55 protein-coding genes are annotated in these 56,612 nt (G+C 67.8%); 34 read left to right on the forward strand and 21 right to left on the reverse strand.

What is annotated here, in order from left to right; all coding sequences use genetic code 11:
• Positions 1-373 precede the first annotated feature (373 nt).
• From AC07WJ_RS19840 to metA, 8 genes are all read left to right on the forward strand, one after another.
• Positions 374-1,243: a S1C family serine protease gene (locus AC07WJ_RS19840; protein WP_494936362.1), complete on the forward strand. Its 870-nt coding sequence runs from the start codon at positions 374-376 to the stop codon at positions 1,241-1,243.
• A gap of 23 nt (positions 1,244-1,266) precedes the next feature.
• A complete protein-coding gene (locus tag AC07WJ_RS19845; RefSeq protein ID WP_494936363.1) occupies positions 1,267-1,620 on the forward strand; it encodes a response regulator transcription factor in 354 nt (117 codons plus the stop codon).
• A 449-nt stretch (positions 1,621-2,069) separates the two neighbouring features.
• A complete protein-coding gene (locus AC07WJ_RS19850) occupies positions 2,070-3,032 on the forward strand; it encodes an AraC family transcriptional regulator (protein WP_494936364.1) in 963 nt (320 codons plus the stop codon).
• 338 nt (positions 3,033-3,370) lie between these two features.
• Positions 3,371-6,988, forward strand: a complete 3,618-nt coding sequence (locus AC07WJ_RS19855) for an autotransporter outer membrane beta-barrel domain-containing protein (RefSeq protein WP_494936365.1) — start codon at positions 3,371-3,373, stop codon at positions 6,986-6,988.
• Positions 6,989-7,039: 51 nt separating this feature from the next.
• The gene (locus AC07WJ_RS19860) at positions 7,040-7,396 is read left to right on the forward strand and encodes a hypothetical protein (protein WP_494936366.1); all 357 of its coding nucleotides are present in this window, start codon (positions 7,040-7,042) and stop codon (positions 7,394-7,396) included.
• Between the two features lie 157 nt (positions 7,397-7,553).
• Positions 7,554-8,201, forward strand: a complete 648-nt coding sequence (locus tag AC07WJ_RS19865; RefSeq protein ID WP_494936367.1) for a class I SAM-dependent methyltransferase — start codon at positions 7,554-7,556, stop codon at positions 8,199-8,201.
• A gap of 266 nt (positions 8,202-8,467) precedes the next feature.
• Entirely contained in the window at positions 8,468-9,103 is a 636-nt protein-coding gene (locus AC07WJ_RS19870) for a TetR/AcrR family transcriptional regulator (protein WP_494936368.1), read from the forward strand.
• 179 nt (positions 9,104-9,282) lie between these two features.
• Positions 9,283-10,203 carry a homoserine O-acetyltransferase MetA gene (metA, locus tag AC07WJ_RS19875; protein WP_494936369.1) on the forward strand — a complete coding sequence of 307 codons (921 nt, stop codon included), beginning with the start codon at positions 9,283-9,285 and terminating at the stop codon, positions 10,201-10,203.
• A gap of 12 nt (positions 10,204-10,215) precedes the next feature.
• Here metA and AC07WJ_RS19880 read toward each other — a convergent pair whose 3' ends face one another.
• Together AC07WJ_RS19880 and AC07WJ_RS19885 are read right to left on the reverse strand one after the other, a co-directional pair.
• Positions 10,216-10,800 (reverse strand): thiamine pyrophosphate-dependent enzyme, encoded by a 585-nt coding sequence (locus AC07WJ_RS19880; protein ID WP_494936370.1) that lies wholly within the window; start codon positions 10,798-10,800, stop codon positions 10,216-10,218.
• Positions 10,801-10,809: 9 nt separating this feature from the next.
• Positions 10,810-11,364, reverse strand: a complete 555-nt coding sequence (locus AC07WJ_RS19885; protein WP_494936371.1) for a thiamine pyrophosphate-binding protein — start codon at positions 11,362-11,364, stop codon at positions 10,810-10,812.
• A gap of 176 nt (positions 11,365-11,540) precedes the next feature.
• Here AC07WJ_RS19885 and AC07WJ_RS19890 point away from each other — a divergent pair, with 176 nt between their 5' ends.
• From AC07WJ_RS19890 to bchE, 5 genes are all read left to right on the forward strand, one after another.
• The gene (locus AC07WJ_RS19890; protein ID WP_494936372.1) at positions 11,541-12,506 is read left to right on the forward strand and encodes a LysR family transcriptional regulator; all 966 of its coding nucleotides are present in this window, start codon (positions 11,541-11,543) and stop codon (positions 12,504-12,506) included.
• A gap of 178 nt (positions 12,507-12,684) precedes the next feature.
• On the forward strand, positions 12,685-13,302 hold the full coding sequence (locus AC07WJ_RS19895) for a hypothetical protein (RefSeq protein ID WP_494936373.1): 618 nt from the start codon (positions 12,685-12,687) through the stop codon (positions 13,300-13,302).
• On the forward strand, positions 13,289-13,669 hold the full coding sequence (locus AC07WJ_RS19900) for a transcriptional regulator (protein WP_494936374.1): 381 nt from the start codon (positions 13,289-13,291) through the stop codon (positions 13,667-13,669). The genes AC07WJ_RS19895 and AC07WJ_RS19900 overlap by 14 nt, the downstream gene beginning before the upstream one ends.
• Before the next feature lie 30 nt (positions 13,670-13,699).
• Positions 13,700-14,407: a di-trans,poly-cis-decaprenylcistransferase gene (locus AC07WJ_RS19905; protein ID WP_494936375.1), complete on the forward strand. Its 708-nt coding sequence runs from the start codon at positions 13,700-13,702 to the stop codon at positions 14,405-14,407.
• Positions 14,408-14,451: 44 nt separating this feature from the next.
• The gene (gene bchE, locus AC07WJ_RS19910) at positions 14,452-15,978 is read left to right on the forward strand and encodes a magnesium-protoporphyrin IX monomethyl ester anaerobic oxidative cyclase (protein ID WP_494936376.1); all 1,527 of its coding nucleotides are present in this window, start codon (positions 14,452-14,454) and stop codon (positions 15,976-15,978) included.
• Positions 15,979-15,993: 15 nt separating this feature from the next.
• Here the strand turns inward: bchE and AC07WJ_RS19915 are convergent, their stop codons facing one another.
• Entirely contained in the window at positions 15,994-16,230 is a 237-nt protein-coding gene (locus tag AC07WJ_RS19915; protein ID WP_494936377.1) for a LapA family protein, read from the reverse strand.
• A gap of 359 nt (positions 16,231-16,589) precedes the next feature.
• Here AC07WJ_RS19915 and AC07WJ_RS19920 point away from each other — a divergent pair, with 359 nt between their 5' ends.
• Positions 16,590-16,838, forward strand: coding sequence for a hypothetical protein (locus AC07WJ_RS19920; protein WP_494936378.1), 249 nt, complete (start codon positions 16,590-16,592; stop codon positions 16,836-16,838).
• Between the two features lie 24 nt (positions 16,839-16,862).
• On the opposite strand, the gene AC07WJ_RS19925 is transcribed toward AC07WJ_RS19920, so the two are convergent.
• Positions 16,863-17,792: a LysR substrate-binding domain-containing protein gene (locus AC07WJ_RS19925; RefSeq protein WP_494936379.1), complete on the reverse strand. Its 930-nt coding sequence runs from the start codon at positions 17,790-17,792 to the stop codon at positions 16,863-16,865.
• 261 nt (positions 17,793-18,053) lie between these two features.
• Between AC07WJ_RS19925 and AC07WJ_RS19930 the strand changes: the two genes are divergently transcribed.
• From AC07WJ_RS19930 to AC07WJ_RS19940, 3 genes are all read left to right on the forward strand, one after another.
• A complete protein-coding gene (locus AC07WJ_RS19930; RefSeq protein ID WP_494936380.1) occupies positions 18,054-19,166 on the forward strand; it encodes an aminotransferase-like domain-containing protein in 1,113 nt (370 codons plus the stop codon).
• Positions 19,167-19,189: 23 nt separating this feature from the next.
• Entirely contained in the window at positions 19,190-20,230 is a 1,041-nt protein-coding gene (locus AC07WJ_RS19935; RefSeq protein WP_494936381.1) for an amino acid ABC transporter substrate-binding protein, read from the forward strand.
• A gap of 375 nt (positions 20,231-20,605) precedes the next feature.
• Positions 20,606-21,571: a tripartite tricarboxylate transporter substrate binding protein gene (locus AC07WJ_RS19940; RefSeq protein ID WP_494936382.1), complete on the forward strand. Its 966-nt coding sequence runs from the start codon at positions 20,606-20,608 to the stop codon at positions 21,569-21,571.
• Positions 21,572-21,589: 18 nt separating this feature from the next.
• Here the strand turns inward: AC07WJ_RS19940 and AC07WJ_RS19945 are convergent, their stop codons facing one another.
• The gene (locus AC07WJ_RS19945; RefSeq protein WP_494936383.1) at positions 21,590-22,036 is read right to left on the reverse strand and encodes a MarR family winged helix-turn-helix transcriptional regulator; all 447 of its coding nucleotides are present in this window, start codon (positions 22,034-22,036) and stop codon (positions 21,590-21,592) included.
• A gap of 149 nt (positions 22,037-22,185) precedes the next feature.
• Here AC07WJ_RS19945 and AC07WJ_RS19950 point away from each other — a divergent pair, with 149 nt between their 5' ends.
• Positions 22,186-22,899, forward strand: a complete 714-nt coding sequence (locus AC07WJ_RS19950) for a DUF1428 domain-containing protein (RefSeq protein ID WP_494936384.1) — start codon at positions 22,186-22,188, stop codon at positions 22,897-22,899.
• A 51-nt stretch (positions 22,900-22,950) separates the two neighbouring features.
• Here the strand turns inward: AC07WJ_RS19950 and AC07WJ_RS19955 are convergent, their stop codons facing one another.
• Positions 22,951-24,603, reverse strand: a complete 1,653-nt coding sequence (locus AC07WJ_RS19955) for a thiamine pyrophosphate-binding protein (RefSeq protein ID WP_494936385.1) — start codon at positions 24,601-24,603, stop codon at positions 22,951-22,953.
• Between the two features lie 423 nt (positions 24,604-25,026).
• Positions 25,027-25,929, reverse strand: coding sequence for a LysR family transcriptional regulator (locus AC07WJ_RS19960; RefSeq protein ID WP_494936386.1), 903 nt, complete (start codon positions 25,927-25,929; stop codon positions 25,027-25,029).
• 194 nt (positions 25,930-26,123) lie between these two features.
• On the opposite strand from AC07WJ_RS19960, the gene AC07WJ_RS19965 reads away from it, so the two are divergent.
• Together AC07WJ_RS19965 and AC07WJ_RS19970 are read left to right on the forward strand one after the other, a co-directional pair.
• On the forward strand, positions 26,124-26,864 hold the full coding sequence (locus tag AC07WJ_RS19965; RefSeq protein ID WP_494936387.1) for a hypothetical protein: 741 nt from the start codon (positions 26,124-26,126) through the stop codon (positions 26,862-26,864).
• Between the two features lie 56 nt (positions 26,865-26,920).
• Positions 26,921-27,940 (forward strand): alpha/beta hydrolase, encoded by a 1,020-nt coding sequence (locus AC07WJ_RS19970; protein WP_494936388.1) that lies wholly within the window; start codon positions 26,921-26,923, stop codon positions 27,938-27,940.
• 57 nt (positions 27,941-27,997) lie between these two features.
• Here AC07WJ_RS19970 and AC07WJ_RS19975 read toward each other — a convergent pair whose 3' ends face one another.
• Positions 27,998-29,143: a helix-turn-helix domain-containing protein gene (locus AC07WJ_RS19975; RefSeq protein ID WP_494936389.1), complete on the reverse strand. Its 1,146-nt coding sequence runs from the start codon at positions 29,141-29,143 to the stop codon at positions 27,998-28,000.
• Between the two features lie 260 nt (positions 29,144-29,403).
• On the opposite strand from AC07WJ_RS19975, the gene AC07WJ_RS19980 reads away from it, so the two are divergent.
• Positions 29,404-29,664 (forward strand): hypothetical protein, encoded by a 261-nt coding sequence (locus tag AC07WJ_RS19980; RefSeq protein WP_494936390.1) that lies wholly within the window; start codon positions 29,404-29,406, stop codon positions 29,662-29,664.
• Positions 29,665-29,776: 112 nt separating this feature from the next.
• Positions 29,777-30,136 (forward strand): hypothetical protein, encoded by a 360-nt coding sequence (locus AC07WJ_RS19985; protein WP_494936391.1) that lies wholly within the window; start codon positions 29,777-29,779, stop codon positions 30,134-30,136.
• Between the two features lie 99 nt (positions 30,137-30,235).
• On the opposite strand, the gene AC07WJ_RS19990 is transcribed toward AC07WJ_RS19985, so the two are convergent.
• The 6 genes from AC07WJ_RS19990 to AC07WJ_RS20015 form a co-directional block, all read right to left on the reverse strand.
• Entirely contained in the window at positions 30,236-30,466 is a 231-nt protein-coding gene (locus tag AC07WJ_RS19990; protein ID WP_494936392.1) for a hypothetical protein, read from the reverse strand.
• Between the two features lie 119 nt (positions 30,467-30,585).
• Positions 30,586-31,767: a CaiB/BaiF CoA transferase family protein gene (locus AC07WJ_RS19995; protein ID WP_494936393.1), complete on the reverse strand. Its 1,182-nt coding sequence runs from the start codon at positions 31,765-31,767 to the stop codon at positions 30,586-30,588.
• A gap of 11 nt (positions 31,768-31,778) precedes the next feature.
• The gene (locus AC07WJ_RS20000; protein ID WP_494936394.1) at positions 31,779-33,056 is read right to left on the reverse strand and encodes a TRAP transporter large permease; all 1,278 of its coding nucleotides are present in this window, start codon (positions 33,054-33,056) and stop codon (positions 31,779-31,781) included.
• Positions 33,040-33,621 (reverse strand): TRAP transporter small permease, encoded by a 582-nt coding sequence (locus tag AC07WJ_RS20005; protein WP_494936395.1) that lies wholly within the window; start codon positions 33,619-33,621, stop codon positions 33,040-33,042. The genes AC07WJ_RS20000 and AC07WJ_RS20005 overlap by 17 nt, the downstream gene beginning before the upstream one ends.
• Positions 33,618-34,628 (reverse strand): TRAP transporter substrate-binding protein, encoded by a 1,011-nt coding sequence (locus tag AC07WJ_RS20010; RefSeq protein ID WP_494936396.1) that lies wholly within the window; start codon positions 34,626-34,628, stop codon positions 33,618-33,620. Before AC07WJ_RS20010 ends, AC07WJ_RS20005 begins: the two co-directional genes overlap by 4 nt.
• A 77-nt stretch (positions 34,629-34,705) precedes the next feature.
• Positions 34,706-35,572: an SMP-30/gluconolactonase/LRE family protein gene (locus AC07WJ_RS20015; RefSeq protein ID WP_494936397.1), complete on the reverse strand. Its 867-nt coding sequence runs from the start codon at positions 35,570-35,572 to the stop codon at positions 34,706-34,708.
• A gap of 322 nt (positions 35,573-35,894) precedes the next feature.
• Between AC07WJ_RS20015 and AC07WJ_RS20020 the strand changes: the two genes are divergently transcribed.
• The 6 genes from AC07WJ_RS20020 (at position 35,895) to AC07WJ_RS20045 (ending at position 42,221) form a co-directional block, all read left to right on the forward strand.
• Positions 35,895-36,800: a LysR family transcriptional regulator gene (locus AC07WJ_RS20020; RefSeq protein ID WP_494936398.1), complete on the forward strand. Its 906-nt coding sequence runs from the start codon at positions 35,895-35,897 to the stop codon at positions 36,798-36,800.
• A gap of 435 nt (positions 36,801-37,235) precedes the next feature.
• Positions 37,236-38,168: a hydroxymethylglutaryl-CoA lyase gene (locus AC07WJ_RS20025; protein ID WP_494936399.1), complete on the forward strand. Its 933-nt coding sequence runs from the start codon at positions 37,236-37,238 to the stop codon at positions 38,166-38,168.
• A gap of 111 nt (positions 38,169-38,279) precedes the next feature.
• A complete protein-coding gene (locus AC07WJ_RS20030) occupies positions 38,280-38,672 on the forward strand; it encodes a RidA family protein (RefSeq protein WP_494936400.1) in 393 nt (130 codons plus the stop codon).
• A 59-nt stretch (positions 38,673-38,731) separates the two neighbouring features.
• Positions 38,732-39,799, forward strand: a complete 1,068-nt coding sequence (locus tag AC07WJ_RS20035; RefSeq protein WP_494936401.1) for an ABC transporter substrate-binding protein — start codon at positions 38,732-38,734, stop codon at positions 39,797-39,799.
• A gap of 41 nt (positions 39,800-39,840) precedes the next feature.
• Complete coding sequence (locus AC07WJ_RS20040) at positions 39,841-41,160, forward strand: amidohydrolase family protein (protein ID WP_494936402.1); 1,320 nt, start codon at positions 39,841-39,843, stop codon at positions 41,158-41,160.
• Positions 41,157-42,221, forward strand: coding sequence for a helix-turn-helix domain-containing protein (locus AC07WJ_RS20045; protein ID WP_494936403.1), 1,065 nt, complete (start codon positions 41,157-41,159; stop codon positions 42,219-42,221). Before AC07WJ_RS20040 ends, AC07WJ_RS20045 begins: the two co-directional genes overlap by 4 nt.
• Positions 42,222-42,378: 157 nt before the next feature.
• Here AC07WJ_RS20045 and AC07WJ_RS20050 read toward each other — a convergent pair whose 3' ends face one another.
• Positions 42,379-43,059: an isochorismatase family protein gene (locus AC07WJ_RS20050; protein WP_494936821.1), complete on the reverse strand. Its 681-nt coding sequence runs from the start codon at positions 43,057-43,059 to the stop codon at positions 42,379-42,381.
• A gap of 112 nt (positions 43,060-43,171) precedes the next feature.
• On the reverse strand, positions 43,172-44,038 hold the full coding sequence (locus AC07WJ_RS20055) for a pirin family protein (RefSeq protein WP_494936404.1): 867 nt from the start codon (positions 44,036-44,038) through the stop codon (positions 43,172-43,174).
• Between the two features lie 125 nt (positions 44,039-44,163).
• Here AC07WJ_RS20055 and AC07WJ_RS20060 point away from each other — a divergent pair, with 125 nt between their 5' ends.
• The 4 genes from AC07WJ_RS20060 (at position 44,164) to AC07WJ_RS20075 (ending at position 49,320) form a co-directional block, all read left to right on the forward strand.
• Positions 44,164-45,117 (forward strand): LysR family transcriptional regulator, encoded by a 954-nt coding sequence (locus AC07WJ_RS20060; protein ID WP_494936405.1) that lies wholly within the window; start codon positions 44,164-44,166, stop codon positions 45,115-45,117.
• A gap of 109 nt (positions 45,118-45,226) precedes the next feature.
• Positions 45,227-46,285 (forward strand): ABC transporter substrate-binding protein, encoded by a 1,059-nt coding sequence (locus AC07WJ_RS20065; RefSeq protein WP_494936406.1) that lies wholly within the window; start codon positions 45,227-45,229, stop codon positions 46,283-46,285.
• Positions 46,286-46,341: 56 nt separating this feature from the next.
• Positions 46,342-47,712: an amidohydrolase family protein gene (locus AC07WJ_RS20070; RefSeq protein ID WP_494936407.1), complete on the forward strand. Its 1,371-nt coding sequence runs from the start codon at positions 46,342-46,344 to the stop codon at positions 47,710-47,712.
• A 363-nt stretch (positions 47,713-48,075) separates the two neighbouring features.
• On the forward strand, positions 48,076-49,320 hold the full coding sequence (locus AC07WJ_RS20075) for an acyl-CoA dehydrogenase family protein (protein ID WP_494936408.1): 1,245 nt from the start codon (positions 48,076-48,078) through the stop codon (positions 49,318-49,320).
• Positions 49,321-49,582: 262 nt separating this feature from the next.
• Here AC07WJ_RS20075 and AC07WJ_RS20080 read toward each other — a convergent pair whose 3' ends face one another.
• Genes AC07WJ_RS20080 through AC07WJ_RS20090 form a run of 3 tightly spaced genes read right to left on the reverse strand, consistent with a single transcriptional unit; the run spans position 49,583 to position 53,134 of the window.
• Positions 49,583-51,694, reverse strand: coding sequence for a xanthine dehydrogenase family protein molybdopterin-binding subunit (locus tag AC07WJ_RS20080; RefSeq protein WP_494936409.1), 2,112 nt, complete (start codon positions 51,692-51,694; stop codon positions 49,583-49,585).
• A complete protein-coding gene (locus AC07WJ_RS20085) occupies positions 51,684-52,172 on the reverse strand; it encodes a (2Fe-2S)-binding protein (protein ID WP_494936410.1) in 489 nt (162 codons plus the stop codon). Before AC07WJ_RS20085 ends, AC07WJ_RS20080 begins: the two co-directional genes overlap by 11 nt.
• Positions 52,169-53,134 carry an ABC transporter substrate-binding protein gene (locus AC07WJ_RS20090; protein WP_494936411.1) on the reverse strand — a complete coding sequence of 322 codons (966 nt, stop codon included), beginning with the start codon at positions 53,132-53,134 and terminating at the stop codon, positions 52,169-52,171. The genes AC07WJ_RS20085 and AC07WJ_RS20090 overlap by 4 nt, the downstream gene beginning before the upstream one ends.
• 205 nt (positions 53,135-53,339) lie before the next feature.
• Between AC07WJ_RS20090 and AC07WJ_RS20095 the strand changes: the two genes are divergently transcribed.
• Complete coding sequence (locus AC07WJ_RS20095) at positions 53,340-54,449, forward strand: LacI family DNA-binding transcriptional regulator (protein WP_494936412.1); 1,110 nt, start codon at positions 53,340-53,342, stop codon at positions 54,447-54,449.
• A 91-nt stretch (positions 54,450-54,540) separates the two neighbouring features.
• On the forward strand, positions 54,541-55,581 hold the full coding sequence (locus AC07WJ_RS20100; protein ID WP_494936413.1) for an ABC transporter substrate-binding protein: 1,041 nt from the start codon (positions 54,541-54,543) through the stop codon (positions 55,579-55,581).
• Positions 55,582-55,595: 14 nt separating this feature from the next.
• On the opposite strand, the gene AC07WJ_RS20105 is transcribed toward AC07WJ_RS20100, so the two are convergent.
• A complete protein-coding gene (locus tag AC07WJ_RS20105; protein WP_494936414.1) occupies positions 55,596-55,826 on the reverse strand; it encodes a hypothetical protein in 231 nt (76 codons plus the stop codon).
• A gap of 156 nt (positions 55,827-55,982) precedes the next feature.
• Positions 55,983-56,468: a hypothetical protein gene (locus AC07WJ_RS20110; RefSeq protein ID WP_494936415.1), complete on the reverse strand. Its 486-nt coding sequence runs from the start codon at positions 56,466-56,468 to the stop codon at positions 55,983-55,985.
• Positions 56,469-56,612 lie beyond the last annotated feature (144 nt).

Consider the following 56,612-nt stretch of genomic DNA (forward strand, 5'->3'; position numbering starts at 1 on the left):
GGGAGTGTAGTAGCTGCGGCCGTCGCCCCACGCGTCAGAGAAGCCCATGAAAATGACCCTCTCCCAGAGGGAGAGGGTGGCGCCGTCAGGCGCCGGGTGAGGGGTCGTCCATCTCCGGATGGGACAGCATGCGGCGTGAGCGCTTGTGTTGGTTCTAGGCGCCCACGCCCCTCACCCGGCAGCTGACGGCGCCACCCTCTCCCTCTGGGAGAGGGTTTGTCGGGTTGAGCTTATTGCCTTGAGGTCAGCCTTCTTGCCGGCACATGGCGGCCGCTGCGCCCAGATGCGCCTGCCCATCTGGCCAGTGGACGCGACGCAGCCCCGGGCACATCTCTACGGCATGTATTTCGGCAGAACGCATTCAGGAGGTCCCATGAGCACAACCATCCAAGACCTGTCCACAGCGCTGGAAGGCATGGTCGCCAATCTGGCGCCGAGTATCGTTTCGGTCGTCTCGCATCGCATGCGGGCGTCGGGCTTCGTGTGGCGCGTCGGGCTCGTCGTCACATCGGACGAGGGCCTTGCCGAGGACGGCGAGGTTCGCGTGACCTTGCCTGGCGGCGAGGGCATCGCCGCCCATGTCGTCGGACGCGACCCGGGCACGGCCATCGCCCTGCTCAGGATCGAGCGGCCCGACCTGCAACCGGTCGCCCTGGCGGCGCCCCTGCCCTCGCCTGGCGCCCTCGTGCTCGCCGTGGGCGCGGAAAGCGGCGCGCCGACCGCGGCCCTCGGTGTTGTCTCGGTCAGTTCGGGCTCCTGGCAGTCGATGCGCGGCGGCGAGATCGATGCGCGTATCGAACTCGACACCCGCCTGCGCGGGGCGGCCGAAGGAGGCCTCGTGGTCAATGTCGCCGGCCAGGCCTTCGGCATGGCGGTGTTCGGTCCGCGCCGGCGGGTGCTGGTCATCCCTTCGGCCACCATCGAGCGGGTCGCCGCGAAGCTTGAGAGCCATGGACGCATCCCGCGCGGCTATCTCGGTCTCGGCCTGCATCCGGTGTCGACCGAGGGCCATGGCACGGGCGCCATGGTGATGAACGTCGACCCGAAAGGGCCGGCGGCAGCCGCCGATATTCATCAGGGCGACGTGCTGGTGCGTTTCGACGGCAAGCCGATCACCAGGCTGCAGCCCTTGCTGCGATCGCTCGGCCCCGACAGCGTCGGACGGCTGGTTGAGATCGAGCTGCGGCGCGGCGGCCAATCGCATCAGACCAAACTTCAGGTCGGTGAAAGGCCCGCGGCTTGAAAGACCCGCGCGCGAAAGACCGGTTGCGGCTGGCGGTCGACGTGGCCGCTCCGGCGCTTGCCGATCGGATCGCATCGGCCTTGGCCGATATCGAGGAGATCGATCTGGTCGGCAAGGACGATGAGCCCGACGCGCTCATCGTCGCCGCGCCGGGGGCGAGCCTCGAGCCCGACGCCGGCATTGCGCTCTCCGCCCGCGAACTGGAAGTGCTGGCCCTGCTCGCGGAGGGCGCGTCCAACAAGCTGATCGCCCGCCGGCTCGGCATCTCCGCGCATACCGCTAAATATCACGTCGCATCCCTGCTGGAGAAACTGGACGCGGTGAGCCGCACGGATGCGGTCGCGCATGCGCTGAGGACCGGCGTGCTGCATCTTTGAGTGTCGCGATCGGCGGCGGAGCAAGGCGTGGTGTGAATGCGTGCCTTCACCTTGCGCGTTGGAAAAGCCACCGCACCTATCGGAAAAGCACGAAAATTGACCCTCTCCCATAGGGAGAGGGTAGCAGCGTCAGCTGCCGTGTGAGGGGTCGTCCATCTCCGGAGGGGACGGCATGCGGCGTGAGGGCCTGCATCCGTTCTGATCGCTCACGCCCCTCACCCGGCGCTGACGGCGCCACCCTCTCCCTATCGGGAGGGTCGATCTCCGCAGCCTTTCCCACCAGCGCATCGACTTCTTTGGCCGCCCACGAACCTTGACCCCGAATCTTGTCGTAAAGCGCACCGCATTTGACCTACCGCGCATAAGAATTTCACCGACTAGACAGAGCCTGTTCGGCTCAAATACTCATCTCTCCTGGGGAAGACGCGTATCCGGAAAAGGCCTTTTACTTGCTCAAAAAGAACGTCTTCTCGTCGAACGACCTGCCCGGGCACCTCGACGAACAGGCCCGGTTCGCGCTCTGGCAGGACATTCATGTCGCCGAAATCTGGTCGGTCGAATATTCCACGTCGGAGAACCTGCCGTTCGAGGCCGATATCGAGGCGACCGCAGTCGGCGAGCTGGTGCTCGGCCAGATGGCGGGCACCATCAAGCGGGCCTCGCGAAAGGCGCGCAACATCGCCGATGACGGCCGCGACGGTTACCTCCTGCTGGTCAATACCGGCGACACGACCTTGAGCGGTGCCCAGATCGGGCGCGGCTACAGCGTCGGCCGCGGCGAGGCCGCCCTGGTCTCGGCGTCCGAACCCTTGCAGATGATCGGCGGCGACAGGAACATCTGGATGAACGTGGTGATCCCGCGCGCCGTGCTGGAGGATGCCTTCGCCCGGGTCGAGGATCGCCTGGCGCTGCCGATCGCGGCCGACAATGCCGCTCTCGACATGCTGCGGCGCTATTGCCGTTTTCTGGAGACCGGCCCGGCCATCGTCTCCCCCAATCTCATCACCCATGCCACCGAAACCATCGTCGACCTGATCGGCCTGGCGACCGGCGCCAAGGGTGAGGCCGCCGAGCTCGCCGGCCTGCGCGGCCTGCGCGCGGCACGGCTCCAGGCGATCCTGAGCAAGATCTCCGAGAATTTCACCGACCCCAGCATCTCCGCCCAGACGGTCGCCCACTCGCTCGGCCTGTCGGTGCGCTATGTCCATGACCTCCTGCAGGAAACCGGGGTGAGCTTCGCCGAGCGCGTTCTCGAGCTGCGCCTCAAGCGGGCTCACCGGATGCTGTCGGACCGGCGCTATGACCCGATGAAGATCAGCGAGATCGCGCTGATGAGCGGTTTCAGCGACGTGTCCTATTTCAACCGCTGCTTCCGCCGCCGGTTCGGTTCGACACCGGGCGGCGCCCGCTAACCGGCCGGACGACGCGCGGGGGGCGGCAGCGGCGCCCCTGGCCGCGCATTGGCGGGCTCCGCCGACGCATGACCCTTGGCGACATGGTGCCGACGCGGGATTCGGCACGACCTCCCATGCGGCGCGCAGGCCACACATCGCAAGAAATGACGGCACCGCACCGCAGGACAATTCCACTGCCGTCCGGCCCAAGACGGCCACGCCCGGCAATGTGACACAGGAGCCCCAGTTTCATCGGCACCGGCCAGGGCGAATTCATGACGTCGGCACTTTCGAGACACGACCGCAAAAGACCGCGCCCCGCCAAGCCCGCCTCGATCTCTCGCAGTCTGCTCGCCTTGACGCTCGCGCTCGGCTGCTCGGCGCTCATCTCGGTGAGCCTGTCCGCTCCTGCGGCCGGCGCCGACTGGACCGGCGCCACGTCCAGCGATTGGTTCGTGACCGGCAACTGGACCCCGGCAGCCGTTCCGGCCGGGGGCACCGATGTCCTGATCAATTCCGGCGCGCCGAATCCGGCCGTCATCAATGGCCCGAATGCCACGGCCCACAATCTGTCGATCGGGGACGCGACGCTGACCATCTCGAATGGCGGAACGCTCATCACCAACGGGATCGGCTCCATCGCCTATACGGGCGCGACCAGTGGCGCTGCGACGGTCACCGGCGCCGGCTCAACCTGGACCAGCGTCGGGCCACTCTATGTCGGCCACATCACGTCCGGCACCGGTACGCTGACGATCTCGAACGGCGGCAAGGTCTATAGCGGCACGGGCCATGTCGGCTTCTTTTCGGGCTCCACCGGCGTTGCCAGTGTCGCCGGCGCCGGTTCCGCCTGGATCAGCAACGCCGACATCCTTGTCGGCGAAGCCGGCACGGGCACGCTGACCATTTCGAATGGCGGCCTGGTCAGCAACGTCAACGGCATGATGGCCGACACGCATGCCGGCAGCGTCACCGTCACCGGCGCCAACTCCACCTGGGCCAATAGCGGCGGCCTCGTCGTCGGCAATTTCCGCCAAGCGACATTGACGATCGCCAATGGCGGCACGGTGACCAGCACGACCGGTATCATCGGCTCGTTCAACGGTTCGGTCAGCAGTGCAACGGTCAGCGGCGCGGGTTCGACCTGGACCAACAGCGTGGGCCTCACCATCGGCCGAGAGGGCGTCGGCACGTTGACCATCATCAATGGTGGTGCGGTCAGCAACACCACCGGCATTATCGGTGCGGCCGCGGGCTCAGCCGGCACGGCGGCGATCGACGGCGGCGGCTCGACCTGGACCAACAGCGCTGACCTCACCGTCGGCAAGGCGGGCACGGGCACGCTGACCATCACCAATGGTGGCACGGTCACCAATGTGACCGGCTATGTCGGCCAGATCGCGGGCGCGGCCGGTACGGCAACGGTGAGCGGCGCCGGCTCGGCCTGGACCAACAGTTCGGAGCTGCGTGTCGGCCAGAACGGCACCGGCACGCTGACGATCAGCGCCGGCGGCACCGTCAGCAATACGGTCGGCTATCTCGGAAACTTCTCCGCCGGCAGCGCGACCGTCGACGGCACCGGCTCGACCTGGACCAACAGCTCGGCACTCTATGTCGGCGTCAGCGGAGGCGGCGTCGGCACGCTGACGATCTCCGGCGCGGGCACCGTCACCAACACGGTCGGCCATATCGGCTATTCGCTCAACTCCACCGGTACGGTCACGGTGGACGGCGCGGGTTCGGCCTGGACCAGCAGTTCAACGCTGTTCGTCGGCACCGGCGGCACCGGCACGCTGACCATCGCCAATGGCGGAGCGGTGAGCAATGGCAGCGGCATCATCGGCAATACAGGTACCGGCACGGTGACCGTTGGCGGCATCAATTCCACCTGGACCAACAGCGGCAGCCTGACGATAGGCAATTCCGGCTTCGGCACATTGACGATTACCGGCGGCGCTACGGTCAGCAACGCCAACGGCGTTCTGGGCAATGGCGCCGGTTCCTCCGGCACGGTGACCGTCAGCGGCGGCGCCGCGACCTGGACCAACAGCTCGGACCTTGTCGTCGGTTATGCCGGCACCGGCACACTGAATGTCAGCAATGGCGGTGCGGTATCGACCGGCGGCCCGGTGCAGATCGCCAAGCAGGCGGGTTCCATCGGCACGCTCAATATCGGTGGCGCTGCGGGCGCGGCGGCGCTGGCGCCCGGCACGCTCAACGGCGCCCCCATCCAGTTCGGCGGCGGTACCGGTACGGTCAATTTCAATCACACCAGCGCGGGCTATACCTTCGCCTCCGTTGTCAGCGGTCTCGGCACGATCAACCAGGTCGCCGGCACGACGATCCTGACGGCGGATTCGAGCGGCTTCACCGGTGCGACCCATGTGACCGGCGGGCGGCTGGCGGTGAACGGCTCGCTGGCGAATTCGGTGGTGACCGTCTCCGGCGGCATCCTGGGCGGCACCGGCACTGTCGGCGGCATCCTCGGCCAGGCCGGCGGCACGATCGGCCCGGGCAATTCGATCGGCACGCTCGCCGTCGCCGGCAATGTCGTCCAGGCCGCGGGCTCGATCTACCAGGTCGAGCTGACCTCGGCCGGCCAGGCCGACCGGGTCAACGCAACGGGCACCGCGACCATCGCCAGCGGCGCGGTCCTCGATGTCGTGAAGCTCGATGCCGCGCCTTATGTACTGGGCACCCACTACACTGTGCTGCAAGCCGATGGCGGGGTCACCGGCACCTATGCGCTCTCGGGCAATTTCATGCAGACGGCCTTTATCGGGCTCGTCGCCCATTACGACGCAACCCATGTCTATCTCGACGTCGCCCAGGTGAAGTCCTTCGCCGCGGCCGGCCAGACGCCGAACCAGATCGCCACCGCCGGCGGCGTCGAGAGCCTCGGCAGCGGCCATTCGCTCTATGACGCCGTCCTGCTGCTGCCGAGCGATGCCGCGGCGCGCGCCGCCTTCGACAGCCTGTCGGGCGAGGTCCATGCTTCGGCCCGGGGCGTGATGATCGAGGACAGCCGCTTCGTCCGAGAGGCGGTCACCAACCGGGTGCGCTCGGCCTTCGACGGCGTCGGCGCGGTGGCGACCCCGGTCGTCGCCTATGGCCGCGGCGGCGCCCAGCCGGTGCCCGCCAATAGCACCGGTTTCGCGGTCTGGGGCCAAGCCTTCGGCTCCTGGGGTTCGGTGTCGGGCAATGGCAATGCCGCTGCGCTCCGGCGCGATATCGGCGGCTTCTTCATCGGCGCCGACGGCTTGGTCGCGGACAGCTGGCGTGTCGGCGCGGTCGGCGGCTACAGCCATGGCGCTATCCGCGTCGGCGCCCGCAATTCATCGCTCACCAGCGACAACTATCATGTCGGCCTCTATGCCGGAACGCAGTGGGGCGATCTCGCACTGCGCACCGGCCTTGCTTATGCCTGGCACGACATCGGCGCCAGCCGCTCGATCGCCTTTGCCGGTTTTGCCGACACGCTGAAGAGCCATTACGGCGCGCGCACGGCGCAAGCCTTCGGTGAACTCGGCTATCGCATCCGGGCCGGCCAGTTGGCTTTCGAACCCTTCGCCAATCTCGCTCATGTCGATGTCGCGACCGACGGCTTCACCGAGACCGGCGGAGCCGCCGCACTCACCGCCCGCGGCGCCGCGACCGGCGTCACCTTCTCCACGCTCGGCCTGCGCGCATCGAGCACTATCGTGCTCGGCAACGGCATCACCGTCACCGCCCGCGGCATGCTCGGCTGGCGTCACGCCTTCGGCGACACCACGCCCTATCAGACACTCGCCTTTACCGGCGGTTCGCCCTTCAGCATTGCCGGCGCGCCCATCGCCCGCAACGCCGCCGCGGTCGAAGCCGGCCTCGACCTGAACCTGACGCCCTCGGCGACCCTCGGCCTTTCCTATGGCGGCCAGGTCGGCTCAGGCCTCACCGACCAGACCTTGCGCGGCAATTTCGCCTTGAGGTTCTGATCATCCTCGCGAGCCCCCCGGCTCCTCCGACGACAGACAGAAAGCCTTGCCATGACGCGAACCACCGGCGCATTCGCCGCCGCCCTGCTCGCCTCGACGGCAGGTCTCGCTCCCGCAGCCTCGATGAAGCCAGGAGACATCGTCGGAGCCATCGCGTTCCTCATGCGCATCGAGGCCGGTGCCTGCCCGGGTATCAGCTTCGATCCGGCGCCGATGTCACGCATGCTCGATCCGCGCGGCATGAGCATCACCCAGATCCGCAGCCGCTACGCGCGCGATTATCTCACCGCCTACAACGAAGCCGGGTCGCGCATCACGACCGAGGGCATGCGCGGCTATTGCGATTTCGTCGCCAATTTCTTCGGCCGGGCGCAGCCTGGAGAGTTTCCCGGGCTGGTCATCCGCTGAACCGGCAGGAGACCGGTGCGCGGGCCGGCGAGTGCTGCGATTTCGCCGCGAAATTCCGGCGCGAGGGCCCTTGTGCCGGCGGGCAGGCCAACACACATTGCATCAGATGCAAGTTTGCAATGAGTGAACAACAACCTTCCTCTGCGCGGAACCCGCCATGACCAACGCCACCACGTGCTCCGATACGTTCCAGTTCTTCCGCCTGTGGGTCGCCAATCCCCTGAGGGTCGCGGCGGTAGCGCCCTCGGGCGAGGCGCTGGCGCGCCTGATGACGGAAGAGATTTCGGGCGAGACCGGACCGGTGATCGAACTCGGGCCCGGCACCGGTGTATTCACCCGGGCGCTGCTCGGCCGCGGCGTCGGAGAGGGCGACCTCACGCTGATCGAATATGGCTCGGACTTCACCCGCATGCTGCAATTGCGCTTCCCGCGGGCGCGGGTCTTGTGGATGGATGCGGCGCAGCTCGCCCGCTTCGACCTCTATGCCGGGGCCCCCGTCGGCGCGGTGGTCAGCGGCCTGCCTTTATTGTCGATGTCCCCGCGCAAGGTGACCGCGATCCTGCAGGGTGCCTTCAGCTATGTCCGGCCCGGCGGCGCCTTCTACCAGTTCACCTATGGGCCGCGCTGCCCGGTGCCGCGGCCGATCCTCGACCGGCTGGGCCTGAAGGCCACCCGCATCGGCCGCACCGTGCGCAATCTGCCGCCGGCCGCGGTCTATCGCATCACCAGGCGCCAGCCGATCGGCATCGCCCGCGGCGGTTTCGGCCAGACGCATGGGCTGACCGGCGCGAACGACGCAGGCTGAACCGCGGCATCCTGGGCAGAACCCGGGGACAACCCGGGGACAACCCTCTGTCGAAGCGGGGGACGATCGGTGGAGCAGCGAGCGCCCAATGCGGGGACAAGCCGGCCGGCGGCTTGGGGACAAGCCTTCCGGCAGCCTGGGGAGAAGCCTGTGGAGAAATGCCGCCGGCCGGGCGCCGCGCGTCCGCGCGACCCTTTTGCCTCGGCGCTCGGCCGGCGTTATATGCAGGTCCACCGCTGCGGCGGATCGGCGGGAGACGAGGCGGTTTGGCTCGGTCAGGTGTCACCACAGGCAAGGAAGAGGCAGCCGAGGGCCTGCGCGAGCGCAAGCGCCGCCAGACCCGCGAACGCATCTCGGACGCCGCCATGACGCTGTTCCTCGAAAACGGCTTCGAGGCCACCACGGTCGATGATATCGCCGCCAAGGCCGACGTCTCCAAGCGCAGCTTTTTCGACTATTTCGCCACCAAGGAGGATGTGGTCTTCGCGTGGCAGGACAATTTCGGCACCGCGCTGGCCGCCGCCGTCGCGGCACGGCCGCTGGGGGAGCCGCTGATCGCCGTGGTCGAGGAGGCGCTGGTCGAGGCGGCCGTCGCGGCGACCGAGCCGCGCGCGCTGGCCATCAGCAAGCTGATCCATTCGGCGCCAGCCCTCGGCGCTCGCGACCAGCTGAAATATACCAGGCTCGAGCAGACCCTGGCCGCGGCCCTGACCGAGCGGGCGAGCGACGAGGCGGGCCGGCTGCGCGCGCGGCTCATCGCCATGGTCACCATCGGCGCCATCCGGATCGGCGCCGAGGGTTGGAACGATCGGCCGCAGAGCGAGCCGGTCGAGGCCTATGTCCGCAGGGTTCTGAAGTCGGTCTGGACCGAGATCGGCGCCTTCGTGCGCGGCAGCGGCTGAGCCGGACGGCGGCACGGCGCCGGCGGCGATGGACGAGATTGCCCGGGTTCTGCTACTGCCGCTTCACTGACGCCCGATCGTGAGACCGCCATTCCGGCCGTGCCACGGTCGTGGTCCGGAATCAGACCGCGACCGGACCCACGATGGGTCCGAAACCCGGCAGAGCGAGACCGAAGTCCATGCCCATCAAAGTTCCCGATGACCTGCCCGCCCGCGCCACGCTTGAGGCCGAAGGCGTGATGGTGATGCGCGAGGCGGATGCCGTGCGCCAGGACATCCGGCCCATGCGCATCGGCCTGCTCAACCTGATGCCCAACAAGATCAAGACCGAGACGCAGATCGCGCGACTGCTCGGCTCGACGCCGCTGCAGGTCGAGCTGACGCTGGTCAAGATGACCAACCACGTGGCGCGCAACACGCCGAGTGAGCACATCATCTCGTTCTACCAGGACTGGGAGGACATCCGGTCCGAGCGGTTCGACGGCTTCGTCATCACCGGCGCGCCGGTGGAGACCATGCCGTTCGAGCAGGTGACCTACTGGGACGAGCTGCGCCGCATCTTCGACTGGACCCAGACGCACGTGCACGGCTGCTTCAACATCTGCTGGGGCGCCCAGGCCGCCGTCCACCATTTCCACGGCATGCCCAAGCACCAGCTGGCCGAGAAGGCCTTCGGTGTCTACACCCACCGCAATCTGGCGCCGGCCTCGGCCTATCTGCGCGGCTTTTCCGACGATTTCTCGATCCCCGTGTCACGCTGGACCGAGGTCCGGCGCGAGGACTTGCCGGCGGACAGCGGCATGACCGTGCTGATGGAATCGGATGAGGCCGGCCTCTGCCTGCTGGACGATCCGGCGCACCGGTCGCTCCACATGTTCAACCATATCGAATATGACTCGAACTCGTTGAGCGACGAGTATTTCCGCGACCTCGCGGCCAACAAGCCGATCGCCATTCCGCACAACTATTTCCCGAAAGACGATCCGGCACACCGGCCCGAGAACCGCTGGCGCAGCCACGCGCACCTGCTGTTCGGCAACTGGATCAACCAGCTCTACCAGACCACGCCGTTCGACCTGTCGAAGATCGGCGGCCGCTGAGGCCGCGGCCCGTCACTCCGCGCTGAGCCCCAGCGCCTGGCGGAAACGCACCTTGGCATGCGCGCCCTCGCGCAGCGGCACCAGGCGAGCGTTCTCTGCCACGTCGATCTTGACGACCCGGACACGCGGCCCCTGCCCCGGCGTATCGATGTCGGCGGTGAGCCGTTCGAGCTCCGTCTCGGTCGACACCACCGCCGCATCCTGGATGCCGCAGGCGCGCGCCGCGGCGGCGAGATCCGTCGTCGCGGTATGGCTCTGCTGGGCACCGGTCTCGCCATAGAGGCCGTTGTCCAGCACCACGATCGTCAGGTTCGCCGGCTGCGCCAGACCAATGGTGGAGAAGCTGCCGAGGCCCATCAGCATTTCGCCGTCGCCGGTGACCGCGATGACGGGCGTTTCGGGCTGCGCCAGCGCCAGCCCGAGGGCGAGCGCGGCGGTGCCGCCCATGGCGCCCCAGAGGTAGAAATTGCGCGGATCGTCGCCGGCGGCGGCGACGTCGTAGGTGGACGATCCGAGGCCCGTGACGACGAGAGCATTGCCACGGTTCTCCAGGAGGCGCGCGACGGCCTGCCTGCGGTTGAGGCGGTTCGAAGACATCGCGAGCTCCTACTTCGTGAAGACCTTGGCGCCGACCAGGCGCTGGGACAAAAGCACGGCCATGGCCGAACCGCCGCCATAGGCCATGGTGGCGGCATGCCTGACGACGTCGGCAACCTCGTCGGGCCGGTCGGCGCGCTGCACCTGGACATCCATCAGGCCAAGTGCCGCCGCCGTGGTCGAGCCCATCGGCACTTGCCAGGGATTGAACTCGCCCCATTCGCCGCGCATGGTCACCAGCATCAGCAGCGGGAATTTGCAGACCTTGATCAGCGACAGCATGTTGATGCAGTTGCCGACCCCGCTCGACTGCATCAGCAGCGCGGCGCGTTGACCACCGAGCCAGGCGCCGGCGGCAACCGCGATCCCCTCTTCCTCCGAGGTCAGCGCGATGCCGCGCATCTCCGGCTCCTGGTGGACCCGCTCGATCAACCGGGCATGGCCGCCATCGGGCACATAGGGCACCTGGCGCACGCCGAATTCCCGGAAGATGTCGAGGATGTCGTCGGGCCAGTTGCGGAGCGCGGATGCCCCGGTCTGCTCGAGAACCGCTGTCGCCGTCATGTCCTGTGTCTCCGCCGGCCTGGGCCATATCGGCGCCTTCAATCGCAGGCTCGAGCTCCCCTGAGAATGACAATCCGGCGATAGGACCTATCGCAATTCTCGAAGGCACGACCTTGCCGAACCTTCACAAAACGGCAATTCTTGGGCCCATCTTATCGCGAAATCCGAAGGCTGCCGTGGATCTCAAGCAGTTGAAGACCTTCATCCGGGTCGCCGAGACCGGTTCGCTCAGCAAGGCCTCGGACCGGCTGCGCACGGCGCAACCGGCCTTGTCGCGCCAGATCAAGCTGCTCGAAGCCGAGATCGGCATGCCGCTGTTCATCCGCTACGGCCGCGGCATGCAACTGACCGAGGCCGGCCAGGAATTGCTGGCACGGGTTGCCGGCCTGGTGCATCAGCTGGAAAAATCGGTCGCCGACGTCAGGTCGCTGCGGACCCAGCCGAGCGGCACGGTGGCGCTCGGCATGATGCCGACCGTGTCCTATGTGCTGGCCGCGCGGCTGGCGCGCCGGGTGGCGACCGAACTGCCCGGCATCTCGCTCAGGATCGTCGAGGGCTATGCCGGCCATCTCGTCGACTGGCTGCACCGCGGCGATGTCGACGCCACCTTGCTCTATGGCCCGAGTTCCGACCTGCATCTGAGGGTCACCGACCTCATGTTCGAGGAGCTCGTGCTGGTGGGCCCGCCGACCTGCGCGCTCGACCCCGGCAAGGCCGTGCCGGTGGCCGATCTTGCCGGCCTCGAACTGGTGCTGCCGAGCCGGCCGCACGGGCTGCGCGCGGTCGTCGAGACCGCCGCCCAGAAGGCCAGGATCGAACTCGCCATCCGTTTCGAGGCGGATTCCTTCCGGGTGCTGAAGGATCTGGTCGAGGCCGGACTCGGCTATACCGTGCTGCCAATGTCGGCGATCCAGCGCGAGGCGCGCGCCGGCCTGTTCAGGACCGCGCCTTTGGAAAAGCCCAAAGTGGTCAGGCAGGTCATCCTGGCGCTGCCGGCGAGCCGCACCGACACCCGGGCCACCCGCGCCGTGGTCGATCTCGCGATCGACGAGATCGCCACCATGGTCGCCAAGGGCGACTGGATCGCCGTGCCGTCAGAGGGTTTGCTGAACCGGGCCCGCAGCGACACCGCTCCAGCGTGACGCCCGGTCGCTCGGGCGGTGCGGCGGGACGATCCAATTCCCCGCGGCCGATGAATGTCGATCGGCATGATGCGAAAGCACGCGCCCGCAGCGGACACGCCAAGGACGGTCTCATGGTGGCTTGCGCTACTTTGCCCACACGTGTACTTTGCAATGCAGAGTTACTTGGAACCTCCCGATGAGCGAGTTCGACAAGGCCCTGGCCGACATCGTCGCGATCCGCAACCAGATCGCTGCCGGCACGGCCTTTCGCGGCTTCGGACCGGCGGCGCTGGCCGCTACCGGCCTTGTCGCGCTGGCCACGGCAGCCGCGCAGAGCCTGTGGCTGGAAGATCCGGACGGCCAGCCCCTGGCGTTTCTCGCCGGCTGGGTGGCGGCCGCGATCTTGTCGGTCGCGATCATCGGCATCGAGATGGTCAGGCGTGCCCAGCGCCATCATTCCGGCCTCTCCGACGCGATGATCCTGACCGCCGCCGAGCAATTCCTGCCGGCTGGCGCCGCAGGCGCCCTGCTCACCGTGGTGATCTGGCGCTTTGCTCCGGAAGCCTTCTGGATGCTGCCGGGCCTCTGGCTGATCCTGGTCGGCCTCGGCATCTTCTCATCGCTCCGGTCGCTGCCGCGCAGCGTCGCGCTGGCCGGTGCCTGGTATGTCCTGGCCGGTCTCGTCGTGCTGGTCATCCAGAGCGCCAGCCACGGGCTGTCGCCCTGGACCATGGGCCTGCCCTTCGCAATTGGCCAGTTCATGATGGCGGCGATCCTCCATCTCGCTTTCGGAGGAACCGATGCCGAAAACTGATGCCGCGGCGGCCCCGTTCTCCTATGAAGGCCTCGACCGGGTCATTCACGAAAAGGCCCGGCTCGGCCTGCTCACCTCGCTGGTGAGCCATCCGAAGGGCCTGGCCTTCGCCGACCTGAAGAAGCTCTGCGGCCTGACCGACGGCAATCTCAGCCGGCACCTGCAGGTCCTGCAGGAGGCCGGCCTCGTCGAACTGATCAAGGGTTACGAAGCCAACCGGCCGCACACCACCTGCCGCCTGACGCCGGCCGGCCGGCGCCGCTTCCTGGACTACCTCGCCGTGCTCGAACAGGTGGTCCGCGATGCCGCCAAGGCCGCGGCGGGAGAGGCCCTGCCGGCAGCGCGACCAGGCATCCTTCCCGCCTGAAATCCCCCTTTTTTGCCAGGAAACTCTGCAATGCAAAGCACTTTCCATCAAGGAGTTCACGTCGCCATCATCATGGACGGCAACGGGCGCTGGGCGACCGGCCAGGGTCTGCCGCGCAATCGCGGTCACGAGGCCGGCGTCAAGGCGATCCGGCGCGTCACCGAGCAGGCGGCGGACCAGGGCATAGGAACCCTCACCCTGTTCGCGTTCTCCAGCGACAATTGGCGTCGGCCGCAGGCCGAGGTCGCCGCGCTGATGGCCTTGCTCAGGCTCTACCTGCGCAAGGAGATCGCCAGGCTGGTGGAGAGCGGCGCCCGGCTCACCGTGTTCGGCCGTCGCGACCGGCTGCCCGTGGGCCTTGCCGCCGAGATCGGCAAGGCCGAGGCCGCCACCGCCGGCGGCAGGCGGCTCAACCTGCGCATCGCCATCGACTATTCCGCCCGCGACGCGATCCTCCGGGCGGCCGCCGAGGCCGCCAATACCGGCGCCCTCAGCCGCGAAAGCTTCTCGCGCCTCATCACGGGCGAAGCCGAACCGCGCGACGTCGACCTGGTGATCCGCACCAGCGGCGAGCAGCGCCTGTCCGACTTCCTGCTCTGGGAGAGCGCCTATGCCGAACTCTACTTCACCGAACGGCTCTGGCCGGATTTCGGGCCGGACGACCTGGGCGAAGCCCTCGCCTGGTTCCGTCGGCGTGACCGCCGCTTCGGCGGACTGGCGGCCTCCGCCGCGGCCTGAAGCCGTTCAGACAAGATCCAAAGCCAGCAGCCGGGAGGTCCGCCTTGCGCATCCTGCTCGTCAACGTGCCGCATCCCGCCATCGGCAGCCGCATTCCCGATGACCACCTTCCGCCGCTCGGCCTGCTGGCGATCGGCGGACCGCTGATCGACGACGGCCACGAGGTCCGCCTGATCGACGGCGAGTTCGGGCCGGTCCCGATCGCCGAGCTGATCGCCGATGCGCTGCGCTTCGAACCGGACGCCGTGCTGTTCGGCCATTCCGGCTCGACCTCCGGCCACCCGGTCATCGCGGCGGTCGCGCGCGGCATCGCCACCGCCCGGCCCGGCATGCCGATCGTTTATGGCGGCGTGTTCCCAACCTATCACTGGCGTGAGATCCTGGCCGACGAGCCCCATGTCACGGCGATCGTGCGCGGTGAGGGCGAGGAGACGGCGCGGCGCCTGATGGCGGCCCTGCGCGACGACCAATGTCTCGATGAGGTCGCCGGTATCGCCTTTCGCGACGCCGACGGCCCGCGCGCCACCCGGCCGGCCGCGGTCATTCGTGACCTCGACGCCTATCGGGTCGGCTGGGAGCTGATTGACCACTCCCGCTACAGCTATTGGGGCGGACTGCGGGCCGTGGTGGTGCAGTTCTCGCGCGGTTGCCCTCATCTCTGCAATTATTGCGGCCAGCGCGGCTTCTGGACCCGCTGGCGCCACCGTGACCCCGTGCTGTTCGCCAGGGAACTCGCCCGGCTTCACCGCGACCATGGGGTCAAGGTGATCAATTTCGCCGACGAGAACCCGACCGTGTCGAAAAAGGCCTGGCGCGCCTTTCTCGAAGCGCTCATCGCCGAACAGGTCGATCTCATCCTGGTCGGCTCGACCCGCGCCGACGACATCGTCCGCGATGCCGATATCCTGCACCTCTACAAAAAGGCCGGCTGGGCGCGCTTCCTGCTGGGCCTCGAAAATACCGATGCGGCGACGCTGATCCGGATCCGCAAGGGCGCGACCACCACGACCGACCGCGAGGCCATCCGCCTGATGCGCCGACACGGCATCCTGTCGATGGCAACCTGGGTCGTCGGCTTCGAGGAGGAGACCGATCGCGACCACTGGCGCGGGCTGCGCCAGTTGATGTCTTATGATCCCGACCAGATCCAGATGCTCTATGTGACGCCGCATCGCTGGACGCCCTATTTCCGCGAAGCCGCCGGCCGCATGGTGATCCAGGCCGATCGTCGGCGCTGGGATTACAAGCACCAGGTGCTGGCGACCCGGCACATGCCGCCCTGGCGCGTGCTGCTCTGGTTCAAGTTCACCGAAATGGTCTTGCAAAGCCGCCCCAAGGCGCTCTACCGGACCTTTCTCCACCCCGACCGCGGCCTGCGCCACGCCATGCGCTGGTATGCCCGGATGGGCCGCCGCGTCTGGCCCTATGAGATCGTCAATTTCCTGCGCGATCCGCTGATGCGCGCCGGCCCGACTGTCGCCGCCTTCTGGGGCGCGCCACAGGACGCGGAAGAGCAATCCATGTCGGCAGCGCGGCCGGAGCGGCCGGTCGGCCCGCGCAAGGCCGCGTGACGGACAGGCGCCGCCTTACGCGCCCTTTTTCTCCACCGGCGGCTTTGGCCCTCTCACGGCCCAGCGCATCAGCGCCCAGGTGCTGCCGCCGGTGGCCATGCCCAGCAGGTAGATGACGGCGACCCAGAGGGCCAGCGGCGCGCTGAACCTCAGGCCGAGAAAGGCGACGGTCACGATCTGGAAGTTCTGAAGCGCGAAAATCAGCGTCGCCGCGACAAAAATGACGATCACCGTGATGTGGGCCCAACGCATGGTCTGTCTCGCTCGCTGCGGCCGCGTGCCGGAAATCGCCGTCGCACGGCCGTCCTTCATGATGTCCCGCAACCGGACGTTTCCGCCGCGGAGCACAACGCTATCCCAGCATGCCCCGGGTCGTCAGCCGGACAAATCCCCCATCATGCCGGCGCCATGATACGACAACGCCGGTTGGGCCACGCTCTGCTTGCCGTCCACCTGCCGCGCCTTCCGAGGATCGAACGCTTTGTTGACGATGGCGCGGAGATTGGCCCGACGCGTCCTCCCGCCACGGCAGTCCCGTCCCTATATGCCGATCGCAGATGCGTCTCGAAGGCCGCTGCGGCGGCGCGGACGCGCGATTTCGGGAGCAGGCAATGGCTGCTGCGGTTGATCAGGGCGGACTGGACGGCTGGACCGTCGAGAAGAAGAAGGTGCACTACACCCTCGCCTATTGGGTGTCCTATGTGCTCGGCATGCTCAGCCAATCCGAGCCGCTGACACCCGACGTCACCTATACCCTGCGCAATGACGGCACGGACGAGCGTTGCAAGGTCACGTTGCCGAGCGATCACAAGCCGGCCGACATGGCGGCTGCCATCGCCCGCAACGTCGCCCGCGCCTGAGCCGCGCGGGGGCGCCACCGCCCGTCAGATCCGGCCGATCATCCGCCCGGCGGCGATCGCCTCGTGGATCTCGGCCTTCAGGATGCGCGCGAGCTCGCGCATCGCGAGCGTCGCCGGGCGCTGCAGCGAATAGGCGATCATGAACTGCGTGGTGACGTCGGGATCGACCACCCGGCGCACCACCAGGTCTGGATCATGCACCTCCTTCAGGATGGTGCCGTGCGGCAGCACGGTGGAGGCGATGCCGCGCCGGACCAAGTCCTTGAGCGCCTCCAGGGCGTCGATCTCGACCAGCACGTTCAGCTCGGCGCCACGCTGCTGCGCCACCGTGTCGAGCTGGCGCCGGAGCCCGTGGTGGCGGCCGGGCAGGATGAGCGGCATCGCCGCGAGCTTGCCGAACGGAATGGTGTCGTCGCTCCATTCCCCCGGGTCGACCATGGCGCGTTTCGCGACATGAAACAGGTCCACCGTCATCAGGGGGTCCATGCGGACATAAGGCGAGCGGCGGGCATTGTTGATGATCGCCATGTCGACCCGGCCGGAGACCAGCCATTCGTTCACATAGCCGGAGAAGGCGTCGACGATCTGCAGCCTGACCTGCGGATGGCGTTCCAGGAAGACCTCGACCAGGCGCGAGCCGATAGCCGCGCTCATCGAGGGCGGCATGCCGAAGGTCACCGAGCCGGACAGCACGCTGGCGGTGTTGCGCAATTCGTCCTTGGCCAGCAGCAGGTCGCGCACCAGCGGCGCGATGGTCGCCTGGAACTGGGCGCCCTCCTCGGTCAGCCGGATGCCGCGGCCGTGGCGGTAGAACAGCTGCGCCGCCACCTCCGTCTCCAGCAGCCGGATGGCGCGGCTGAGCGCCGGCTGGGCGATGCCGAGCACGGTGGAGGCCTTGGACAGGCTGCCGGCCTCGGCCACGCCCAGAAAATATTGCAGATGCCGCAGCTCCACCGGTGTCCATGCCTCCGCGCCGCCAAAGGGTTAGCCCGGATCGGCCGCCCGGTCCCATAGCACGCCGGCATAGCTGCTAACGATGCCGGCGCGCTATTGCCCCGGCACCGGGCGGCCCATCATCCGCCCGATACAGCGACGCAGCCCGTCGTCCTCGCGGTCCACGCGGCCCAGCCCCGACACGGCCCGCGGCCTCGGGCTCCTTCGATCCACCATGACGACAACAGCTGCCGCGTTCCGGCGGGCGGCTCCGGGAGTTCCATGTCCGCTCGCATCAATTTCGCCCGCGGCGTGCCGGCCGAGGCTGCCTTTCCGCGCGACCAGATCGCGCTCTGCGCGCAGGCGCTGAGCCGTTCCAACGACCCCGCCGCGTTCCAGTACGGGCCCGCGTCGGGTCCCCTGCGCCTGCGCGAATGGGTCGCCGGTCACCACGGTGTCGACACCGCCGGGGTCATGGTCGGCAATGGCTCGGTCGCCCTGTTCGACCTTCTCTGCCGGAGCTGGCGGGAGCACGGCCTGCTCGAGCCCGGCCAGCCGGTCCTGGTGGAAGCGCCCTGCTATGACCGCGTGCTGCATCTGCTGCGATCCCATGGCGCGCGCGTCATCCCGGTGCCGGTCGGCGCCGACGGGCCGGATATCGCGGCGATCGAGACGGGCTGCGCCGGGCCCCCGGCGCTGTTCTATTGCGTGCCGGACTTTCAGAACCCGTCGGGCGCCGTCTATCCGGCAGAGAAGCGGCACGCCGTGGTCGCGCTCGCCCGCACCCACGGCTTCACCATCATCGAGGACAGCCCCTACCGGCTGCTGCGTTACGAAGGCGCGGCCGAGCCCTCCTTCTTGGAGCTCGCGCCCGACGTCACCATCCAGCTCAACTCGTTCTCCAAGCTGATCTCGCCGGGCCTGCGCGCGGCCTATCTGATCGCGCCCGCGGCCATCGTCGCGCGGGTCGCCAAGCTTGCCGAACAGACCTATGTCACGCCGGGCAATTTCGCGCTGTCGCTGGCCGCCGAATGGCTGCATCGCGGCCATCTGGAACCCCAGGTCGCCGGCCTCAAGCGGCTCTACGGGCCGCGCCTGAGGTCGATGCTGGCGGCTCTCGACAGCTTCCTGCCCGGCCAGCGCTTCCTGCGGCCCGAGGGCGGCTTCTTCGTCGGCCTGACGCTGTCGGAACCGGTCGATGCCGATCTCCTGCTGGCCGAGGCCGGGCGCGCCGGCGTCGATCTCGCCGACGGTTCGGGCTTCTTCATCGAGCGGCCGGCGACACCCTTCCTGCGCCTGCCTTTCGGCTCGATGGACGAGGCAACAGCCCACCGCGGCGTGGGCATCCTGGCAGAGGTGCTTGCCCGCCTCGGCACCGCCGGCCGCAACCAATAACAACACCCCCGAGGAGATCGCCCGTGACATCTCGCTTTTCATCGACAATGCTTGCCGGCCTGCTTCTGGCCGGCCTCGCCGGCCCGGCGTCCGCCCAGCAACTGGCGCCCAGCCCGACGCTCGACGCCATCCGCGCCCGCGGCCATCTCGAATGCGGCGTGCATCTCGGCATTCCCGGCTTCTCCTTCGCCAATGACAAGGGCGAGTGGACCGGCCTCGATGTCGACTATTGCCGGGCGCTGGCCGCCGCGGTCCTCGGCGACGCCACAAAGGTGCGTTTCACCCCGACGTCGCCGCAGCAGCGCTGGCCGGTGCTGCAATCCGGCCAGATCGACGTGCTGGCACGCGTCACCACCATCACCTTCTCGCGCAATGCGACGCTCGGCGTGGCCTTCCAGGGCATCAATTTCTACGAGGGCCAGAGCTTCATCGTGCGCACCGCCTCGGGCGCCAGGAAGCCGGCTGACCTGGAGAATTCCTCGATCTGCGTCGCCGCCGGATCGAGCGACGAAAGGACCGCCGCCGATTATTTCCGCGAGCACAATATCAAGGTCTCGCTGGTCAATTTCCAGAAGAACGACGATGCCATCGCCGCCTATGACGCCGGCCGCTGCGACGGCTATACCGCCGGCCTCGCCATCCTGGCCGGCCAGCGCGTCAAGCTGAAGAACCCGGCCGAACACACCATCATGACCGAGACCATTTCCAACGACCCGCAGGGACCGGTGACCCGCTGGGGCGACGAGCGCTGGCAGGCCATCGTCCGCTGGGTGCTGAACGGCCAGATCGCGGCGGAATATCTCGGCGTCACCGCGGCCAATGCCGAGGCCATGCGGGCCAATTCGAAGAATGCCGAAATCCGCCGCCTGCTCGGCGCCGACGGCGGCTTCGGCGCCATGCTCGGCCTGTCCAACGACTGGATGTTCAACGCCATCAGGCAGGTCGGCAATTACGCCGAAAGCTATGAGCGCACGCTCGGCAAGGGGTCCTCGCTCGGGCTGGAGCGCGGCCGCAATGCGCTGTGGACGCGCGGCGGTGTCTTGTTCACGCCGCCCTTCCAGTAAGCCGCGCCGCGCGATGAAGCTCTTCAACCGGTCGCTTTGCGGGCTGTCGAACACCTCGGACGGGCTGCCCTTCCGGGCGACCCGCCCGTGTTTCGAGAAATAGCGCGCGGTGCGAGACGGCACGGATGAACAGCATCTCGTGGCCGACCGCGGCATGATCATGCTGAATTCGACCGGACCGATCACGACGAGGCCACGTCGGGCCCAGGCCCGATGCGGGTCATCGGCGAGACAAACGGGCTGGTCGACCGTCGCTCATATGCCACGCCGGTATATCTGCTAGATGCGCCGGCATCGTTCTCCCGGCGCGCCATCGCCCCGACAGTGCCGACGCCGCGATGAAGGCGCCAAGAAAATCAACCGGGACGATACGCCATGCTCGACAGACGAGGTTTCGTCGCCGCCGCGCTCCTGACCGGCGCGGCCGCGGCCCGGGCTCAGCCCGGCGGCCAGCCGATCAAGCTGGTCGTGCCTTTCGCCGCCGGCGGCAGCACCGACCTGGTCGCCCGGATCGTCGGCGAGGCCATGGGCACCCGGCTCGGACGGGCGGTGATCATCGAGAACCGGCCGGGCGCCGGCGTCATCACAGGCACCAATTCGGTGGCGCGCGCCGATGCCGACGGCACCACGCTCTTGTTCACCACCGTCTCACATGCGGTCAATCCCGGGCTCAACAGCCGCCTGCCCTATGACTCGACGGCCGATTTCGTGCCGGTCGCCCATGTCGCCACCGCGCCGCTGGTCCTGTCGGTCAACCCCTCGGTTCCGGCGACCACGCTGAAGGACTTCCTCGCCCATGTCCGGGCCAATCCCGGCAAGGTGCATTACGGCTCGGCCGGCGTCGGCTCGGTGCTGCACATGGCGGTTGAACTGTTGAAGCACCAGGCCGGCCTCGACGTCGTCCATGTGCCCTATCGTGGGGCGGCACCCGCGATGAACGACCTCATCGCCGGCCATGTCCAGTTCATCATCGACCCGATCTCGACCTCGGCCCAGCAGATCAAGGCCGGCGCGATCCGGGCGCTGGCAGTGACCTCGGCGAGACGCTCGCCCTCGCTGCCCGACGTTCCGACTTTCGCGGAAGCCGGCATGCCCGACTACGAGGCTTCGACCTGGAATGCCATCCTGGCGCCCAAGGGCACGTCGCCCGACCTGGTCGCGCAGGTGAACCGGGCCGCCAATGCCGCGGTCAGCGACCAGGCGATCATCGGCCGGCTGGAACAGCTCGACATCATCCCGGTCGCCGATTCCACGCCCGCTTCGACCGCCGCCTTCATCGCGCGGGAGACCGAGCGCTGGACCGCCATCATCAAGGCCTCGGGCATCGCGCTGCAGAACTGAACGCGGCCGGCGGCCGCGTCACGCCAGGGCACTGAGACCGGCGCGCAGCAACCCCGCATCGGCTTGCCCAAGCAGCCGGTCGACCTCCTCATGGGTGCGCTGCCAGATCGGCAGCGCCGACAGCAGCAGCCGCCTGCCCGCCTCCTTCAGTGTCAGCAGCCGGCCGCGCCGGTCGGCCGGATCAACCTCCGTCTCGACGAGACCACGCCGCTCGAGCGGCTTGAGATTGGCGGTCAACGTCGTGCGGTCCATCGCCAGGAGCGCTGCGACCGAACCGATCGACGGCGGCTCAGGACGATTGAGCGACATCAGCAGAGAAAACTGGCCGTTCGTCAGGCCGACGGGGCGCAGCGCCTCGTCGAAGCGGCGTGCGAGCACGCGGGCCGCCCGCTGCGCCGCCAGGCACAGGCAATGATCGCGCACATGCAGCGTCGTCTCGAAGGGAAGGGTCGCGGTGTTTGACATGGTCTAATTACGTTGATATCAACCCATCTTGTCAAGACCTGCCGCCCATGTGGCGGCAGTCGGACGTTCGAGGCGCAGTGCGCCGCGTCCGGAGAGCCCGATCCGCCGGAACAACCCGACCGGCATCACGACAAAGCAGGACGAAAACAATGGCCTATGTCGAAGGATTCGTCGCGGCAGTGCCCGCCGCCAACAAGGAGGCCTATCGCAAACATGCCGCCGAGGCGGCGCCATTGTTCAAGGAATTCGGCGCCACCCGCATGGTCGAGGCCTGGGGCGACGACGTGCCCGACGGCAAGATCACCGACTTCAAGGGGGCGGTGAAGGCCAAAGCCGACGAGGTCGTCGTGTTCTCCTGGGTCGAATATCCCGACAAGGCGACCCGCGATGCGGCCAATGTGAAGATCATGAGCGATCCGCGCATGAAGGAAATGGGCGCGGCCATGCCGTTCGACGGCCAACGGATGATCTTTGGCGGGTTTGCCCCGATCAGCGACGTCGGTGGCGAAACCAGGCCGGGCTATGTCGACGGCGCGCTGGTGCCGGTGCCGGCCGGCGCCAAGGGCGCCTATCGTGAGCTGGCCGCCCGCCAGGCGGAGGTGATCCGGGACCATGGCGCGACCCGCATCGTCGATGCCTGGGGCGACGACGTGCCCGACGGCAAGGTCACCGACTTCAAGGGCGCCGTGAAGGCGACGGGCGACGAGACGGTCGTCTATTCCTGGATCGAATGGCCGTCGAAGGACGTCCGCGATGCCGGCTGGAAGAAGGTGTTCGCCGATCCGCGCATGCACCCGGAATCCGTGCCCTACGACACCAAGCGTATGATCCATGGCGGCTTCGCGCCGATCGTGGACGCCTGAACCGGATAGTATGAACCTGGCCTGTCGCGGCGTTTTTGCCGCGGCCGGCCGTCACTCCGCCGCCCGGCGCGCCAAGGCCGGCTTCGGCAAGATGGCTTTCACGCTGGTATCGACCACGACGAATTCGGGACCAGGGCGCGCCAGGATGGCCGGCAGCCCGGCCAGTTCATCGGTCGTGCGAATGCGCGTGACGTTGAAACCGAAGGCCCGGCCGATCAGCTCGAAATCGGGATTGGCAAAACCGGTGCCGCTGACCCGGCCGGGATAGTCGCGCTCCTGGTGAATGCGGATCGAGCCGTAGATGCGGTTCTCCGAGACGATCACCTTGAGCGGCAGGCGGCGCTCGATGGCGACCGCCAGCTCACCGCCGGTCATCAGGAAGCCGCCGTCCCCGACCATGCAGATCACCGGCCGCGCCGGTTCGCGCAGGGCTGCCGCCACCGCCGCCGGTATGCCGAAGCCCATGGCGCCGGAGATCGGCGCGAGCAGACGCTGCGGCGGCCGGAACGGAATGATCCGGTAGGCGGGGGCCGCGAAGGTGCCGGCATCGAGCGTGACGATGGCGTTTTCGGGCAAATGGCCGCCGATCAGGGCGACGACGTCCTCGAACGGCACGCCGTCATCGACGGTCAGGCGCCGGGGCGTGGCGATCGCCCGCTGCTCGGCCTTCAGGCGCGCGAGCCAGCCATGATCACGCGCCTCGGCGGCCGCCGGCGCCGGCGCTCCGAGGGCTGCGAGCGCCGCCTGCGCGTCGCAGGCCATGGCGAGATCGGCGGCGAAATGCGTGCCGATGACCGTGTGATCGGGATAGATGTGGACGAGCCGCATGCCGGGCCGGACCGGTTCCGGGAACGTATAGCCCTGGCTGGTGATGTCGGTCAGCCGTGCGCCCAGCACGATCAGGAGATCGGTCTCGCGCAACAGGGCCATCTGGGCCGGTGGATTGGCCAGCCCCATGTCGCCGCCATAGAGCCGGTGACCATTGTCGATCAGGTCCTGGTTGCGGAACGAGACGACGGCCGGGATCTCCCATTGCTCGACGAAGCCCAGCAGCGCCTCGCGGCCGCCGGGCCGGTCGAGATTGGCGCCGGCGATGACCAGCGGGCGCCGGGCCTCGGCCAGCCAGCGGCGGAGCGTGGCGAGATCCTCCGGGTCGGGCGCCGCCTTGACCGCCGCCTGCCGCGGCGCGGGCGCCGACCGGGTCTCGGCAGTCAGCACGTCCTCGGGCACGGCGATGACCACCGGCCCCGGCTGGCCCGACGTCGCGGCCTGGATCGCCCGAAGCATGGTCTCGGCCATGCGGTCGGGATCGGTGACCTCTGCGGTCCATTTGGCGATCGCGCCGAACATCTGTCCGTAATCGATCTCCTGGAACGCGGTGCGCCTGACGTCGCGGGCGGCGACCTGGCCGACCAGCAGGATGAAGGGCACGCCGTCCTGCTCGGCGGTATGCACGGCAATGGCGGCATTGCTGGCGCCGGGGCCGCGGCTGACGCAGGCGACACCGACGCGGCCGGTGAGCCGGGCATCGGCGAGCGCCATGAAGCCCGCCCCGGACTCGTGCCGGCAAACCACCGTGTCGATATCGGTACGCCCATGCAGCGCATCGAGCAGGCCGAGATAGCTTTCGCCGGGAACGCAGAAGACGCGGTCGACGCCATGGGCGACAAGGCTCTCGACGATGATGTCGCCGGCGGTCGGCATGGCGGGCTCCCAGACGGTGATGGTTCCATTCTGGTCATAGGCGGCGTCGGCGCTCCGGCCCAGGCATCGCCGCCGCTTTCAGATATGCCGAACCGGTATCGGTAGCGGCCGCCCGGTCAGGGGGAGCCGGCCGCGGCCCGCCACGCGCCGCGCTCCCGGCGATATAGGCTGTGCGCTCACAGGACCCGGTTTCCGGCAATCGGCCGGTCGTTGCCGTCGCATCGAAGGCCAGGTTTCCGGCGGCATTGGCCGGTGCGACAGCGAAATAGAGGCAACCACTGGTCGCCTCCAGAATACGCCCACTTCAAACCCTCGCCCACGCCTTCGTTGGACAGGGTGGCGGCGGCAGCCGCCGGGTGAAGGGCCTCGTCCGCCCATAGCGTGCGTTTCCGCTGGAATTGACGAACCGCGCCACCCTGCCCTTTACCCCCGCTTCGGGATCACCGCGCTCATTTCCTCGCGCAACAGACGCACGAAATTGTCGGCGTAGAGCGATGGCGCCCGGTCGTTCTTGACCGCGACATAGGTCTGGAACTGGGTTGGCTCCTCGATCTCGAGGATCTTGATGCCGCGCATCGACTGATGCGCCACGGTGAACTGGTCGATCACGGCGATGCCGAGGCCGGCGGCGACCAGCGAACAGACGGTGGTGCCGAAGCGGGCCTTGATTTCCATGTCGTAACTCAGCCCCTCGCGCTGGAAGATCTCGCTCATGATCCGGCCATAGGGGTCGTTGGGATCGATGCCGATCAGGGGATAGTCGACCATTTCGCGCGCCGAGATGCTGCTGCGGGCGGCCAGCGCGTGGTTTTCCGGGACGATGCAGCAGAGTTCGCCATTGGCCAGCGGCACGAAATCGATGCCGGGATGGTCGAGCCGGTAGCTCATCGCGGCGATCTCGCCCTTGCCGAGCAGAAGATAGTCGATCACCTCCTCGATCTTGAGAATGGTGATCTCCAGCTTGAGATCGGGATGCTGGCGCTTCAGCTTCTCGATGGCGCGCGGCACCATGACGTGGCAGATGCTCGGCACCGAGCCGAGACGCAATTCGATCGCCGTGCCGCGATGGAAGCGCGCCAGGGTGAAATGCAGGTCGTCGACCTTCTTGTAGACACCGTTGATCTGCTCGAACAGCTCATTGGCCTCGGGCGTCGGCGTGTAGCGGCCGTGCCGGCGCTCGAACAGCTTCAGCTTCAGCGTGCCCTCGATATGTTTCATCGAGCGGCTGATGCCGGGGGCCGAGACGTTCAGCAGCTTGGCGGCCCCGGCAACGGTGCCGGTGATCATCAGGGCCCGCAGGACTTCGATCTGGCGCAGCGTCAGCATCATGGATTCCGGCACGAGGGACCGCGAGACTAGGCGATCCGGCGCGCCGGCGGAAACAGGCCGTATCGAGATCTCGCGCGGCCTGGCGGCACAAGGGCAGCGAGACCTGAAACCCCGGCCCGGTCTCGCGGCATGGTGCGGAAACGGCGGTCCGTCAGACCTCCGGCGCCGCTCCTCCCGGGATCCCACCATCCATGCGCCGCCTGACCACGCTCCTTCTCGTCATCGCCAGCCTCGCCCCCATGCCTCCGGCCGCCGCGGCGGAGCTCGTCATTCCGCCGGTCGACTATCCCCGCCTCGTCGCCAGCGCGGCAAGCGCCGAAGGTTTCGTGCCGGCCGGCTGGCGGCTCGAGGCGCAGGAGTCCGGCGACCTCAACGGCGACGGCATCGCCGACCTCGTCCTGGTGTTGCGCCAGGATGACGCACGCAACATTCTCGACAACAGCCAGGGGCTCGGCAGGCGACGGCTCGACACCAATCCGCGCATGCTGGCGGTGGCCCTCGGACAGGCCGCGGGCTTCCGGCTGGCGCTGGAGAACCATCAGCTCATTCCACGCACGGAAGACCCGGTGGCCGACGATTATCTCGATGGCGGCGGCATCACGGTCGCCGGCGGCAGCTTCAAGGTGGCGCTGCGCTCATTCATGTCGGCTGGATCCTGGGAGATGTTCACCGCCACCTATACGTTCAAGGTCCGCGGCGACCGCATCGCGCTCATCGGTTACGACCGCGTCACCGTGGTCAGGAATTCCGGAGAAACCCGCGGCGTTTCCGTCAATTACCTGACCGGCCGGATGAAGCTGACCACAGGCACCATCTCGAGCGACGCCGAGCGGGCGGTATGGCGCGCGGTGCCCCGGCGCGGCACCATGACGCTCGACCAGGTCGGCGACGGCATGGCGTTCGACCCGCTGAGCGAGAGCCGGCCGGAGTAACCCGGTGCTGCGCCGCGCGGGATTGCCCGACGACGTCCATCGTATAGGTTTGCGCGATGAGACAGTCTTGGATGCGCTGGTGCCTGGTCGCTCTGCTCGCGATCGGCGCGGCTGGCTATGCGGCGTTCGCGCTTAGCCCGTGGCCCTCGGTCATGCTGATCCGCCTTGCCTTCGGCGTGGACGCCGCCGCGCGCAACCGCGCGCTGGAGCGGCATTTTCCGGGCAAGGTCAAGGAATTGCGGAACCTGCGTTATGGCGCGAGCCCGGAGGCGCTGCTCGACATCTTCCTCCCCACGGATACCGGCGCGGGCGGCAAGGCGCTGCCGACGATCGTCTGGATCCACGGCGGCGGCTTCGTTGCCGGCAACAAGGCCGATACCGCCGGCTATCTCCGCATCTTGGCGGCTCGCGGCCATGCCGTCGTCGGCATCGGCTATTCGATCGCCCCCGGCGCCCGCTATCCGACGCCGGTCGTCCAGGCCAACGAGGCACTCGCCTTCCTCGCCGCCAATGCCGGCCGCTTCGCCATCGACAAGAGACGGATCGTTCTCGCCGGCGATTCGGCCGGAGCCCAGATCGCCGCGCAACTGGCCGCCGTCGTCAGCAACCCCGGCTATGCCGCGACGATCGGCATCGTGCCGGCGATCGAACGTGCAGCGCTCAGGGGCGTGGTGCTGTTCTGCGGAGTCTACGATGCCGGTGGGATCAATCCCGAAGGAGGTTTCGGCTGGTTCGTCAGGACCGTGCTCCGGGCCTATCTCGGCACGGATGATGCAGCCGGTCACCCTCGCTTCGCCGAATTCTCGGTCAACCGGCACCTGACGCCGCAATTTCCGCCGACCTTCCTATCGGTCGGCAATGCCGATCCCCTGGCACCGCAATCGGTCCTGATGGCCGAAGCGATCAGGGCGCAGGGCGTCGCCGTGGACACCCTGTTCTTCCCCGCCGACCACAGCCCGCCTCTGCCCCACGAGTATCAGTTCGATCTCGACGCAGCCGCCGGCCAGCAGGCCCTGGACAGGCTCACGGCATTCCTCGTCGAGGCGGCCGGAACGGCCGCAACCCCATCGCATTGAATCAGCCGCTGCACGGAGGCCCGAGCAACCGATGTCCGGCCCATCGAAAGAGCCGGCTCAATACAATTCGCTGTGCCAGCTCGCGAGCCGGCCCCGGGCGCTGCCGTCCTCGGCCTGGCGGGCCAGCCGGGCCCGGTTCATCTCGGTGCGATACTGTCCGGGCGGCAGGCCATAGGCGGCCCGGAAGGCACGGCTGCAATGGCTTTCGCTGGCGAAACCGTGGTCATACGCAAGCGCGGCGATGGAGCGCGTCTCGCTGAGGCGCCTGAGCGCCGTGCGCAGCCGTTCCAGCCGGCGGTGCAGGACATATTGCGCCACGCCGCCCGATGTTTCGAAAAGCCGATAGAGCACGCTGCGCGACACGCCGAGTGCCGCGGCGACAGCCTCGACATCCAAGGCGGGGTCGGCGAGGCGCGCCTCGATGACGGCTTCGGCGCGTTCGCGCTTCAGCACCGTGAGCTGCTCGGTCGAAGATGCGGAGGCGGGGCGCAGCCCACCTTCGCCCAGCGCGGCCGCGAGCAGTTCGGCGACCATCCGGCCGGCCCGTGCGGCTGTCCCGGCGCTGAGCGTATCGCCATGGCGCGCCAGCGAGGTCATGAAGTCGCCCAGCAGGCCCGCGCTCGCTTGCGGCAGAATGGTCCCGTGCATGCTCCGCATCACCGGCGCGGCGGCCTCGACAACCTCGCGCGCCAGGCTGACGGCGATCAGGCGCGCGTCGTCGGCGCGACTGCGCTGCGGCTGCGTCATGTCGAACAATATGATCTCACCGGGCGACAGCGCCCGCTCGTCGCCGGGCCGGCCGCCGGCCAGTTGGCCGCTGACCAGCAGTTGCAGCGCGATATGGTCAAAGCCGTCACGCCTGACGCGCGCGGCGTCGCGGCCATGGCTGACGCCGCTGTTGTAGCGATCGAAGACGATCATCCGCTCGAAGCGATGGGCGCGAACCTTGGCTGCGAAAGGGCCGCCGGTCAGGCCGACATCAGAACCGCTGGCATAGAGATCGTGATAGGCGCCGAAGCCATCGACTTCGTCGCGATCCTGAGCAGCAAAAACGAGGGACTGGACCGGCAAGGCTTGAGACTGCTCCGCGGAACCGCACCGCCGGGGCACCCCTTTGGGAACAAAGGGGTCGATCGCGCGACTTATGCGGATAATTTTATGCACCAGCAAGCCTGACCGGCGCCTGACAACCGGATTGTCCACGCCGCGCCTGCCTGCCGGCGACACCGGCCCGCAATGGCAGCCCCCTCGTTCCGAGGGTCGACCAAAGGTTGACCAAAAATCAACAAGCGGTTGATCCGGGATGCCTGGTCAAGAAAACCGGACATGCCGTCAATGCAAGGCCCGAACGACCATGCGACATCGGGGCAGGTCGTACCGGCCGTGCTGCGCGGTCATCCGTTCGCAGTGCGGCTGCCGTGCCCTGCTCCGGGCGGCGCTTCGCGGTGTCGCCGGCGGCTCCCTTGTCCATCCAGAATTGGTTGCCCTTCATGAAGACGATCCTGTCGCTTGCCCTGCTCACCGCCATGTCCACCGCGGCCCTCGCCCAGGCCGATACCTGCGCGGCTTATCTGCGCGCCCAGGCCGAGATGAAGGCCGCGCTGCGCAGCGCGGGCACCGCCCTGCCGCCGACCGACCCGATGGATGCGAAGATCGAAGCCTATTGCACGAGCAATCCGAACGCGCCGCTCGCCGAAGCCATGCAGAAGGCGCTGTCCCAGTAACAGTCGACCCACGGGCGGCGCCGGCACCCGCTGTCGCCGCCCGCCTCACGTCAGCGTCCGCATCCGCAGCCACCGCCACCGCCCCTGCTCCGCAGCTCAGATCGGAAGAACCATGATCCGTCGCAGCTTTCTCGTCGCCGCCGTCCTGTCGATCGCCTCGACCGGCGCCGCCTTCGCCCAGGCCCAGCAGAACTTCTCGCTGATCAACCGCACCGGCCACCAGATCAACGAGGTCTATGTCAGCCCCTCGGCCAACAACAACTGGGGTCGCGACATCCTCGGCGAAGGCGTGATGCCCTCGGGCACCCGCCGCAACATCACCTTCCCGCGCAGCACCCAGGCCTGCATGTTCGACCTGCGCGTCGTCTATGAGGACGGCGACAAGTCCGACATGAGCGGCATCGACCTGTGCAAGGTCAGCAATGTCACGCTGACGGTCTCGGGCGGCAATACCAACTTCGCCACCGATTGAGCTTGCCGGCGGACCATCAGACCGCAGAAGCGGGCATGACGACAGACAGGAACCCGCTCCCCACCGGAGCGGGTTTTTTGTTTGCTCGGGCACGGTCGCTCAATTGAGCGTCACGCCCGGACGGCAGGCGGTCTCGAAACGCCAGAGGTCGCCGTGACGGCGGGCGAATTCGCCTTCGTAGAATTCCAGGCAGGACAGCACCACTTCGGGGCTGACCGCGGCCGCCGCGGCGAGCTCGGCGACCTCGCACCAGCAGACCATTCCCTTCAGATTGGCAAGCACGTGCCTGCGCACCGCGCCTTCCGGCCGGTCGTCGATGTGGCTTTTCATGATCGGACACCGTTGAGCCAGCCGCCCGGCAACGCGGAACGGCTCTCAGCCTGACCTGATGTGGGAAGTACCCTGCCCGAGCGATAGGGCCGCCGGGCGAATGGCTTCCCGGCGCCGGCTCAACGCGTGACGCCGCGCGCGCGCAGCGCCGCCTGGTCGGCGGCGGAATAGCCGAGTTCGCCCAGCAGTTCCGCGGTGTGCTCGCCGAAGCCGGGCGCCGGGCGGCGCACCGTGCAGGGTGCGCCGGCGAACTTGATCGGGAAGCCCAGCATGCGCACCGAGCCATGGGCGCCATGCGGCACATCCAGCACCATGTCCTGCGCCAGCACCTGGGGATCGGAAAACACTCCGTCCATGTCGTAGACCGGGCCGCAGGGAACCCCCGCGGCGTTGAGCAGAGCGATCCAATGCGCGGAATCCTGTTCGCCCAGCTTGCCCTCGACCAGGGCGTTCAGCCGTGCACGGTGGCGCACACGCAGCTGGTTGTCGGCGAAATCGGCATCGGCCTTCAGCGCCGAGAGATCGAGCGCGTCCATCAGCCGGCCGAAAAAGGTATTGTCGCTCGGTGCGATGGCGATCTGGCCGTCGCGGGTGCGGAACAGGCCATAAGGCGAGGCGATCGGATGGTCGTTGCCGGTGCGCGGCAGCACCTCGCCGGTGGCGAAATAATGCGAGGCGACATAGGCGAGCAGGCTGATCATCGAATTGGTCAGGCTGACGTCGACATGGTCGCTTTCGCCGGTGCGCTCGCGCCGCATCAGCGCGGCGCAGACGCCGAGCGCGCCATAGATGCCGCTGACCAGGTCGCTGATCGGCAGGCCGGTGCGCAGCGGCGGGTCGCCGGGCCGGCCGTTGACGCTCATGAAGCCGCTCATCGCCTGCGCGATGAAGTCGAAGGCCGGCCGGTCACGATAGGGCCCGTCGGGTCCGAAACCGGTGACGCTGCAGGTGACCAGGCCCGGCCGGATCGCCTGCAGGCGGTCCGCGTCGAAGCCGAGCCGCGCCAAGACACCGGGCCGGAAATTGTCGATCAGCGCATCAGCGCCGGCGATCAGCTTTTCCAGGGCGAGGCGGCCGTCCTCGGTCTTCAGGTCGAGGGTCACCGAGCGCTTGTTGCGGTTGAATGCGGCGAAATACCAGCTCAGGCCGTCGCGGCCACTGCCTTGGGTGCGGATCGGATCGCCGTCCTCGGGCGGTTCGATCTTGATGACGTCGGCGCCGAGATCGGCCAACAGCATGGTGCAGAACGGCCCGGAGATGACCCGGGTCAGGTCGATGATGCGAAGTCCGGTGAGGGGCATGGCTGCTCGCTTCACGATGTCAGGTTGGGGAGCCAAGTCACCAGCCCCGGAAAGACCGAGATCAGCACCAGAACCATCAGCGACCAGGCGAGGAACGGCAGCAGTGCCACCGCGATCGGCCAGAGCGGCACGCGCCCGACCGCGCTGGTGACGAACAGCAGGAGGCCAATCGGCGGATGCAGCATGCCGATCATCAGGTTGAGGATGACGACGGTGGCGAAATGGATCGGGTCGATGCCGAGCTGGGCCTGGATCGGCACCAGCGTCGGCACGAACATGACCAGCGCCGGCAGCGGTTCCAGAATCATGCCGACGACGAACAGGAGCAGGTTGACCACCAGCAGCACCACCAGCGGATCGGAGGAAATGCTGAGAATGCCCTGGGAGATGCGGGTGGCGATGTGCGACTCGTTGAGCAGCCAGGAGAATGGCCCGGCCGCCGCGAGCAGGAACAGGATCACCGCCGAGGTTTTGCCGGCCGAATAGAAGACCGCCCCGAGCTGGCCGACCTTCAGGTCACGATAGATCACCATGCCGACCACCAGCGCATAGGCGCAAATGACGCCGGCGGCCTCCGTCTCGGTAATGAAGCCGGATCGAATGCCCAGGATGATCAGCACCGGCACCATCAGCGCCCAGATCGACAGGCGGGTGGCGCGCGCCCGCTCGGTCCAGGTCGCGCGCGGCTTGGCGGCATAACCGTGGCGGCGCGCGATCATGGCGCAGATCACCATATAGCCGGCGAACAGCATCAGCCCCGGCACGATGCCGGCAAGGAACAGCTTGCCGATCGAGAGATTGGCCATGATCGCATAGATGATCATGGGAATGGATGGCGGGATCATCGGCCCCAGCATGGCGCCGGCGGCGATCACAGCGGCGGCGTAACCCGGCCGGTAGCCCTCCTTCTTCATGTCGGGAATGAGCAGGCTGCCGGTGGCGGTCGCGTCCGCCACGGCCGAGCCGGTAATGCCCGACATGACCAGGTTGGTGGTCAGAGCGACCTGCGAGAGCGAACCGCGGAAATGGCCGACCATGGCCGCCGACCAGGTGATCAGCCGGCGCGTCACGCCGCCCCGGTTCATGATCTCGCCGGCCAGCACGAACAGCGGCACGGTGATCAGCGCGGCGCTGTCGACACCGGAGACCAGCGTCAGCGGCGCCATCACCGGGTCGATGGCGCCGTTGAGCATCATGCCCATGAGCGCCGCCAGGATCATGGCGAAACCGACATCCAGCCCGAGGACCAGCAGGCCGAAAAAGACCAGGGCGCTAATGATGATCATCATGATCGGTCACCGGTGCGTCGACCCCGAGACGGCCGCCCGCAAGGGCGTCGGCAAGGCGCAGGACTACGAAAAAGGCGAGCAGGATCATGCCGGCGAGCAGCGCGCCATACATGATATCGTAGCTGAGCGCGGTGCCCATGATCGCCTGGAAGGCGCCGATCTCGAGCAATTGCCAGCCCTTGACCACCAGGAACACCGAGACCGCCAGGATCACCAGGTCGAGCCCCAGAGAAAGCACTCGCTGGGCGCCGGCGGGCAGAAAATGGCTCAACAGCTCGATGCGGATATTGGCCCGCTCGCGCACGCCGATCGCCATGCCGAGAAAGGTCAGCCAGACCAGGCCGATACGGGCGAACTGGTCATAGGTGTCGAACTGGGTCTTCAGCAGGTAGCGGTCGGCCACCTGGCCGACCGTGAAGGCCAGGACCACGGCCAGCGCCACGACGATGCTGGCCCTGGCCGCCCAGACGACGAGGCGCACCGGCAGGCTGAGAAAGCTATGGCCCGCCTGCTGCCCCTGCCCTTGCCCAGCCGGTGGCGTCGGAATCTCCTCGGCCACGCTCATGCCGTTTCCTGCATCTGGCGCAGCTTGGCGACCAGGCCGGCCGGCCACATCTTGCCTTCGAGCTCGGTCTCGACGCCGGCGACCGCGGCGCGGAAGGCAGCCCGGTCGGGCACCACATAGTTCACGCCGGCCGCCTTGAGGATCTCGATGCCGTCGGTATCGAGCTTGCGCGTCAGGTCGGTGGTGACCGCACCGGCCTCACGCGACGCCGTCTTGAACAGCTCGCGATCCGCAGCCGAGAGCGTCCGCCAGAACCGCTCGGAGACGAAGAAGCCGACCAGTTCGAGCACGTGATCGGTCGCCGACCAGAACTTCGCCGCCTCGTGGAAGCGCGGCGGGATCGACAGGTCGAAGCCGTTGTCCTGGCCGTCCACCGTGCCGCGCGACAGGGCGCTGTAGATCTCCAGCATGCCCATGGGCGTCAGTTGGGCGCCGAGGCGATCGAAAGTGGCCTTCAGCATGGGGATCGGCGGAATGCGCAGGCGCAGGCCGCGGACATCCTCAGGCTTCATGATCGGGCCCTTGGTGCTCTGGATCGCGCGCGGCGAGCGCTGGCCCCAGGCGCCGAAGACGCGGACGCCGGCGGTCTCGCCGATCTTGGCATACATGGCCTGGAAATCGTCGTTGTTGAGGATCTTCTCGGCCCATTCGCCGCTCTTGAACAGGTAGGGCACGTAGAGAACGTTCAGCGCCTCGCCGCCGCGCACATAGCTGATCGAGGACAGGCCGAAATAGGAAAACTCGATGGTGCCGAGCTGCATGGCGGACAAGAGCTGTGAGATGTCGCCGAGCTGTCCGTCGGTATAGACATTGACGGCGTAGCGGCCCTGACTCTGGGTCTCCACCACCTCCTTGAAGCGCAGCAGGGCCTTGTGCCAGGGGCTGTTGGCCACCGCGATGGTGGCGATCTTCAGCGTCTTCGTCTGCGCCCGCAGCGGGGTGGCCAGACCGACCGTCGCCGCGGCGGTCCCCAGGAATGTGCGGCGTCGCATCATCGTCCCTGCCATGTCGTGTCTCCCTGATCGGCGCCCGCTTCTGCGGGTCGCCCTTTTGCTTCACGAAAATGCGGATGCGTGCCGGCGGGCTAGAAAGCCCATTGCACCGGCGGGGCGCCGGCGATCGGCGAGCGGAAGCGCGCCAGCCGCGTGCCGAACAGCGAGCCGAGATAGACCGTCTTGAGGTCGTCGCCGCCGAAGGCGATGCCCGAGAGATTGCCGAGCCGGCGCTTGCCGCCGGAATCGAGATGGGCGCGGGTATAGGTGTCGTTCTGGAAGGCGGTCTCGGCGGCCTCCAGACCGACCGGATCGGCATCCTCCAGGATCAGCTCCTGCCGGCCGTCTGATGTCGCCCGGATCACCCGGTTGCTGACCACGCTGACGATCCAGACCGCGCCCTCGGCGTCGAAGGCGAAGCCGTCGGGGAAGGTGCCGGCGCCATATTGGGCGAAGACCTCCTTGGGCCCGAGCGCACCGTCGGGCCGGATCTCGAAGCGGCTGGTGCGGCGCGCGATGGTCTCGTTGACATAGAGCCAGCGGCCGGTCGGATCGACGATCGCCTCATTGGTGAAGCCGATGCCCTCGGCGACCACACGGGCGCCGCGCTCGTCGATCAGGACGATATAGCCGTCGGCATGGCCCTTGCGCATCGAGCCCTCGCGCGGGATCAGCCGGGTCGAGACGCTGACCCAGGTCCGGCCCTTGGCGTCGATGCCGACGAAATTGGTCGGCTCCAGGTGCCGGCCGTCGATCTCCATCAGCTTCGGCGTCAGGGTGCCGTCCGGCGTCATGTGCCAGACGCCGCCCGCGGGGCCGAGATCGGCAATCAGGAAGCTGCGGTCGGGCAAGAGCGCGATGCCGTTCGGCATGAAGCCCGCCGGCGCATTGCGCCCGAGCACCAGCTCGCTCCGGCCATCGGCCCTCAGGATGCTGATACCGCCACGCTTGTCAGGCATGAACAAATCGCCTGACCGGGTGGAGAGCACGCATTCAGCCCGCGCGAGATCGTCTCCGACGAACTCGATATCCTTCAAATCGATTGAAAACATCGATTCTCCTCACCCAGACGCTTCGATCCCGATATCGGTCCGGCTTGCCGCCGGCCCTGCTTTGTGGTGCTTGTGACCGGCGAACGCGGCCTTGGTGTCGACCCTAGCTGACGTGACGGGGGCGAGGAGTCTCGAATGGGAATGCCACCTTTCTCCTCCGGTGAAGCCCGGCACCGCGCCGCCGGCGGATGACCGGCCGGACAATGACAAACCGGGAGAGCGACGTCAGATGGTGATGCGAGCCGACCTCACCACGCTGCGCATGTTCCTGGCGGTGCATCGCCTGGGCAATATCACCAAGGCGGCGGAACGAGAGCACATCGCGCCCTCGGCGATCAGCAAGCGCATCCAGGACCTGGAAGCCGAGGTCGGGGCGCCATTGTTCTACCGGCATGCCCGCGGCATGACCGCGACGCCCGCCGGCGAAACCCTGGCCGCCCATGCCAGCCGGCTGTTCGAGAACGTCAACCAGATGAGCGCCGACCTCAGCGCCTTCACCACGGGTGAGCGCGGCCAGGTGCGCATTCACGCGCACCAGTCCGCCGCGGTTCAGCACCTGCCGCAGGAGCTCGCGGCGTTCCGCAAGGCCTATCCGGAGATCCGCGTCGTTTTGCGCGAGGAGACCAGCCCGAACGTGCTGCAATCGATGCTCGACGGCATCGCCGATATCGGCATCTTTGCCGACAACACCCAGGTTCCCGACGGCCTGCAGCTCATCGCCTACAAGGAAGACCAGCTCGACGTGCTGCTGCCGGTGAGCCATCCGCTGGCCGCGCGCAGCGAGGTCCGGCTGTCGGAACTCAGCCATGACGATTTCATCAGCCTGGAAACCGGCAGCTCGCTGCAGATCCTGATCGAGCGGTCGGCGGCCGCCGAAGGCATCGCGCTCAGCCCGCGCATCGAGGTGGTCACCTTCACCGCCGCCGTGCGCATGGTCGAGGTCGGTTTCGGCATCACCATCGTGCCGGCGGGGATCGCGGCGATCTATGGCGGCAACCCGCATGTGCGCAGCGTCCGGCTGGTCGACGGCTGGGCGCGCCGCAAGCTCCTGATCTGCGTGCGCGACGAGACGAGGCTGACCGCGTCAGCAAGGTTGATGCTGAAACATTTGCGGCAGCGGGCGAACAGCGAATAGCGAATGGCGAAGGCGAATGGCGAATGGGGATGAGGCGAAACGCATGGTGCGCGCAAACCCTCTCCCGCGCCTTCGCGTGAGAGGGTGGGTCCGTCAGGACCCGGTGAGGGCCTGACGAGGGCCGGCCCATCAATTCGGCGCGGAATGCACGTCACGCACCAACGCGACTACCCTCACCCGGCCGCTGCCGTCAGGCGGAAGCAATTGCTTCTGCCGAGGTCACCCCCTCCCACGCAGACGTGGGCGAGGGTTGGCGCACCGCCCTCGCCGCCCCATTCGCCACTCGCCATTCGCTATTCGCCGTCCGCCGCCTTGTCCTGCCACGATGGACAGCGTTCCCAATCGATAATGGTCGCGGCCGGCCCATGCCTTTACGTCTCTTGCCGGAACAACGGACGCCGCCTCGACGCGGCGCGCAGGCAGCGGGAGCACGCGATGGACAAGGTGGAGATCGTCGAAGTCGGGCCGCGCGACGGCCTGCAGAACATCGGCAGCCTGGTGCCGACCGCCGCCAAGATCGATTTCATCCGGCGCCTCGCCGCCGCCGGCATCCGGCGCATGGAAATCGGCTCCTTCGTCAGCCCCAAGGCCATTCCGCAAATGAGCGACATGGACGAGGTGGTTGCCGGCCTCGGCCCGCTGTCCGGTCTGCGCGCCATGGCGCTGGTGCCGAACAGCAAGGGCGCGCGGCGCGCAGTGGCGGCCGGTCTCACCGAGCTGATCTTCGTCATCTCCATGTCGGAAGCCCACAATATGAGCAATGTCCGCCGGCCGGTGGAGGCCTCCATCGAGGACTTCCGGCTGACGCTCGAAGAAATCGACCCGGCCAAGCGCCTGCATATCCGCGTCGGCCTGGCGACCACCTTCCACTGCCCGTTCGACGGCGTGATGGACGAAGAGCAGGTGCTGCGCACCATCCACAAGATCGCCCGCCTGCGCGACGGCCTCGAATTCGCGCTGAGCGACACCACCGGCATGGCACTGCCCGGCCATGTCGGCCGGGTCGCCCGGCGCTGCATCGCCGAATTCGGCACGTCCGCCAGTTGGGCCTTCCACGGCCACGACACCGCGGGCTTCGGCATCGCCAATGTACTCGCCGCCTTCGAGGCCGGCGTCGCCTGTTTCGACAGTTCGGCGGCGGGCATCGGCGGCTGTCCCTTCGCGCCCGGCGCGACCGGCAATATCGCCACCGAGGACCTCGCCTATCTGTTCGCCCGCATGGGCGTTTCGACCGGCATCGACCTCGCCAAGCTGCTCGATGCCGCCGATCTCGCGGCGAGCTTTTCCGACACGCCGACGGGCAGCCACGCCCGCGCCATGCCGCGCGCCCGGGTGCTGTCGCCGAACCGGGTTGCCGCGGCCGGCTGACGGGCGCCCAAGCAGCCCTCGCGGCGGTGAATTGAGACGCTCGCGAATTTGCGCTTGCAATTCATGCAATCGGTTGCAAGCATGGATCACGCCTTTAATCGGATGTGATCCATGGAAAAGAACCATATCAAAGGGACGTGGCAGGAGGACTTTTCCTTCTCGCCCGCCGTGGTGACACGCGGCGGCCGCACCGTCTGGCTCGCCGGACATACCGGCCAGAAGGCCGATGACGGCCGTTCGCTCGCCGGCGACTTCGAGGCGCAGACGCGCCAGACCTTCCGCAATATCGAGAAGACCCTGGCCCAGGCCGGCGCCGGCCTCGCCGACCTCGTCTCGATGACCGTCTTCCTCATCGACGCACGCTATTCCCGGGCGATGACCGACCTGCGCAAGGACATCCTGAAGCGCGACTTTCCGGCCAGTGCGGCGATCACCGCCGCCGGTTTCGCCCATCCCGACATGATGATCGAGATCCAGGCGGTGGCGGTCGTTCCGGAGACGTGATCCGGCGCCGCCTCATGCCGCCACGACAATCAAGAAACAAGACCCGAGGAGGAGCGCCCATGACGGCGATATCGTTCACCCGGCGACGAGCCCTGGCGCTGGCGGCCAGCGCTTCGGCCGGCATACTGGCGGCGCCCCGGCAGATCCGCGCCCAGGACTTCCTGGCGCCGGCCAAGGTCGTCTGCGGCTCGGTGCCCTATATCTCGTCGGGCGGCTTCTTCGTCCCGCTCGCCAAGGGCTATTACCGCAAGCTCGGCCTCGACGTCGAAGTGCGCAATTTCGTCGATGGCGGCCTCGCCATGCCCTCGCTCGCCGCCGGCGAGATCGATATTTCGACGGCGCCCTGCAATGCCGGCTTTTTCAATCTGGTGGCCAAGGGCATGCCGGTGCGCATCTTCATGGATCGCGGCCACGAGAGCCAAGGCCGCGGCTCGCAGGGGATCCTGGTCAGCAATGCGCTGCATGCGGCAGGCTTCACCAATCTCGACGGCTATCGCCTCGCCAAGGGCAAGGTGCTGAGCATCGCTGTCATGGGCAGCGTCGCGCATTACCTGCATGCACAGGCGCTGGAACGGGTCGGCCTGAAATTTTCCGACCTCGAACTGCGCACCGGCATGAACTCGAGCACGGCGCTGCAACTGATGGCGAGCGGCCGCGTCGACATCGTGCTCGACCCCATGCCCGGCGCCTATGCGGCGGAAGCCAAGGGGGTCGGCCGGATCGTCACCTGGAGCGACGAGATCGCGCCGGGCATGCAGCTCTCGACCTTCGCGGCCAGCGAGAAATTCCTGCGCGAAAGGCGCTCCGCCGCCGTGCGCTTCTGCATGGCGACGCTGCAAGGCTACAAGGAATTCAACGAGGCCGCCGAAACCGACAAGCCAGAGATCATCAAGATCCTGGCCGCCGAGACCCGCCTGCCCGAGGACCTGTTGACCAGGATCCGGCCACGCTGGTCGACCATGGCGGCCGACGGCGCGCCGAATCGCCAGGCCATCCTGGACCAGCAGCGCTTCTGGCACGAGCGCACCGACATGCTGGTCAAGCCGGCTTCGCCCGAGCAGCTCTTCGACCTCGGCGTGCTGGAGGAAGCCAGAAGCCGCATGGCCGAGAACAACCCCTTCATCTGACAGGCGACGCGGCGGCGCGCCCGCGACAACGGAGACATGCAATGACCGAGCGGCTGCTGATCAAGGGGGCCCAGGTGGTGACCATGGACGAGGCGCTCGGCGACTTCGCCCAGGCCGATATCCTGGTCGAGGGCGGCGCGATCCGGGCGGTCGGCGCTTCACTCGACGCGGGCGACGCCGAGACCATCGATGCCAGCGACATGATCGCACTGCCCGGCATCATCGACGCCCATAACTGCCTGTGGCAGACGGTGCTGCGCGGCTTCGTGCCGGATCTCTGGCCGGGCAGCTATTTCAGCCAGTTCCTGCCCCTCCGCTCGAAATTCAAGCCAGCCGACAATTTCAACGCCGCCTATCTCGGCGGCTTCGAAATGCTGTCCTACGGCACCACCACGGTGGTCGACTATTGCCACAATGTGCGCGGCCCCGGCTATGCGGAAGCCTCCATCGGCGCGCTGAAGGAGACCGGCATCCGCCACGTCTTCTCCTATTCCTTCATGAGCGCCCAGCCGGATGGATTTGCCAGCGCCGAGGAGCGCTTCGCCGATGCCCGGCTTACCCATGAGCGGTTCCACGATCCCGCCGGCCTGACCACCATCAATTTCGGCGTCGAGTCGCTGGGCGCGCCCGGCCTGGAGGCGCAGCTCGCCTTCGCCCGCGCGCTCGGCGCGCCGAGCTGCATTCATGTCCATCAGCCCGAGGCCGTGACGGAGCTCGCCAAACGCGGGCTGATCGGCCCCGACCTCATGGTGATCCATGGCAATTCCCTGACCAATGGCGAATTGGACATGATGGCCAAGGTCGGCATGCCGATCTGCTTCACGCCCTCGGCCGACGTCCAGGGCACGCCGGCGGACGTGGTCCGGCGCGCCATGGAGCGCGGCGTCGACGTGGTGTTCGGCTGCGACGTGCCCTGCCATGTCGCCTCCGATCCGATCGGCCAGCTGCGCGTGATGTATAACGTCCAGGGCTTCATCGACGGCGCCATGGCGCGCTCGTTCGGTTCGGTCGCCGGCCGGCGGCCGCCGGTCGGACCCGGCATGCCCCTGCTGAAACCACGCGACCTGATCCGCATCGCCACCATCACCACCGCCCGGGTGCTCGGCATGGACGACCGGATCGGCAGCCTGACGCCGGGCAAGCGCGCCGACATCCTGCTGGTGCGCAAGGGCCCGTTCGGGGGCTCGGTCGCAACCGATGCCTGCGCCCATCTCCTGCTGCAGACGAGCCCCCGCGACATCGACACGGTGATGGTCGACGGCAAGATCCGCATGCGCGGCGGCGCCTTGCGCGGGTTCGATACGTCGCGCGCCAAGGCCATGGTCGCGGAATCCCGCGGCCGGATCCTGGGCCAGGCATGACCGGCACCGATCCCGCTCGGCCAGCGACCGTCACGGCCGGAAGGGCGCCGCGCTACAGCCCGGACCGGCGCGCCCAGCAATGGAGCGCCGCGGTTCCCGTCCGGTCCTATGCCCGCGAGCGGGCCGACCGGCCGCGCTTCCACATCCGGGAATCGAACCATGTTCAGGGCTTCTACCCCGTCCACAAGCATGATTATTTCCAGATCATCTATTTCAGGACGGCCGCGCCGACGATCAGGATCGGCCTGACCACCGACCGGCCCGCGCCGGGCTCGATCTATTTCATCGGCCCGATGGTGCCGCACCAGGTGCGTTTCGACCGCACGACCCGCTGTATCGTCGTCTATTTCGACCTCGATTTCCTGCGCCCCGACCTGACCACGTCCTATCCGGCCGCGGAGCTCGCCCGCATCGCGCCGGAACTCTATCCCTTCGTCTGGCAGAACCATGTCGAGCTCGGCCTCGGCGATGCCGCCCGAGCGCGGCTGGACCGGAGCCTCGTCGCCATCCGGGCCGCGCATGACGCCCCGAAGCTCTGTTCCGACGCGGTGATCCGCGCGGAGCTGTCATTGCTTCTGGCCGGTATCTGCCAGGATCACGAGCAGGATTTCCTCGAACTCGCCGACAGCCTGCCCGCTCCCGGCCGCGATGGCGACCATATGCGCCGGATCGCGGATTTCATCGGCGAGAACTACGCCACGCCGACGAGCCTGGCGCAGGCCGCCGACGCCACCCGCCTGTCGCGCAGCCGCCTGTGCGCGCTGGTCCGTGCCCATACCGGCAAGACCTTCCAGACCCTGGTGGCGGAGATGCGGATCGAGGACGCCTGCGAACGTCTGGCGCTGACCGACGAGCCGGTCGGGCGGATCGCCGACGCGGTCGGCTATCACGACGAGAAGTATTTCCTCAGGGCGTTCAAAAAGCAGACGGGGATGACGCCAAGGGAATTCAGGGCGAAGAAGGTGGGGGCTGAGTTCTCCGCCCAGAGCAAAAAGGACGACGCGCATGAACTCTCTCCCGCGTCGTCGCGGGAGAGAGTGCCGGCGTCTGCCGGCGGGTGAGGGTCTGACGAGGACCGGCCTATCATTTCCAGCGCGAATTGCACGGCGCGCGCGGGCGCAGCCACCCTCGCCCGACCGCTCCGCGGCCCCCCCTCTCCCGCGCGGACGCGGGCGAGGATTGACGCGCGTAAACCTTCGCCACACCCATCACTCCCGCTCAGGTCCTGAGCGAGTCCAGCTCCTCGTGATGGGTCGCGACCTGCTGGGCCTTGGTGTAGCTTTCGATCAACAGGCGGTAATGCGGCCAGGCCTCGGCATAGACCTCGGCCCATTGCGCCGCGTCCGGCCGGTTCCAGGTTCCCTGCAGCTCGGAGAGCGTCGCACCGGTGTCGATCGGCACGGCGCCGGCCTGGGCCAGCCGTGCGATCGTCAGATCAGACGCCATCTTGGAAACCGTGCCCGACGCATCGACCACCGCGAAGACCCGATAGCCGGCCGCGACCGCGCTGATGCTCGGAAAGGCCAGGCAGACGCTGGTGATGGTGCCGGCGATGATCAGCGTCTTCTTGCCGGTCGCCTCGACCGCCGCGACGAAATCGGGATTGTCGAACGCGTTGATCTCGCCGCGACGCGCCACGTATCTGGCGTGAGGCGCCGCCTGGTGGATTTCCGGAATGAGCGGTCCGTTCGGTCCCTGCGGCACCGAGGCCGTGGTGATGACCGGGATCTTCGCCAGCGTCGCCGCCTTGGCGAGGGCGACGACATTGCGGCGCAGGCGCGGCACGTCGATATCCTCGACGACCTGGAACAATCCGCTCTGGTGATCGATCAGCAGCATCGCCGCATCGTTCACGTCGATGGTCGGCTTTGCCCCGTTGAAATTGGCGGCATTGGCGATCGTGTTCATTGCACTCTCCTTCAAGGTTTGCCGGGCCGGCGGCCCGTGGAGACCCGCGCCTCGCGCGGGCCGGAATTCCCGGTGCCGGTCGCGCCGGCCCCGGGGCATGCCTTCAGGCGTCGATCCGGCCGAAGCGGCCGGCCTGGACGTCGGTCATGGCCTGGCGGATTTCCTCGGCGCTGTTCATGACGAAGGGCCCGCTCATGACGACCGGTTCGTCGATCGGCTCGCCGCTCAGGATCAGCACCGAGGCGTCGGTCTCGGCATCAATCGTCAGCGCGCCGCCCTGGCTGTCGAGCAGAACGAACTGGGCATCGCGCGCCGCATCCGTACCGTTGATCCTGATGGCGCCGCGCAGTACCACCACGCCGACCGTGTGGCCCTCGGGCGGGGCCAGCGATGTGGTGCCGCCGCTGCTCAGCCTGAGGTCCCAGATGTTGATCGGCGTGAAGGTGCGCGCCGGGCCGTGGCCGCGTCCATAATCGCCGGCAATGACGCGCAGCGTGCCCGCACCGTCGGGCAAATCGACCGCGGGAATGTCGCGATCGAGCAGCGTCTGGTAGCCCGCCGCGGCGTTCTTGTCGCTGGCCGGCAGATTGACCCAGAGCTGGACCATTTCCAGCGTCCCGCCCTTGGCGGTGAAGCCGCGGGAATGAAACTCCTCGTGCAGGATGCCGGAGGCCGCGGTCATCCACTGGACGTCGCCGGGGCCGATGAGACCGCCATTGCCGGTGGAGTCGCGGTGCTCGACCTCGCCCTGGTAAACGATGGTGACCGTCTCGAAACCGCGATGCGGGTGCACGCCGACGCCGCGCGGCCGGTCGGCCGGGGCGAAGTCGTGCGGACCGGCATAGTCCAGCAGCAGGAAGGGACTGACATGCTGGCCGTGCGAGCCATGCGAGAAGATCGAGCGCACCGGAAAACCGTCGCCGACCCAATGCGGCCGGGTGCCGCTATAGACGCCTAGAACCCGTCTCATCATGTTTCTCCTGGGCCGCCCTCGTCGAGGGCCTTGCGTTGGAAGAGACAATAAGTTCGGGACGATCGGCGCTGTAGCATGCGAAATTCGGCTACACTGTCCTATTCGAAGAACGATGAGCCGCGATGCAGGACCTCAACGATTTGTATTACTTCGTCCAGGTGGTGGATCATGGCGGCTTCGCGCCGGCCGGCCGGGCGCTGGGGGTGGCCAAGTCCAAGCTCAGCCGTCGCATCGGCTTGCTGGAAGACCGGCTCGGCGTCAGGCTGGTCCAGCGTTCGACCCGCCGTTTCGCCGCCACCGATATCGGCCAGGCCTATTATCGCCACTGCCTGGCCATGGTGGTGGAAGCCGACGCCGCGCAGGAGGAGATCGACCGGACCCGTTCAGAGCCGCGCGGCGTGGTGCGCGTCTCCTGCCCTTCCTCGGTCCTGTATTTCCAGGTGGCCGAGATGATCGCCCGGTTCATGGCGGAAAATCCCAAGGTCGAGGTGCATCTGGAAAGTACCAACCGACGGGTCGACGTGATCCGCGAAGGTTTCGACATCGCCTTGCGCGTCCGTTTCCCGCCGCTGGAGGACAGCGACCTGGTGGTTCGGGTGCTCGCCGAAAGCGTGCAAAGGCTGGTCGCCAGCCCCACCCTCCTCACCGCCATCACGGATCCGCTGGTGCCGGCCGATCTCGGCACCTTGCCGAGCCTCAGCTGGGGGCCGCCGCATCAGGACCAGGAATGGTGTCTCGAAGGCCCTGGCGGCGCGACCGCGGTGGTGCGCCATACGCCACGCCTGGTCACCGAGGACATGGTCGCGCTGCGCCTTGCCGCCCTGCGCGGCGTCGGTGTCGTCCAGTTGCCGGCCATGGTGGTGCGGCGCGATCTCCAGGAGGGAACGCTGGTCGACGTCTTGCCGCACTGGGTGCCGCGCGCCGGCATCATCCATGCGGTGTTTCCTTCCCGCCGGGGCCTGCTGCCGTCGATCCGCGGGCTGATCGACTTCCTGGCTTCGGACTATGCCCGGCTCGCCCGCGACGAGGCGGCGCATGCCGTCGTTCATCCCATGAAGATGCGCGACGGGGCTTGACTTCCACCGGGACATGCAGCGATCATGCAATCGATTGCACAAGATCGCGACAGTGACGATGACGAAACCGCGGCGAAGACCGCGGCCGGATCGCGAGGGGAGAGGCGAGATGAGCGGCATGCGACTGACACGACGGCAGGCGATGGTTGGCGGGATCGCGGCGCTGGCCCCGATGGGCGCACCGACCGTCCACGCCCAGGACTTCATGACGCCGGAAACGCTGCGCGTCGGCTCGGTGCCCTATATCTCGGCCGGCCCGACCTTCATCGCGCTGGCGCGGGGCTATTTCGACAAGGTCAACCTCAAGGTCGAGATGAAGAGCTTCGCCGATGGCGGGCTGGCCATCCCGATCCTGACCGCCGGCGAGCTCGATATCACCATATCGACCTGCTCCGCCGGCCTGTTCAACACGCTCGCCAAGGGCGCCCCATTTCGGCTGTTCACCGGCGGCAGCCGCGAGCGGCCGGGCGTCGGCTCCCAATGCTTCATGGTCAGCAACGAATTGCACGCCAAGGGGCTGACCAGCATCGCCGAAATCGCCAGGGCCAAGGGCTCGACCATCGGCATCAGCGTGCGCGGCTCGATCTCGCAGTTTCTCTATTCCAAGGCCCTGGCCAAGGGCGGCCTCAAGCCGGAGGACGTCGAGTGGCAATGGGGCGTCGCCAGCAATATCTCGCCGCAGATGCTGAGCGCCAACCGCATCGGCATCACCAACCTGCCGGTGCCCATGTGTTTCGCCGCCGAGAAGCGCGGCCTCGGCAAGATCCTGTTCTGGGGTGACGAAGCCGCGCCCGACACCCAGATCGCGCTGTGGGCGGCCAGCGGCGAGGCTCGCGCCCGCCGCCGTTCGGCTCTGGTGCGTTTCGCCATGGTGCAGCGGCAGGCCGCGCAGGACTTCATGCAGGCCGCCCGCGACGGCAATCCGGCAATCATCAAGATCCTGGCCGAGGCGACCGGGCTGCCGCCGGAGATCATCGAATCCTCGCGGCCGCGCTGGTCCGGTTATGCGCCTGACGGCATGCCGAACCTGGATTCGGTGATGGAGCAGGCGAGCTTCTGGCACCGAGCCGAGATGATCCCGAAAGTGCCCTCTCCGGCCGAGGTCTTCGAACTCGACATCGCAGAAGAGGCGCGCAAGCGCCTCGACGACAAGAACCCCTTTATCTGACCTTCGGCCCGGCCCGGGATCGGCCGAGGCTACCGACCAGCATGGATGGCAGCACGATGAAAAAGACATTGTTCCGCAACGGATGGGTCGTGACGATGGACGAGGCCATCGGCGATATCGAGCGCGGCGAGGTGCTGATCGAGGGCGACACCATCGTCGCGGTCGGCCGCTCGCTCGGCGCAAGCGCCGACGAGGTGGTCGACGCGACCGACATGATCGTCATGCCGGGCCTGGTCAACGCCCATATGCACACCTGGCAGGCAGGCCTGCGCGGCATCGGCGCGCAATGGCCGGCGGGGGCCTATCACCGCCATGTTCACGGCAATATGGCCATGCGCTACACCGCCGAGGACACCTATCTCGGCAATCTCGTCGGCGCGCTCAACCAGATCGACAACGGCGTCACCACGCTGTTCGACTGGTGCCATATCCTGCGCGACCTGCCGATGGCGGAGCGGGCGGTGGACGCGCTGGAAGAAAGCGGCATCCGCGCCCTGTTCGGCCACGGCACCGCCAAGCCGGTGCCGGCGCCCGGCGAAAAGCACCATTCGGAAGTCCCGCATCCGCGCGAGCGGGTCGAGGCGCTGCGGCGCGGCCGGCTCGCCAGCGACGACCGGCTGGTGACGCTCGGCATGGCCATTCTGGGGCCGGAGATCTCGACCGCCGAGGTGTGCCTTGCCGACTACCGGCTGGCGCGCGAATTCGGCCTCGTCTCGACCTGCCACGTATCCTATCCGAGCGGCCAGCGCGTGCAGGAAAACGGCTGGCCGGCGCTGGCGGCCGCCGGCCTGCTCGGGCCCGACCACAATATCTGCCACGGCAACGCCCTGTCGGACGCCGACCTCGGCTTCATCCTCGATCACGGCGTGACGGTCACCCCCACGGTGATGCTGGAGTTGCAGGCCAAGGCCGATCCACCGCTCACCGTCCGGGCACGCGACCGCGGCGCGGTGATTTCGCTCGGCATCGACACCGAGCCGCTGTGCTCCGGCGACATGTTCAGCGAGATGCGTTCGACCTGGATGCACTACCGCCACTACACCAATATCGCCCGGGCGGCGGCCGGCCAGCCACTCGGCGAGATCGCCGTGACGGCGCGCGAGGTGTTGCACTGGGCCACCATGGGCGGCGCCAAGGTGATGCGGCTCGACCACCGCATCGGCTCGCTGACGCCGGGCAAGAAAGCCGACCTGGTGCTGCTCGACGCCAGCGATCTCGACCTGTTTCCGGTGTTCGATCCGGTCGTCAGCATCGTCGGTTATGCCAGCGGCGGCCATGTCGACAGCGTCTATATCGACGGCGTCGCCCGCAAGCGCGGCGGCCGACTGACCTTCCCGAAGGACGTGTTGCAGGCGCGCAAGCGCGCGCTGACGGAAGCCACGGCGCGGGTCATGAGGGAAGCCGGTTTGAATTTGCCGATCGGGTGAGGTTGGTGGCGGCGACACCCCAAAGGCTGCGACCAACCCTCCCCCATAGGGAGAGGGTGGCGCCGTCAGGCGCCGGGTGAGGGGTCGTCCGTTTCAGGATGGCGCGGCATGCGGCGCGAGCGCCAGCACCAGTCCCGGACGCCTACGCCCCTCACCCGGCAGCTGACGCTGCCACCCTCTCCCTATGGGAGAGGGTTGGTTCGCACATTATCTGCCGTTGTGCCCGAGACGACCGCCCCCCAAATCTGGACGATAATCCACCAGATCGGGACGAAAGCGCCTGTCGGCTCGTGTCCGTCTGATTAGGCTTCCTGCCCAGAAGAGCCGCCGAAAAACGGCGCTCCGGCTGGGCAGGACAACGCCATGATCCACGCACATGATACATCGCTCTCGGAAGACCAGCGCCTGATGCGGCAGAGCTGCCGTTCTTTCGTGGACGATATCGTCACCCCGTTCATCCGCTCGAACTGGAAGCGCGAATGGGACATGAGCCCCACCGGGCGGCTGCCGCCCGACATCCTCGAAGGCGCCGATCGGATCGGCGTCCGCACCCTCGGCGTGCCCGAGGCCCAGGGCGGCATCGAGCTCGACCGCGACACCGAGGTGAGAACCTTCGCGCTGATCGCGGAAGAGATCGCACGCGGCGATTCCGGCCTGGCCGACAAGCTGGTCCAGAACTGGAAGGTGTCGATCCTGCTGCGCGAATTCGCCCCCGCGCATCTGCAGGCGACATGGTTTCCGCGGCTCCTCGACGATCCGCAATTCCTGCTGGCCCATTGCCTGACCGAGCCGCGCGGCGCCTCCGATCGTTGGCTGCCCTACAACGTGCCGGAGGCGGCGATGCACACCAAGGCCGTGCGCGACGGCGACCACTGGGTGATCAACGGGCACAAGCAGTTCATCTCCAACGGCTACGACGCCAGCCTCTACGTCGTCTATGCCAATACCAATGCGAAGGTCGGCATGCTGCAGGGCACGTCGAGTTTCCTGGTGCCGCGCGACACGCCCGGCCTGACGGTGACCAAGTGCAACGAGACGCTCGGCTGCCGCTTCATGAACAATGGCGAGATCGTCTTCGAGGATTGCCGCGTGCCGGCCGACCACCTGCTGGTGGAGAGCGAGGCGCTGGGTAAGGCCGGGGTCTATTTCCGGGCCGGCAAGATCATCCAGGCGGCCAAGAATCTCGGCGTCGGCGTCGCCTGTTTCGAACGCACCGCCGACTATGTGCAGAACTATGTCCAGGGCGGCCGCATCCTGATCAAGCACCAGGCGGTGGCGCTCAGGCTTGCCGACATGGCGACCCGCATCGAGGCGGTCCGCTCGCTCGTCGAGCGTGCCTCGAAAGCGGTCGACGAGGGCCATCCGGACATGGACGCGCTGTGCAACATGGCCAAGGTCTATGCGTCGGAGGAGATCATGAAGGTCGCCCAGCACGCGCTCGAACTGCATGGCGGCAATGGCGCCATGCTGGAATTCGGTATCGAAAAGCTGTTCCGCGACGCCGCGATCTTCCTGCACATGGACGCGACCGTCGATGTCAGCCGGATGAAGATCATCAAGACCATGTTCCCGGCGACCGCGGGGAAATATGCGGGGCCGGAGGCGTGAGGGGTGGCGAATGGCGAATGGCGAATGGCGAATGGCGAATGGCGATGAAACCAAACGCGTGGTGCGCGTAAACCCTCGCCCGCTTGCGGCAGAGGGTGGCGCCGTCAGGCGCCGGGTGAGGGTCTGAAGCGGGCCGGCCCGTCAATTCGGCCCGAAACGCGTGACGGTTTGGCGCAACCACCCTTCCCCGGCCGCTGCCGCGTCAACCCTCTCCCGCGAAGGCGCGGGTTGAAGCGCTCCACCGGGGGGCCCCCGCCATCCCCTAATCCGCCAGCAAGCTCGCCATGATCCGCTCGCGGCTGAGCGGCATGTGCCTGATCCGGCTGCCGAGCGCGCGGGCTACCGCATTGCCGATGGCCGCGGCGACCGGTCCTTGCGAAGCCTCGCCGACGCCGAGCGGCCGGTCGGCCGCGACGTTCAGCAATTCGATCGTGACGGGCGGCACCTCGGAAAAGCGCAGGATCGGGTAGTCGTCCCAAGTGCGGCTCGCATTGATGCCCTCGGCGAAGCGCACCTGTTCCTTCAAGGTCCAGCTCGCACCTTGCAGGATGCCGCCCTCGATCTGGTTCCTCACCCCGTCGGGATTGATGACGAGGCCGGCATCGACCGCCGACCAGATGCCGGTCAGCCGGACCTCGTCGCCAACCTCGACCTCCGCCACCACGGCGCAATAGGCCGCGCGGTTCTTGTAGCGGGAAAAGCCGATGCCCTTGGCCTGCCCCGTGCCGGTCCCGGCATTCTCCCGCCAGTCCGAAGCCGCGGCGGCGGCCGCGACCACCGCGCGGGCGCGCGGATCGGCCAGCAGCTCCAGACGATAGGCGACGGGGTCGCGCCCGGCGGCCTCGGCGAGCTCGTCGAGAAAACCCTCGATGGCGAAGACATTGGCGAAGGCACCGAGCGTGCGCAGCGACGAGGCGCGCACCGGCTGGCCGGTGATCAGGTGGTGGATGACCCGCTGGCCCGGCACCGCATAGGGGATCGCGGCATTGCGAATGCCGCCGCCGCCGGCAGCATCCGGCACATCGGCGGCCGGCCCCGCGGCGGGCGGATCGGGCAAGGCTTCCGCGACCTGCAGGTTGACATTGCCATTGCCGCCGGGACGGGCGGCATGGGGCGGGCTCCAGATCTCGGTCGTCCAGCCCAGCGGGCGGCCCGCGGCGTCGAGGCTCGCCTGGAGTCGCACCGCCATGGCCGCCCCGACCGGCGAAAACCCGAGCTCGTCATCGCGGGTCCATTCGACCCGCACGAGCCGGCCGGGATGGCGCAGCGCCAGGAAGGCGGCGTCGGCCGCGGCGTCGTCGGCGCCGTTATGACCGTAGCAGCCGGAGCCCTGGCGATGGATGACCGAGACATCGGCCGGATCGAGCTTGAACGCCCGCGCGATGGCGCCGCGCAGGGGAAAGACGCCCTGCGAATGACTGAAAACGGTGAGCCGGCCAGCCTCGAAACGGGCGAGCCCGCAGGACAGGCCGATCGAGCCATGGGCAAGAAACGGCCTGGAAAACGTCGCGGCGATCGGCGGACCGACATCGTCCTGCAACGCGCCGGTGTCGATCACCCGGTCCTGAACGGCCTGGGCCATCAGCCAGTCCGGCGAACCGGCATCGTCGGGCACCCCCACGCCACCGGTCCAGACGGCATGGCCACGCAGGATATCCCGGGCGAGGCCGAGATGGCGTGCGTCGCCCGCGGTCACCGCCAGCACGTCGCCGTCGCGGTGGCAGACGACGCCGTCGCCGAGCCGGCCAAGCCTCGCCATGTCGAAACCCGCAAGCCTGCCGCCCCGCCGGGGCGGCCGCATCACCCAGCCGAACAGCATGCCCGGTTCGGCGATATCATGGATGAACGGGGCGCCGGCGACCTTGGCCTCCAGGTCGACCCGCGGCAGGCTCTGCCCGACCAGGCGATAATCCCCGGCCGGCTTGACCACGGCCGCGCCCGTGGCGCTGCGCGTCCAGTCTATATCGCCGGCGAGCGACCAGTAGTCGAGATTGGTCGGCCGGCCCTCGTGGCTGAAGGCGCCGTCCTCGACCGTGAGAGCGGCGGGTGCCGCGCCCAGGCGATCGGCGGCGGCCGTTGTCAGCAAGGCGCGCGCCTCGGCGGCGACCAGCCGGATCGCGCCGCCGGAGGCCTCGACCGACTGGCTACCGGCCGTATAACCCTCGTTCGGCCCCTGGTCGGTATCGCCCGAGACCATGGCGATGCGCGTGGGGGCGACGTCGAGTTCCTCCGCCGCGATCTGGGCGAGCGCGGTCAGCACGCCCTGCCCCAGTTCGACCTTGCCGGTGGCGATGATCACGCCCTGGTCGGCGAAACGGATCCAGCGATCGAGCCGCGGATTGTCGGCCAGGGTCGGCGGCAGCTTATCGGCCATGGCCGGCCCCTCGCGCGCGAAGCACGGCGGCGGCCCGTTCGACCGCCGCGATGATGCGGTTATGGGCGCCGCAACGGCAGAGATGACCGTCCAGCCCTGCCGTGATTTCAGCGCGCGACGGCGCCGGATTGGCGGCGAGCAAGGCAATCCCGCTCATCAGGATGCCGGAAAGACAGAAGCCGCATTGGCCCGCCTGCTCGTCGATCAGCGCCTGCTGCAACGGATGCAGGCCGCCGGCCGAGACGCCCTCGACCGAGGTCACGGCGCGGCCGGCAAAGGCGCGCGCCTCGCGGCCGCAGGAATGCACCGGCCGGCCGTCGACCAGCACCATGCAGGCGCCGCATTGCTCCAGGCCGCAGCCGAGCCGGGTCGCCTTCAGACCCAGGCGATCGCGCAACAATTCGATCAACGCCACCGGATCGTCGGCGGCGAGCGTCACGGCCTGGCCGTTCACCTGCAAGGACAGGACCTCGGTCATCGCCTGCCCCCGCCACGCGCCTCGGCCAGGATACTGCCGTCGACATAACGCGAGGCGGGCGGTGGTACGCCGTTCCAGTCGCCCTCGAGTTCGGCCCGCAGCGCCAGGACGGTCGCCATGCCCTCTGCATTGACTTCGATATCGCGGAACAGGCCGGTGATCGGATCGACCACCGAGGCGTAGCCGGCAGCGGCGGTCGCCGGATCCATGTTCAGCCGTTCGACCAGCAGCGCGATGGCCGCCGCGCGATTGGCCGGGTCGAAGGTCCAGGCGAGGCCGGCCATGAGCCCACTGAGATAGGCCACCATGCTCGCCCGCTCGGCGGCGGCGAAACGGCGAAGCGCGAAGACGCCGATGCCCTGGTAGGGGCCGATCCAGCGCGACACCGGGCCGAGCCGCTTCAGGCCGCTGCGCGCGGCGAGGTCGGCATAGCTCGGACTGAGCAAGGTCGCGGCGAAGCTTCGGTCGGCGATCATCGCGGCGGCCCGCCGGTCGGTCGCCCCAACCGCGCGCAATTGATAGTGAACGCCGGCCGTCAGCCCGGCCAGAGCCAGGATCTTGCGCAATTGCAGCGCGAAGGCGGTGTTCGGCGCGTCGACGATGACGGTCCGGCCCATCAGGTCGGCGATCTCGGACACGTCCTGCTGCACCACCAGTTCGTTCATGCCGTCGTCGAGCCCGGCGAGAACCACCACGTCGACGCCCTCGGTCTCGACCATGGCGACGGCATTGTCGACGGCGGCATGGGCCACGTCGATATCGCCGGCCGCCAGCGCCCGCCGCAAGGTCGGCGAATTCGGGGTCCAGGCGATCTCGACCGCCAGGCCGCGCGCCGCGAAAGCGCCCTCGGCCTCGGCCGCCAGCAGCGGCAGGTTGCCGGCGCCGGCAAAGGACATGACACGCAGCCTCGCCAGCCTTGGCGTGGTGGCAAGGTCGGGACCGGGCTTGGACGAATCACTCACGGAACCACTCCTTGCGTACCGGCGGCCGGATCGGCGGCGCGGCTTCGAAAATTCTCGATGCGGGAATTCTTGGCAATCGATTGCACAATGTCAATTGCCATCTTCGCGCCAGCCCATCGAGCCGATTTCGCGCCATCGCGGCAGCGTGATTGACGGCGCGATCGGGACAATGACACTTGTGGTGCGACAGGATGATCGAACCGGCATGGCAAAGCGACCCGTGGGCAAGATACCCCCTCCGGCCGGAACAGCGTCTCCGGCCAGGACGCCGGCCGCCGACCGGCCCCCGGCCGCGCCCGCCCGCCTGAAAGATGTCGCCGACCATGCCGGCGTGCATATTTCCACCGCCTCGCGGGCCCTCGATCCGCTGAAGGAGCGACGCATCTCGCCTGACGTCGCGGCCAAGGTGAAGGCTTCGGCCCAGGCGCTCGGCTACCAGGGCAACGTCATCGCGGCGAGCCTGCGCCGGCGCCGCTCGCACACCGTCGGCGTGGTGGTGCCCGACCTGACCAATCCCATGTTTCCACCGATGTTCCGCGGCATCGAAGACCGGCTGCAGCAGATCGGCTACAGCGCGCTGCTGACCAATTCCGATTTCAACCTGGAACGGGAATGGCAGTTGCTCGACATGTTCATCAAGCGGCAGGTCGACGGGCTGATCCTGGCGACCGCCCGACTCGACGATCCCATCGTCAAGGCTGCGCTCGAGCGCGGCATGGCCATCGTGCTGATGAACCGCTCGACCGGCGGCATGACGGTGCCGGCGATCCTGGCCGACGAAACCGCCGGCATCCAGGAGGCTTTCGACCACCTCCACGGCCTCGGCCATCGGCGTATCGCCCATATCGCCGGCCCACAGGACGTCTCGACCGGCAAGACCCGCCACGACGCCTTCGCCGCCGCCGCCCGGCGCCATGGACTGGAGGCTGGACCGCGGCAGGTCGTGATCGCCGGCCAGTTCAGCGAGGAGGCCGGCCGGCGCGCCGCGCTGCACCTGCTGCAATCGGGACTGGCGCCATCGGCGATCGTCGCCGCCAATGACGCCCTGGCGCTCGGCGTCTACGAGGCACTGCGCGAACTCGGCCTCGATTGCCCGGGCGACGTCTCGGTGACCGGCTTCAACGACATGCCTTTCGTCGACAAGCTGAAGCCGGCGCTCACCTCGGTGCGCATCCCGCAATACCGCATGGGCTACGAGGCCGCCGACGAATTGATCGCGCGGCTCGACGACCCGGCGCGGCCGGTGGCCAGCCGCGTGCTGCCGCCGAAACTGATCATCCGGGGCTCGACCGGCCCGGTGCGTCAAAGCGCCTGACCCCGACGGCGTTGACGCGGATTCGGGGCGCCCCATAATGCAACCGATTGCTGCGCACCGCCCCCAGGATGATTTCTGCCGGAGTTCGACCATGCGCCTGACACGACGGACCGCCATTGCTTCCAGCCTGGGCGCCCTCGCCGCACCGGTGGCGCGGGCCCAGGATTTCATGGCGCCGGAGCAGCTCCGGGTCGGCATCGTCCCCTATATTTCCTCGGGCCCGACCTTCATCGCCCAGGCCAGGGGCTATTTCGACAAGGTCAACCTGAAGGTGACCACGCAGAGCTTCGCCGATGGCGGGCTCGCCATCCCGATTCTCACCGCCGGCGAACTCGACGTCTCGGTCTCGACCTGTTCGGCGGGCCTGTTCAACACCCTCGCCAAAGGCGCGTCGTTCCGGCTGATCATGGACCGCAGCCAGGAGCTGCCGCGGCGCGGCTCGCAATGTTTCATGGTCAGCAACGAACTGTACGCCAAGGGCCTGACCGGGATCGAGCACATGGCCAAGGCCAAGGGCTCGATCATCGGCATCAGCGTACGCGGCTCGATCTCGCAGCTGCTCTATACCAAGGCGCTGGAAAAGGGCGGCCTGACGCCCGAGGACGTGGAGTGGCAATGGGGCGTCGCCGGCAACAGTTCGCCGCAACTGCTCGGCGCCAACCGCATCGGCATCGCCAACCTGCCGGTACCGCTCTGCTTCGCCGTGGAAAAGCGCGGTGCCGCCAAGATCCTGTTCTGGGGCGACGAGGCCCAGCCCGGCGCCCAGGTGGGGCTGTGGGCGGCAAGCGGCGAGGCGCGCACGCGCCGACGTTCGGCGCTGGTGCGCTTCGCCATGGCGCAATTGCAGGCGGCACGTGATTTCATGAAAGCGGCGGCCGACAGCGATCCCGCGATCAACCGCATCCTGGCGGAAGCCACTCAATTGCCGCCGGAATTGATCGAGGGCGCCCGGCCGCGCTGGTCAGGCTACCCCTTGGACGGCATGCCGAATGTCGCCTCAGTGATGGAACAGGGCGCGTTCTGGGCCAAGGCCGGCCTCATCCCCAAGGCGCCGACGCCGGCCGAGACCTTCGATCTCGGCATTGCCGAGGAAGCACGCAAGCGGCTCGACGACCGCAACCCCTTCGTCTGAGCCGCGGCGCATGTTCAGCCGAGCTTGATGTGCTTCAGGCAACAGGTTTCGAAGCGCCAGAGGTCGCCGTGACGGCGGGCGAATTCGCCTTCGTAGGATTCAAGGCAGGCGCGGGCGACGTCCTCGCTGACCTCGGCGGCGGCGGCGATCTCCTTGATCTCGCACCAGCAGGGCATATCCTTGAGCTGGGCCAGGACATATCTTCGAACCGCGCCATTGGGCCGGTCGTCATGGAGCCTTTTCATGATCGATCACCAGCGAAACAGCCGTCCGGTGATACGGGCGGCTTTCATCCTGGCTTGATGTAGGAAGACAATTCCGCGACCGGAAGGGCCCGGTCGTCAAGGGTGCTCCGCGCGATCGGCGGCTTGCGCAACGGCGCCGCGTCGCCTTGGGCGGCCTCAGGCCCTGATGTCGACGCCCGATGGCGTGCCCTGCCGGCTCTGCAGCACCGCGAGAATCTGCTTCCAGTCGGCATAACCCGATTTCGGGTTGGTGGCCTCGCCCCGGCTTTCGATGCCGGCGATGGCGTCCTGCGCGGTCTGGATATAGTTCATTGGCTGATTGCCCACCGCCTCGCGCTCGGCCGCCGTGAACGGCACGAATTCGCCATTGGGCCCGACCTTGCCGAGCGGCCCGGCCATCTGCAGCATGCCGGCCTGGGTCAGGTCGAGCGCGCCGGCATCCTGCAGCTGGCGCGAGAGCCCGACCATCTGGTTCCTGGTCATGCTGGTGAAATCATAAGTGCTGACGCCGCGGCCGGAACCGCCGGCCGCCGGTTGCGGCGCACCGGTCACCGAGGCCGCCGATATCGTCGCGCGATTGCCAGTGCTCGGCCGCCCAACCAATGATGCATAGAGGCCGCCCGTTCCCTCACCAATATTCATGTCGTCCTCACCCAGGCTGCCGTTCCTGCCGGCGCGGCGTCAGGCAATGCCCGTGCCAGACAATAACTTCCTGTGGGTTGAGCCACTTGCGTCCCATGCAACCGCTCTGGAGCAGGTCGACGGCCGGAACAATCTTGCCGGGTA

The organism is Phreatobacter sp. GW821-FHT04C01 (assembly GCF_059420385.1).

Coding starts and splice junctions, on each gene's coding strand:
- AC07WJ_RS20035 (WP_494936401.1), top strand. CDS start 38,732: ATGACGGCGATATCGTTCACCCGGCGACGAGCCCTGGCGCTGGCGGCC.
- AC07WJ_RS19880 (WP_494936370.1), bottom strand. CDS start 10,800: ATGTCTTCGAACCGCCTCAACCGCAGGCAGGCCGTCGCGCGCCTCCTG.
- AC07WJ_RS20085 (WP_494936410.1), bottom strand. CDS start 52,172: ATGACCGAGGTCCTGTCCTTGCAGGTGAACGGCCAGGCCGTGACGCTC.
- AC07WJ_RS19865 (WP_494936367.1), top strand. CDS start 7,554: ATGACCAACGCCACCACGTGCTCCGATACGTTCCAGTTCTTCCGCCTG.
- AC07WJ_RS19930 (WP_494936380.1), top strand. CDS start 18,054: ATGTCCGCTCGCATCAATTTCGCCCGCGGCGTGCCGGCCGAGGCTGCC.
- AC07WJ_RS19900 (WP_494936374.1), top strand. CDS start 13,289: ATGCCGAAAACTGATGCCGCGGCGGCCCCGTTCTCCTATGAAGGCCTC.
- AC07WJ_RS20015 (WP_494936397.1), bottom strand. CDS start 35,572: ATGCCTGACAAGCGTGGCGGTATCAGCATCCTGAGGGCCGATGGCCGG.
- AC07WJ_RS20025 (WP_494936399.1), top strand. CDS start 37,236: ATGGACAAGGTGGAGATCGTCGAAGTCGGGCCGCGCGACGGCCTGCAG.
- AC07WJ_RS19985 (WP_494936391.1), top strand. CDS start 29,777: ATGATCCGTCGCAGCTTTCTCGTCGCCGCCGTCCTGTCGATCGCCTCG.
- AC07WJ_RS19895 (WP_494936373.1), top strand. CDS start 12,685: ATGAGCGAGTTCGACAAGGCCCTGGCCGACATCGTCGCGATCCGCAAC.
- AC07WJ_RS19860 (WP_494936366.1), top strand. CDS start 7,040: ATGACGCGAACCACCGGCGCATTCGCCGCCGCCCTGCTCGCCTCGACG.
- AC07WJ_RS20100 (WP_494936413.1), top strand. CDS start 54,541: ATGCGCCTGACACGACGGACCGCCATTGCTTCCAGCCTGGGCGCCCTC.
- AC07WJ_RS20020 (WP_494936398.1), top strand. CDS start 35,895: ATGGTGATGCGAGCCGACCTCACCACGCTGCGCATGTTCCTGGCGGTG.
- AC07WJ_RS19965 (WP_494936387.1), top strand. CDS start 26,124: ATGCGCCGCCTGACCACGCTCCTTCTCGTCATCGCCAGCCTCGCCCCC.
- AC07WJ_RS20045 (WP_494936403.1), top strand. CDS start 41,157: ATGACCGGCACCGATCCCGCTCGGCCAGCGACCGTCACGGCCGGAAGG.
- AC07WJ_RS20095 (WP_494936412.1), top strand. CDS start 53,340: ATGGCAAAGCGACCCGTGGGCAAGATACCCCCTCCGGCCGGAACAGCG.
- AC07WJ_RS19960 (WP_494936386.1), bottom strand. CDS start 25,929: ATGCTGACGCTGCGCCAGATCGAAGTCCTGCGGGCCCTGATGATCACC.
- AC07WJ_RS20080 (WP_494936409.1), bottom strand. CDS start 51,694: ATGGCCGATAAGCTGCCGCCGACCCTGGCCGACAATCCGCGGCTCGAT.
- AC07WJ_RS20055 (WP_494936404.1), bottom strand. CDS start 44,038: ATGAGACGGGTTCTAGGCGTCTATAGCGGCACCCGGCCGCATTGGGTC.
- AC07WJ_RS19920 (WP_494936378.1), top strand. CDS start 16,590: ATGGCTGCTGCGGTTGATCAGGGCGGACTGGACGGCTGGACCGTCGAG.
- AC07WJ_RS20040 (WP_494936402.1), top strand. CDS start 39,841: ATGACCGAGCGGCTGCTGATCAAGGGGGCCCAGGTGGTGACCATGGAC.
- AC07WJ_RS20030 (WP_494936400.1), top strand. CDS start 38,280: ATGGAAAAGAACCATATCAAAGGGACGTGGCAGGAGGACTTTTCCTTC.
- AC07WJ_RS19955 (WP_494936385.1), bottom strand. CDS start 24,603: ATGCCGACCGCCGGCGACATCATCGTCGAGAGCCTTGTCGCCCATGGC.
- AC07WJ_RS19840 (WP_494936362.1), top strand. CDS start 374: ATGAGCACAACCATCCAAGACCTGTCCACAGCGCTGGAAGGCATGGTC.
- AC07WJ_RS19945 (WP_494936383.1), bottom strand. CDS start 22,036: ATGTCAAACACCGCGACCCTTCCCTTCGAGACGACGCTGCATGTGCGC.
- AC07WJ_RS20070 (WP_494936407.1), top strand. CDS start 46,342: ATGAAAAAGACATTGTTCCGCAACGGATGGGTCGTGACGATGGACGAG.
- AC07WJ_RS19905 (WP_494936375.1), top strand. CDS start 13,700: ATGCAAAGCACTTTCCATCAAGGAGTTCACGTCGCCATCATCATGGAC.
- AC07WJ_RS19995 (WP_494936393.1), bottom strand. CDS start 31,767: ATGCCCCTCACCGGACTTCGCATCATCGACCTGACCCGGGTCATCTCC.
- AC07WJ_RS20075 (WP_494936408.1), top strand. CDS start 48,076: ATGATCCACGCACATGATACATCGCTCTCGGAAGACCAGCGCCTGATG.
- AC07WJ_RS19950 (WP_494936384.1), top strand. CDS start 22,186: ATGGCCTATGTCGAAGGATTCGTCGCGGCAGTGCCCGCCGCCAACAAG.
- AC07WJ_RS20000 (WP_494936394.1), bottom strand. CDS start 33,056: ATGATGATCATCATTAGCGCCCTGGTCTTTTTCGGCCTGCTGGTCCTC.
- AC07WJ_RS19915 (WP_494936377.1), bottom strand. CDS start 16,230: ATGCGTTGGGCCCACATCACGGTGATCGTCATTTTTGTCGCGGCGACG.
- AC07WJ_RS20105 (WP_494936414.1), bottom strand. CDS start 55,826: ATGAAAAGGCTCCATGACGACCGGCCCAATGGCGCGGTTCGAAGATAT.
- AC07WJ_RS19885 (WP_494936371.1), bottom strand. CDS start 11,364: ATGACGGCGACAGCGGTTCTCGAGCAGACCGGGGCATCCGCGCTCCGC.
- AC07WJ_RS20110 (WP_494936415.1), bottom strand. CDS start 56,468: ATGAATATTGGTGAGGGAACGGGCGGCCTCTATGCATCATTGGTTGGG.
- AC07WJ_RS19970 (WP_494936388.1), top strand. CDS start 26,921: ATGAGACAGTCTTGGATGCGCTGGTGCCTGGTCGCTCTGCTCGCGATC.
- metA (WP_494936369.1), top strand. CDS start 9,283: ATGCCCATCAAAGTTCCCGATGACCTGCCCGCCCGCGCCACGCTTGAG.
- AC07WJ_RS20005 (WP_494936395.1), bottom strand. CDS start 33,621: ATGAGCGTGGCCGAGGAGATTCCGACGCCACCGGCTGGGCAAGGGCAG.
- AC07WJ_RS19940 (WP_494936382.1), top strand. CDS start 20,606: ATGCTCGACAGACGAGGTTTCGTCGCCGCCGCGCTCCTGACCGGCGCG.
- AC07WJ_RS19990 (WP_494936392.1), bottom strand. CDS start 30,466: ATGAAAAGCCACATCGACGACCGGCCGGAAGGCGCGGTGCGCAGGCAC.
- AC07WJ_RS20065 (WP_494936406.1), top strand. CDS start 45,227: ATGAGCGGCATGCGACTGACACGACGGCAGGCGATGGTTGGCGGGATC.
- AC07WJ_RS20060 (WP_494936405.1), top strand. CDS start 44,164: ATGCAGGACCTCAACGATTTGTATTACTTCGTCCAGGTGGTGGATCAT.
- AC07WJ_RS20010 (WP_494936396.1), bottom strand. CDS start 34,628: ATGGCAGGGACGATGATGCGACGCCGCACATTCCTGGGGACCGCCGCG.